Below are 55,841 nucleotides of genomic sequence, written 5' to 3'. Positions count from 1 at the left end.
TTTCAGCTTTTTAAATGTATCCAAGTTTTTCCCTCCTTCGAAGTTTTTAACGTAATTATAAATATATCGGGTATCGAAATAAATATCTACCCATTTGTAATAATTTTTCAAAAATTCTACCTAAGTATGATATCCCCTCCGCCTAAAGTTGTAGTCTGATTCTACAAAGATATAGGGGCTACGGAAACGACTCGTTTTCCCAGCCACCATTTCCTCAAACCAAAGTCTCGAAGCTGACTCTTCTGGTAAGGAAGGTTTTTGGCATAGAAAAAGAGCAACCTTTCCATTTGTATGGGGGTTGCTCTAGTTATATACATCACTTTGCGTTGAGGCCGAGAACGCGGTTGACACGTTTTTGCAGCATTTTCATCCCACCGCCACCTGCTTGGAAATGACGCAAATTCCCTTCTTCATCAAACACATAATATGAAGGTACATATTGGTTTTCAAAAGCATCTGTCAACTTGTGTTGATTATCCACGTAAATTGGTTGGGTAATACGGTGTTCAGCGGTAACTTCTTTGATTTGCGTAAGGTCCAGATCCTTTTCAGACCGAGGCATGTGGACGGCAACCACGTTCAAAACATCGCCATATTGATCCCGGAATTCGTTAACGTCCGGCATCGCTTCTTTACAGAGACCACAACTGACCGACCAGAAATGAATCAATGTCGGCTTGTTACCGATTAAATCCTCTTTTTTCAATGGTTCACTATTCAACCATTCCGTTGCTTCCGGTAATTCGGGCATCGGTGTACGTAAGCGCATCAAAGCACTCTCCTTCCACTGCTTTCAAAAGGTAAGAAAAGATCTAACACAAACCATGTTAGACCTGAAGAATACCGGGAATTCACAGGGTTTCTTGACCTGGCTTCCAGTTTGCCGGACAAAGGCCGCCTGTTTGGAGTGCTTGTAATACCCTTAGTGTTTCATCCACATCGCGGCCGATATTGTTATGGTTGACCACCTGGTACATTAGCTCACCTTCCGGGCTGATGATGAATAACCCACGGAGCGCTACTCCTTCCTCTTCTAAAAGGACGCCATAGTGGCGGGACACTTGATGGTTCGTATCGGCAGCTAGAGCATATTCCAGCTGACCTAAACCGTTTTCGTCACGGTCTGTGTTTATCCAGGCAAGGTGGGTGTGAATCGTATCCGTAGACACTCCAACCACTTCTGCATCCAGATCTTCGAATTCATCGAAGCGATCAGATAGGGAAGTGATTTCTGTCGGACATACGAATGTGAAGTCCATCGGATAGAAAAACAGGACGGTCCATTTGTCGTTTTTCATGTTTTCTTCGAGTGATACTTTACCGAATTCTTTATTTGGAAGCACTGCGTCCATTTCAAAGCGCGGGGCTTGTTTAGCTACCATACGTTCTGCCATTTAGAATCCCTCCGAAATAGTCTTGTATTTATGATTCCATGGTTTCATTTAGCGAGAAGAAGTTGATGCATTGTTCGATATCATTGATTTGGATACGAATAAAAGACTTGATTCTCTTCTCTTTCCTCCATTTTAACCATCCCTCTGCTCATTAAACCCATTCTGTTGAGGAAAGTTTGAAGGTTATGTAAAATAACCCCATTCGACAATGTGCTGCATTTTTTGCCAAATCGTTGAAATATCTACTTCTTTTCAGCTATCCTAATAAAGTAGATGATGAATGAAAGAGAGAGGAGCTCACCTATGAATTTATTTGAAGAAGGATTTGAATTTAATCCTACCGTCCTTCTGGAACTATTAATCACAGCTGGACTTAAAATTATTGTTTTACTTATTGCTTTTGCCATCATTAAGCCGATCGGAAAAAAAGCAATTGAAGCCAGTATCAACCGGATCAGTACTCAACGCAATATATCAGAAGGTCGTAATCAAACATTACAAAAGCTTTCGGTGAACATCTTTTCCTATGTATTACTTTTCATACTGGTCATGATGTTACTTAGTGTCGTGAATATAGAGATTGGACCACTTCTTGCTGGTGCCGGAATCGTCGGCCTTGCCATCGGTTTTGGTGCCCAAGGTCTCGTTTCCGATATCGTGACAGGTTTCTTCTTATTAATTGAACGGCAAATTGAAGTGGATGATTATGTCACGGCTGGCGGGTATGACGGAGTTGTCGAAGAAGTCGGCATCCGCACAACGAAAATCCGCAGTTTTGATGGGACATTGAATTTTGTTCCGAACCGAAATATTGTCGGGGTAGCCAACCACTCTCGCGGAAACATGCGTGCCCTTGTCGATATCGGCATCGGCTATGATGAAAACATCGATCAAGCGATGGACGTGCTGCAAAAAGTAGCGGATGACTTTGCTGATGATGAGCGTTTCGTCGAAGGACCGAATGTGCTTGGAGTGCAAAGCCTGGGTTCTTCTGATGTGGTCATTCGTATTTTAGGCAAAACGAAAAATATGGAGCAGTGGGCGGTTGAGCGTGATTTGAGAAAAGCGATGAAAGAAGCGTTGGATGCAGCAGACATCGAAATTCCGTTCCCCCATCAAGTATTTATCCAAAAAGATTCATAAAAAAATCAGGAAAAACCCCGGTCATGCACCGGGGTTTATTTATCTTCATCCACTTTCCACATTTGCACTTTCTTTATCTGCCCATTAACAAGGTCAACAATCTTGAATTGATACCCTTCCCCTTTTACTACCGTTCCTTCCCGAGCTTCAAAATCTTTTGTGTAGAGCCATCCTGAAATCGTGTCAATATCATTATGAAGGAGATTAATATTAAAATAGTCATTAATATCCTGAATCGCTGTTTTTCCATCGACTAGAAAATGGCCATTCTTCAAGCGTTTGATGTCCCGTTCTTCTTCCGAATCGAACTCATCGCGAATTTCACCGACAATTTCTTCGAGAATATCTTCAACCGTTACAATTCCAGCTGTCCCGCCATATTCATCGATAAGGACGACCATATGTGTATGCTCTTTTTGCATTTTCACCAGCAAATCATGGATGGGAATATTTTCGAACACCTTCATTACTGGTCTTAAAAAGGGACGGAGGGTTTGTTGATTTTGGGCATCATCATACAATAGTTCCTTCATATGAATAATACCGATTACTTCGTCCTTATTTCCATTGATGACGGGATACCGTGTATAACGATTATGTTTGACTTCCCTAATAGCGTTCGGAACAGATTTATGGACATCGATGACGGACATTTCCGTTCTGGGAATCATAATTTCTTTAGCGGTCCTATTATCAAACTCGAAAATCCGATCCACATACGTATATTCAGAGCGATTGATTTCCCCTTTTTGATAACTGTTCGTCAAGATGTTTCGCAGCTCTTCTTCTGAATGGACTTCATCTGACTCCCGTGCAGTTTGGAAACCTAACATCCTCACCAAAATATTCGCTGATCCGTTCAATAACCAAATAAGCGGATACATCAACCTGCTGTAAAGCATCAACGGCCTTGCTAACTGCAAAGTAATCGCTTCTGCCTTCTGAATCGCCATGGTTTTCGGGGCGAGCTCCCCAAGGACGACGTGTAAAAAAGTAATGACAAAAAAGGCGATTGCGAATGTCAGCGTATGAGATAGCCCTTCCGGGAGACCGAATGGGCCTAATAAGGGGTGAAGGAGAACCTCCAAGGTAGGCTCTCCTAACCATCCGAGACCTAGCGCAGTGATGGTGATCCCCAACTGGCATGCACTCAAATAATAATCAAGGTCACTGACTACTTTGATGGCATTTTTCGCTTTTTTATTACCCTCTGAAGCTTTTGCTTCCAATCTGGTCTTCCTTACTTTTACAATGGCAAACTCACTTGCTACAAAGAAGGCGGTCAAGAGGATCAATATGGCTACTGCCGTCAGTTTAATCGTGATTTCCAATAGAGGTCACTCCTCGGACAAAAGTGCAAGGCGCATCGTTCAGAACCGGGAAGATTAACAGTCTCCTTCACTTTTGTACCATTATTATAATTTTCAGCCTATAAAAAAGAAGGAGATACCTTCTCCTTCTCTCATCTAACCTCTATTGTTTGCAGGAAAAAGGAACCTATTCCTTCCTTACAGTCCGCGAAGAGTTTTCTCTACAAGATCTACCCCAACTTCCAATGCTTCTTCTTTTGGCTTCAATCCCGGTTGGTGTAAACCAGACTCACTATCCACCCCCAGCCAAAACATGAATCCCGGCAGCTCTTTTAGCATATAACCGAAGTCTTCGCCTGTCATCGCCATGTTGGCTGTCTGAAATTGATACGGTGTCTCTTTGACAATATTTTCAAAAAGGCGCACTTGTTCTCCGTCATTGTATACTTGATGATAATTGGCTCCATAGTCGATGGTGACTTTACAATCATTGGCGATTTCGTAGCCCCGTGCGACTTTTTCAATTTCGCCTTTCACCTTGTCCATCGCTTCTGGAGAAAGGGTACGGATCGTTCCTTCCAGGCGAGCTGCCTGTGCAATTATGTTCTGCACGGTACCTGATTCGATTTTACCAACCGTGATCACCGCACTGTCGAGCGGGTCTACTCTTCTTGCGACGATTTGCTGCAGATGAGTGACAAACGCGCTTGCGGTTACTACCATATCATGGGTCAAGTGTGGAAAAGCTGCATGGCCGCCGACTCCTTTAAAGTCGATGAACAATTCACTTGTATTCGCAAAAAGCAGTCCTGGTTTGGACGATACTGTCCCAACAGGGAGATCCGGCGCTACATGCAAAGCAAAAATGACATCAGGTCGGAATTTCTCCATTTGTTCCGATTGAAGCATAGGTTCTGCTCCGCCTGGTCCCTCTTCGGCAGGTTGAAACAGAAATACAACATCATCTTCAGCAGGATCATTCGCAAGCCTCGTCAAAGCACCAAGTGCAATTGTCATATGAAGATCATGCCCACATGCATGCATTCGTCCTTCGTGTAAGGAAGAAAATTCATACCCTGTTTCCTCCACAAGCGGCAGTCCGTCTATGTCAGCCCGATACCCGATTGTTTTAGCACCCACACTGCCCTTCACATGAACAAAAATACCCGTTTCCCACGTTTCCACTGTCAAGGCACTTTGCGGCATTTTTTCAATATAATCTAATAAATACTTTTGTGTTTTATACTCCTTGAACCCGAGTTCAGGAATTTGGTGTAGTTCTCTTCTTACCTTGATGAGTTTTTCTTGTTCCATAAAGGGTCCCTCCTTACAAAAAAGGCCCTGCTCCAGCAGCAAGGCCCTCTTTTTATTAAGCAATATTAAAGTTTTAAATCAAACAGTAGGATCGGTTCCGATATATTTGGTGTGTCTAAGGGGCGGTGAGGTATCAGTCGCTTTCCGCGGACGTTTGCTTAGCCTAATCCCTCTTAGGCTAAGCAATAAATGGGCTGATCACAAGCCTTTCCCACAGAATTCTCGCCGTTCTCCCAAGCCCCTTACCGTATATTACTTTAGTATCAATCGAGTTGCTTTCCATTCTATAATAGAGGAAGAAGAGAGATTGAAAACTATTTGTATTGCTCCTACTGCAATGCTCCTTACTACAATGGACAAAAGCTTCGGTTTTCTGATTACAGTAATGGGGGATGGGAAGCTGGGAGACTCCAGCGGGAAAGGATAGACAGGCGAGACCCCGCAGGGCTTTAGCCCAAGGAGGCTTGCCGTCTTCCCCGCGGAAAGCGACTAGCTTCCCATCCCCCATTCGCCTTCCCAAAGTGCCCCGAAGCTATGATCCTCAGTCGTCGAGTTTACGGAGGGCTTGCATGATCTCTGTTTTAGACTTCGTCTGATCATCAATGTTCTTAATGACTTTAGCCGGCGTTCCTGCAACCAGTGTGTTTGCTGGTACGTCTTCCGTTACGATGGCACCTGCTGCGACTACAGCACCCTCTCCGACTGTCACACCTTCCAGTACAACAGCGTTTGCACCGATGACAACACCGTCTTCGATGACGACAGGTTTTGCAGATGGTGGCTCGATGACACCTGCTAGGACAGCTCCTGCACCGATGTGGCAGTTTTTACCGACCGTCGCACGGCCGCCAAGAACGACGTTCATATCGATCATCGTTCCTTCTCCAACGACAGAACCGATATTGATTGCCGCTCCAAGCATGATGACAGCACCATCGCCGATTTCCACTTGATCACGGATGATAGCGCCTGGCTCAATGCGGGCATTCACTTTTTTCAGGTCCAGTAATGGAATCGCAGAATTGCGGCGATCGTTTTCCAATACATAGTCCTCGATTTGGCCTTCGAATTTCTCTAGAAGGGGTTGAATCACTTTCCATTCCCCGAAAATAACTCCAGAGTTTCCTGTAATGAAGTCTTGTACCTGTTCTCCGAAGTCAAGGCTTTCAAGGTTTTCGCCTTTCAAGTAAACTTTGACTGGTGTCGATTTTTCGCTATTTGAAATGAATGAAATGATTTCATTTGCGTCCATTTGTTTCATCGGTAGTTCCTCCTTTATGTAATCTTTCCTCCTTTACTTTATCAAAGTGACCCTAAGGTTATCAATCTTCTTTTTTCGGAATTTGCAAAATTAAAAGGAAACTGATGACAGCAAGAACGAGTAAGCCAATGTAAACAAGGTGCAAACCGGAAGTAAGGCCTTCCTGTAAAACGGATCTTGCTTCCCCACTAAGGTTTTGCCTTGATTCTTCTCCTAATAGTGAATTGGCAGAATCGACATTGAATGAATCAGGCAGAGTCGAAGCTTCGACCGCACCAGCCAGACGACTGTTCAGCAATCCACCCAAGAGAGCAGCTCCTACTGCACTCCCGATCGTGCGCATGAACATGTTCGTCGCTGTTGCTATTCCCCGTTTTTGCCATGAGACACTATTTTGAATCGAAACGATGAACGATGTAGAGGACAACCCCATTCCAATACCGATAAAAAGCGACCCCATAGCCGCGAACCATGGTCCTTTTTCTGGAGTCAATATCGTAAAAATCACGCCGCCAATGATAAGAGAGACTCCTCCGAGAATGGCAGTCGGCCTGAATCCGATTTTCAATATCAACCGTCCAGCAATGGTCGCTGCAATGGGCCAACCGATCGACATTGTCGTTAAGGTGAAGCCTGCAACGGTCGCAGACTGCTCCATCACTCCTTGAACAAAGGCGGGTAAATAACTGCTGACACCAATGAGGATCATTCCCGTTGTAAGGGAAGTTAAGTTGGCGTAACGAATGGAGCGAATGTGCCACAAATCCATCGGCATCATCGGATCATCCATCTTTCGTTCATGAAAAAAGAAGGCAGCAGCCCCCATAAGAGCAACGACGATCATGGACATCATCGTCCATGAGTCCCAGGCAATTCCGACGCCGCCCTCGACAAGAATGATCATGATTACACTGACGGTAAGGACGACCCAAAGCGACCCAGCAATATCTACACTGCGTTTTTCCTTCGCCACCTCTTCTTTAAAGAAGAATACAATCCCGATTAAAGCGAGAAGGCCTAACGGAATGTTCATCCAGAATACGTACGGCCAAGCGAGAACATCAACAAAAAAACCGCCAAGTGCAGGTCCTGTGACAGCAGAAATCCCCCAGACGCTCGATAGATAGCCTTGTATTTTCGCGCGCTCTTCTTTTGTATAAATATCGCCGACAATGGTTGTTGCGATCGGCATCAGGGCACCTGCTCCAAGTCCTTGAACGAGCCGTGCTGCGATGAGAACTTCCATGGATGGCGCCAGCGCACAAATGATCGCGCCAACCAAAAACAGGCTGATTCCGAGCATGAAAATCGGTTTTCTCCCAAATACATCCGATAGTCGGCCGAACAATAGCACTGTCGCAGCATTCGTTAATAAATAGGCAGAAAACACCCAGCTATACAGACTGAATCCACCTAAATCTGCTACGATACTCGGCATCGCTGTGGAGACGATCGTCGCTTCTATTGCTGCTAAAAACATTGCAAGCATGATCGAAGCCAGCACGAGTCCACGTTTTTGCTTATTTTCTTGCATATGTAATTTCACCTTCAATACAAAAATAGATGACATCATCGATGCCATCTATTTTACCATAGTCTGGTTATTTGTTTGTTTCCAACATTGTATGTTTTAACGTTTCGTGATAGTGTTTACTGAATTGTTTGAGAATGGTACGACGGGTCACAATTCCGTCGAATTCGCCTTTTTCATTGGTCACACAGACAAAAGGGTAATCAATCAGTTTATGCATGGCATCGATCATGTTGTCATCGAGCTCCAAACACGGGACTTCATCGTCCATCACTTCTTTTACCGTCATTTCTGATAATCGATTCAATTCGAATTCTTCAATTCCCAACGTTTCTTCTAAGATTTTATTCTTACTGATGACTCCCTGGAATTGATAGGTAGGATCCAGTACGGGTACAGCTGAATAACCGGACTTGACGAGCACTAAAAGCGCGTGTTCCAATGGGTTACCGATTTGCACGTGGGCTACCTTCTCAGATGAAATCATTAGTTCTGAAACGAGCGGAATCCTCAATGCTTCTTTTTCTAAACTTACCATGTTCTTAATTCACTCCTCTTTTTCCGAACATTGAAGGAGCAGAAAGAGACGCTCTTTGGACCACTACATATTCTATCATAAATACTAGTTAAACTCGAACGCAATTTCCGACAATTCTCTCTCTGACAGGGTTCCGACGACATATCCATACCCACATTACAGACCTTCTTAAACCTCTTTAAGTATCCTTCCTTTATTAATGTTTCCAGGAGGCGTATAATGAAATCAATTGAAAGTATTGGAGTTGACAAGATTTGCTCACACATACGTTTACGAAGCGAGAAGAAATTGCCAATTCGATCACCCATGGCATTGGCGCCATCCTTAGTGTCGCCATGCTCGTCTTATTGATTGTCTTTGCCAGTACCAGTGGAAATGCGTGGCATATTACTAGTGTGACGATTTATGGGGTTACGATGCTCCTCTTATACGTATCCTCGACACTTGTGCACAGCTTTCCGCCAGGCCGGGCCAAGGATTTATTCGAGATTTTCGATCATTCGGCGATTTATTTGTTTATAGCTGGCACGTACACACCGATTCTGCTTGTGCCATTAAGAAGTAATCTCGGATGGACTTTGTTCGGGATTGTTTGGGGAATGGCCATCCTGGGTGTTGTCTTTAAAGTTTTTTTCGTGAAAAAATTCGTCGTCATGTCGACCATTTTCTACGTCCTGATGGGGTGGCTGATTGTCCTCGCCTGGGGACCATTGACGGTAGAAGTGCCGGCAGCCGGGATCACCTACCTGGTCGTTGGCGGGGTGATGTATTCGATTGGTTCGATTTTTTATGTTTGGCGAAGCTTTAAGTACCACCACATGGTATGGCACTTATTTGTGCTTGGAGGTTCCATCCTTCATTTCTTCACGATTTTCTTCTATATTATTGGATAAAGAATGGAGAAATAGATGAGAATTCGATTCTGATGTTGTTTAACAAGAGTCATATAGAAAAGGTAGTTCTAAGCAACCTTACAGAAAACACTCTGATGCTGAAGGCATCAGAGTGTTTTTTTAAGAAACTGTTTCTCCTTCTTCCGCTATCTTATCCCAATTTCCTCCTCCATCTTCACTATAATAAGCAGCACCGTTAAATGTATATAGTGCCATTTGATCTCCTTCTTTAGCGAAGTACATGACAGCATCCTCGCTCATTTCTGGCAAGGAGATGCTGCTTGTTGTTGCATCATCTAAAGTGTAAGAGATCATGCTCGCTTCTCCTTTATAGAGACCAAAGAAAAGGGTCTCTTCTGAAAAATACAACCCACCACCTTGTCCTGCTTCTGAAATCATCTCAAAACTCCCCCCGCCATTTTCACTTAAAAACACGCCTGAATCTGTAGCCACGGCTACTTTTTCTTCATCTGTCGGGTGAACAGCGATTTGGAAGATGCCCCCTTCTATGCCTGCTGCATCAAAAGGTTCCCATGTGTTTCCACGATCTGGACTTTTATAGAATCCTTGCTCTAATTCCGAGTTTGGTTGTTCGTTAAAAATATAGACAGATGGATTCGCGTACCCTGCTCCCATGACGTGAAAGTCACTTTCTTTATAAAAAGCAAGAGCTTCTAAATCTTCTTCTTCTAGTGTACCTTTTTGTAAACCGAGTGGATTTTCAAGATCACTATTTGGAATAGGATGCCCGGATGATAAAAATCCATCTTCCGTAACTTGAAACCCCATGTAATCATGAGGATGATGGATTGCTTCTTTCCATTCCTCCCCGTCATACACTTTCAATCCTGTATGAGCAGCAAAAGCGAACCCATCTTTCATGTATCCAAGTCCATGTACGTGGCCAAAGTTCCCTTCAAAGGATTCTAAATAATCTTTGCTTTCCTGTTGTTCTGTTTTTTCGTCTTTTTCCGCTCCTTCTTCCACTTCCTGACTACACCCACTAAGTACTATTCCTGCACTCACCAATCCCAACAAGTATTTTCTCCACATTTCCTCTTCACTCCCTCTTGATAGAAAAAACCCCCCGTAACGTGTGCACGCTCGGGGGTATTAATTTTTTATATGACGTCATACCCTTGTTCTTCGACTACTTCTCTCATTTCAACCTTATTAGCTGACTCTGCATGAGAAACCTTCACATTCCCTGTTTCGAGGTCGACGTTTACATCATCCACTCCGTCCACTTCTTTCAAAGCTCCTTCGACAGCACTCTTGCAATGACCACACGTCATACCTTCTACTTTCAATGTTGTTTCCATATTCCTCTTCCTTTCTAAATTATATTTTGGCCCGTTTCAGCCGCAAGGAATTCGTTACGACACTAACGGAACTGAACGCCATCGCCGCTCCAGCAACCCATGGGGCAAGCAGACCGATTGCAGCGACTGGAATACCAGCGGAATTATAGGCTAATGCCCAGAATAAGTTTTGGCGGATGTTGCGCATCGTTTTTCCACTCAAACGAATCGCCTGAGACAAGTGTGACAAATCTCCACCGACCAGTGTAATATCCGCTGTCTCGATCGCCACATCCGATCCTGTGTCAATCGCTATACCGATATCTGCTGTCGCTAGTGATGGCGCATCATTGATTCCATCACCGACCATCGCTACGATCTCTCCTCGCTTCTGGAGTTCTTTCACTTTTTCTGCTTTTTCTTCTGGTAAAACTTCTGCGAATACATCGTCAATGCCGACTTGTTTCGCAATCGCTCTAGCTGTCCGCTCGTTATCCCCTGTCACCATATACACATGGAGGCCAAGCTTTTTCAAATCAGCAATTGCCTGCTTCGACGTTTCTTTCACTGTATCTGCCACCGCAATAAAGCCTTCTAACCTGCCATCGACAGCGATGAACATAGCGGTTTTCCCTTCCTGTTCGAGTTTAACCATATCTTCTTCGTAGAATGCAAAATCGATGTCTTCTCGCTTCATTAACTTTCTTGTACCGATATCGATATTTTTCCCATCGACCACTGCTTTAATCCCGTGTCCTGGAATCGCTTCGAAATCCGGGGTGCCTATCGGGGAGATACCTTGCTCTTCTCCGTAATGGACAATCGCTTCTGCCAGCGGGTGCTCAGATGATTTCTCAGCTGCAACGACGATGGACAGTAAATCAGATCCTCGATCGAATGCGACAAAGTCGGTCACTTCCGGCTTTCCTTTCGTTACCGTACCGGTTTTATCCAGTAATACAGTAGTCAAGCGTTGCGTGCCTTCTAAATATTCGCCACCTTTGAATAGAATCCCCTTTTCTGCACCTTTCCCTGTCCCTACCATAATGGAGGTCGGGGTTGCCAGGCCGAGCGCACATGGACAAGCGATTACGAGAACAGCAATCGCTGCTTCCAGAGCCGGCGGCCATTCGCCAGGTGCGACGAACGAGAACCAAATGAAAAAAGTGACAATAGCAATACCGACAACAATCGGGACGAAAATGCCGGAGATGTTATCTGCCGTCCGCTGGATCGGGGCTTTTGATCCTTGTGCTTCTTCTACGATTTTCACAATCCCTGAAAGCGCGGTGTCTTTTCCAACTCGTTCGGCTCTCATTCTTATCGTCCCGTTTTTATTGATGGTAGCTCCAATGACCGCTTCCCCTTCTTCCTTATCGACCGGAATCGATTCCCCAGTGATCATCGATTCATCTATAGAGGTAACCCCACTGATGACCACACCATCGACCGGGATTTTCTCACCGGGTTTGACGAGAATTTCATCGCCGACCTGCACTTGTTCCGCTGGGACTTTTTGTTCCTGGCCTTCCCGGATGACTGTTGCTTCTTTCGCCTGCAAGTTGAGTAATTTCGTCAAGGCTGCGGTCGTTCGGCCTTTTGCTAAAGCTTCGAAAAGTTTCCCGACTAAAATCAGAGTGATCAAAACAGCACTTGTTTCAAAATACAATTCTGGCATCACTTCCGGATTCATCTGCCAGCGGATTCCTTCGACTACACTATAGAAGTAAGCAGCCGAGGTTCCGAGTGCGACAAGGACATCCATGTTGGCACTTTTATTGGATAACGCCCTGTATGCTCCTTTATAAAAAGGTGCTCCAATGTAAAATTGCACAGGAGTTGCCAGTAAAAATTGAAACCACGGATTCATGAACAACGGAGGGACAGGAACCCCTATGTCCCACGGCAAGTGGGCAAACATCGTATATAAAAGCGGAAGAGAGAGAATGGCTGATATCCAGAGTTTCCGTTTCTTTTGTTGGATCTCTTCTTCTTTCTGCTCTTTTTGTTCTTCACGATTTTGCTTCGTAACCGCACTGTAGCCAAGCTTTTTCACTTTCTCTATGATGTCATCCACACTCAATTTTCCCGGGTCATACTCCACGACCCCTGCTTCTGTTGCCAGGTTGATCGAAGCTTCGTTCACTCCTGCTGTTTTGTTTAACACTTTTTGGATCCTTGTCGAACAAGCAGAGCAAGTCATGCCCTGAATATCCAATTCGACGCGTTCTGTTTTCACACCATAACCTAATTTTTCTATCCGTGCCTGGATTTGTTCCGGGTCCACTTCAGATTCATCATAATGGACATTCGCTTGCTCCATGGCAAGATTCACATTGACATCGACTCCATCCATTTTGTTCAACACTTTTTCGATTCTGGCCGAACAAGCCGAACATGTCATGCCGGTAACGCCTATTTTCATGTTTTTCTTATTCTCAGACATATAAAAAACCTCCTTATTTGGAGAATTGCTGCAGAACCTTCATCAGTTCATCGATTGCTTCGTCCCCATTTCCTTTTTGGATGGCATCTTTGACACAATGGTGGGTGTGGCGCTCTAAGAGATTAAAGCCAACTTTATTCAAAGCTTTGTTAATTGCTGATATTTGAACAAGTATATCTACACAATAACGATCTTCTTCCACCATTTTCTGAATGCCGCGAACTTGGCCTTCAATACGCTTCAACCGGTTTAAAACCGCCTGTTTTTCCTCATCCGTCCTAGGCTTCGCAGGTTTCTTCCCGCTATCTTCCGGTAAGATATGTTCTGTCATTTGTGATTCTCCTTTTTTTATAAACTGTATATCCTATTGAATCGGGTGAAATATCTGGCTTATGCAACCGAACAAGTGATGTCCGTAGAGTGTTCTACACTTATTAATATACCCCGTATAGGTATAGAAGTAAACAAAAACGCTTAATTTTTCTCTTCTTTTTTATGATAATGAAAATTACTGCCCCAGGGTATATGAAAAATTGAAGGGTAAAGCAGCTGCAGAATGTTTTCTACCATTTCATAGGCTGTACTCCTTGGTGGAGCAGGTCACTACTATCATGAGTACTCCCCCTTTTACCAATATTTTTTCTGGAAAAGCAGGAGCGTTGACAGAGAAAAAAACATCCTTTATCGTATGCTAGTAATCTTTAGTAAATCGATCAGGATTAATACATTTACTTTTTACCATTTAAAAGGAGGTTTTTTGATTGAAAAAGCTTTGGAGCATATATATAGACGCTTCTCTTATTAAGAAGATCACAGTTGCTCTCCTCTTAGGTATTGTCACCGGTCTGCTTTTTGGAGAAGATGCATCTGTTCTCGCACCCTTCGGAGATTTACTGCTTCGTCTGTTGAAATTCATAATCGTCCCTCTCATTTTATTCACGTTGATTGTCGGGGTAAATCAGGCGGAACTTGGAAGCCTTGGTCGAAAAGGAGGGAAAGTGTTCCTTTACTATATAGGAACATCGGCTCTCGCCATTCTCGTTGGAGTTGCTGTAGCGAGCCTGTTCAACCCAGGTACCGGGGTGTCTTTGGGCACCAGCGAGAATGTGGAAGTACCGGACACCCCTGGCGTGACGAGTGTACTACTGAACATTGTACCGGATAACATCGTCCAGGCATTGACGGAGATGAATCTCCTGGGAATCATCTTTACCGCACTAGTATTCGGTATTGCTATTGCCTACCTCCGCTCTTCCCATTCGTATCAGGAAGTCGGAAATCACTTATACAAAGTTGTGGAAGGATTGAATGAAGCGACCCTGACAGTCATGAAAGGAATTCTCCAGTATGTACCAGTAGGGATTTTCGCAATCATCTCCGGGATAGTCGGAACGCAAGGAGCAGACACCCTCTTATCTTTGGGGAATTTTGTTATCGTCCTTTATGTCGCTCTTTTTGTTCAACTAGCTCTTTATTTTATGATTTTAATCTTTACGAAACGAAAACCAGGTGCTTTCTTAAAAGAAGCGCGCACGCCTATGATTACCGCATTTGTCACACAAAGCAGCTCAGGGACCCTCCCTGTCACGTTACATGCAGCCCGTAACTTAGGTTTGAGTAAAAGCTTATACGGGTTCAGCCTCCCGCTTGGGGCTACGATAAACATGGACGGCGCAGCGATTCGAATCGCTGTATCAGCTGTCTTTGCTGCCAATGTCATTGGTGATCCATTGAGTTTGGCTTCCATATTACAAATTGTCATTGTCGGCACACTTGCTTCCGTCGGTACAGCAGGTGTTCCAGGGGCAGGGATCATCATGATTGCTACGGTATTTTCTCAAGTCGGCTTACCGATGGAAGCTGTCGCATTGCTTGCTTCTGTTGATGTTCTGATCGGAATGGGAGCTACTGCTTTGAATGTGACTGGAGACCTTGTCGGAACGACTGTGATTAACAAATCGGAAGAAACTTCCCAATAAATCTCCTCCCTCTCCGACCAACTGTCGGGAGGGGATTTTCTTTGAATTACTTAATCGATTACAAAATAAAAAAAGGACGAAATCGCCGATGATTTCGTCCTTTTTTTGCTTCTATTCACCTTAAAAACTTATCATGAGAATCAATCAAATCCGGATGCAATCCAGTGCTCGTCTGTGCGTCCTTTTGCATGGATTGGTTACAGGATTTACACACATAGGATGCTTTTGGATTTTTGCTTAGCTTCATGTACTGAGGGTCTGAGCGGTCCAGTGTATACGTCTTCTTACAAAAGAAACACTTCTTCTCCATTATTCTTCTTCCCCTCTATTAAAAAGGAAATTTATTCAGCCATTGCCCGCCATCTAGCGTAACCACTTCCCCGTTCATATAGGCACTGTCTTCGGAGAGGATGAACTTGGCAAGACTTGCAATTTCCTCAGGCTTCCCTAAACGGCCGAGCGGAACGGAAGCAAGTGTACGCTGAGCGGCTTTTTCAGATTGGAAAAGTTTCTCGGCCCCGCCCGTGCGTTCGATCGGCCCTGGTGCGATCGCATTTGCACGGATTCCGTATTTTGATCCCCACTCCACAGCGAGGGTACGGGTCATCGTCAACACGCCCGATTTTGCTGAAGCAGAATGGATGACACCAGCACCTGCACTCCATGCATATGTTGCCACAATATTTAATATCGATCCTTTGATTTTATTCTCAATCCAATACTTTCCGACTGCTTGGCTGCAATAGAAGGTTCCGTTCAAAACGATGTTGATGACCGAGTTCCACCCATTCGGTGACAGCTCTTCCGCTGGTGCGATGAAATTGCCTGCCGCATTGTTGACAAGATGATCGATCCGGCCGAATGCGTCTATGGTTTCAGAAACCATCCTTTGTGTATCTTCCACTTCGCGCACATCCATCTGAATGCAATGGACGGAACCTTCTCCTCCCCCCGCAATTTCTTTTTTCGCTTCTTCTAATCGTTCAAGATTACGGCCAGTAATCGCGACCTTTGCTCCTTCTTGGACAAACCGCTTTGCCATATGAAGCCCCATTCCACTCGAACCGCCTGTTACAATTACAACTTGATCTTTCATTATGTACGCCCTCCTTTGATCTTCTTTTAATACATTCCACATACATAAACTGAATACCTGTTCATTTTTAAAATTAGTATAAAATTTCGACGTATTCTTTCCATTCCCCATGTTATAATGGCAAAAGAATTCAGAGGAGAGACGCTATGAAAATTACCCGGCGCACATTTATCAAACGATTACTAACGAGCGCAGCAGCCGCTATCGGCTTAAGCACGTTCGGTTATTCGTATGCTCGTTACATAGAACCACATATGTTGACCGTCCAAAAACATGATATTACCCATAGTAAAATCCCCCGGCATTTTCATAATTTCCGAGTCCTCCAATTTTCCGATACCCATATAGGGTTCCATTACGACCTGAATGATTTAGAGAAACTTGTCGATCGGATCAACGTGGAGGAGCCTGAGCTGATCCTGTTTACAGGCGACCTCGTCGATGAGCCTCATACCTACTCTTTTCCTCCCAGACTTGTGGAGATTTTGAAAAAAATAAAGGCACCCATGGGGAAGTATTGGATCTATGGCAACCATGACCACGGTGGTTATGGAACAGAGAAAATCCGTGAAGTCATGGAGCGAGGTGGTTTTCAACTTTTACAAAATGAGCATGTCTCTATCCAAAACGGGGGTTCAAGCTTTACGCTTGCCGGTGTGGATGACGTCATGCTGGGAAAGCCTGATATAGATCAAACACTTTCCAAAGCTCCCGGTGATTCATTCACCTTGCTCATGGTCCATGAACCTGACGTTGCTTTGCAGTATCAGCACTACCCGATCGATGTCCAACTGTCAGGTCATAGTCATGGAGGACAAGTACAACTTCCTTTCTTCGGCTATCTGGTCACTCCACCGGTTGCGGAACATTTCGTTGAGGGTCACTATCCATTAGAGGAAGGATTACAGCTTTATGTGAGTCGTGGAATTGGAACAACAAGGCTTCCTTATCGCTTTTTATGCCGACCGGAAATATCCGTTTTTCATTTAAAAACAGAGGAATCTCCTTGAACAGCTCATAAAGTGATAGGATAGTCGATAAAGTATTAGGAATATTGACAGAACTAGTGATACACTAGAATCAATTTTAGAAAGTTGGAGTATTTTATGAAGTTCAGATTATGGAGCAGTTTAGTCATCCTTTTATTAATAACGACAGCTTGCGGCTCCGGTGATATCGAAGAGTTGAATGCTGTCAATCAACATGGTGAGGACATTTCTATACCTGATGACTATGCAGGCGAATATTGGGTAGCAGATTTCATTTTCACCAACTGCGAGACCGTCTGCCCACCGATGACAGGCAACATGAGCCGTCTTCAAACACAGTTGCAGGAAGAGAACCTTGATGTCCAGCTCGTTTCCATAAGTGTCGACCCTGAAAATGATACAGAAGAAGAATTGCTGGCTTTTGCTGAAAACTATCGACCTGACTATGAGCAATGGAATTTTCTAACAGGGTACAGTTACCAGGAAGTGAAAGAATGGTCGATCAAATCATTCCAATCACCAGTTAAAAAGATGGAAGACTCTGATCAAGTCGCTCACGGTACAAGTTTCTTCATCGTCGATCCTGATGGAAATATCCACGAAAGTTACAGTGGAACAGAAGCAGCTTCTGTACAAAAAATCGTCGATGAACTCAAAAGTATAATAGACGAACAATGATGATGTAAAAAGTTGTAAAACAAAAAGAAGAAAGCTATACTTTAATGGGAAAGGAGACTATAGATGAAAGACAATACCCTATCTAACCTTGAATTGGCCGAATCTCTATTCATCGTCAACCGCCACGCCAAAACGGCCCCAGAGCCGAAACATCTATATGACATTAAAAAATATACGATTGATAAACTCCTGAAAGAAAACCGCGCGAAGAAAGTCGGGCTTCATTTTTCCGATCATCCGAAATTCAGCCAACAGCACTCGACCCTCCTCATTGAAATCGGCGGCTATTACTTCCATATTCCTGCGCACAAGGAAGACTTCCAACAATTGGAACACTTAGGTAAAGTCGACCAGTCTTACCGGAATCCAAAACCCAAACTGTCCTTGTCGAGAGCCAAACGCAACCTCTACCAATATCTGAACTGGAAACAATCGAACAAGCAAACTCCTGCTTTCCAAACAACAGCACAACCGAGCATGCTTGGACAACCTACAGGCTCCCCCTGGAACCAGAGGCGCAGAAGACGATAGACTCCTCCTCCCTATTACAGGTTTCATTTTCCTATGAAGAAGGAATAGACAAGCAGAGGAGGATGATCTAGATGTCACAGAATGAATTGGAAGATTTCTTATATCATTTGAAAAAGTATATGGAATACACGACAGAAATGCGCGCTGCCTTCGAACACCTATCAGACGAGCAGCAAAGGATGATCGTAGATGCTTCCCCTACAAAAGAAGGACCGGAGACTATATCAAAACATGCCTATGCCTGGCATGACGAACTGTTCAACCGAGTGAACCCAGAAAGCTAAAGACCGGATGCTGTGATATTAACGTAGCAAAGAGGCTATGGGAAACGCTTCGCCTCTTTGCTATAAGATGTACTATTGAATCGTAAAAGCATCCATTCATTCAGAAGAAGGTTCATGGAATGTGCTTTTTCGTTCCTTGAATCTTCTTCTTTTGGCGCGAGTATCTGGTCGACCTGGTGGACGAGTAGCTGCCATCCCCCCTTCAGCACTCAAAATGCGCATGAGCAAATTAAAAACGCCGCTTTGGGATAGCGGCGTTTTTTTGGGTTATAGAATATGATGATCGATAATTTTGACAAGCTCTACTATTTCCGGCTTGGAAACTTGGGCATCCGCTCCGACGATATCTCCTTTATGACGAAGATCATCTGTAATCAATGAAGAGAAAATCACCACAGGCAATCTGTTCAAATCACTATGTTCTTTCAATAAACGAGTGAAATGATGGCCATCCATACGCGGCATTTCGATATCTGTAATGATAAGCTGATATTCATCCTCCACGGCCTTTCCTTCTTCTAACATTGCCTCTAAATGCTCATACGCTTCTTTCCCATCCTCGAAACTGACCGTATTTTCATAACCAGCTTCACTCAACGTTTCTTGTAACATCGCGCGCAGCATTGCGGAATCTTCTGCGATGAGGATCTTCTTCAAGGAGCGCTCCCGAGTACCCAACTCGCGCAACTGATCCGTATGGATGCTTGATTCCGGGTTGATGTCTGCCACCACTTTTTCAAAGTCTAACAGAAGAAGCATATCTTCCTCCATTTTGATCACCCCAGTGATTTGGGTTTCAAGTCCCTGGTACATTTTGTTCGGCTTTTCGATCTGTTCCCAGGAAATCCGGTGAATTTGTGTCACGGTGTGGACGTGGAATACAATCTTCGTTTTGTTGAATTCGGAAAGAATGAACTTATCCTGTTTGGGGTTTTCTGAAGGGGAAAATCCCAAAGCATGGGCTACGTCTACGACGGGCACTACTTCCCCCCGGATTTCTATGATTCCCTCCACCGAACGGTGAGAGTGAGGGATTTTGGTAATTGGTTGTGGGTTCAATATTTCTTTCACTTTTATTACATTGATGCCGAAACGGTTGTTTCCTACTCCGAACTCGACGATTTCTAACTCGTTTGTTCCGCTTTCTAGTAATATGCCTTGATTCTGGTTCACAGAGCATCGCCCTTCCTTTATGTAATCCACTTTATATATCGTCGGCCGAAGAGTGAATGTGAAGCGATTCCCTTGAATTGTCGAAAGGAAATGTCTTTCTTTCTCCTTCCATCACCAACATAAAAAAGAGCGTGCTGCACGCTCTTTTTCAGTCATTTCTAATGATCAAGTATACAATCAAACCGACAAGCGGGAAAAACAATGTCCCGATCAGGACGACCAGACTATAGGTTGAATTCTTCCCTTTCCGAATGGAGTCACGATAGGCCCATACGCTTGTCACAATATTCAGGATGAGCAGTCCCGCTCCGAATAGTAAAAAAATCAGAAAAAAGATGCCGATTTCCATGATGTCTCCCCCTTTTCATCTCTGTCTATAGTATTATACAAAAAAAGAAGGGGATGTTTCACATTCTAAAGGGCTGGGTCAGCAACACAAATTGTAAAACCCTTAATAGAATCCGACATGAAAAGTGCTTAGAATCACCAAATTGTTATTCTGGTAAATAGCCCGATCCTCATCTTCACCTTTTCCGGCCAACATCAGTCTCTCCCTGATAACCAATAAAAAAGCCGACTCTTGCGCATGGAGCCGGTTTCGTTTTAATGATCAATGCGGCCCACCAGGCGGGTAATAATAAGGCGGAACCTTCAGCCATCCTCGTTTACGCATTAGTACTTTTAATGTAGTACCAAACTCGACCCATTCCGAATAAAAATTAAGCCACAGGATAGCAAGATCACTTCTTATTGCGTCTGCTTGTGCTTTTGCATTTTGCGTCATACAAGTCACTAATTTAAAAGCTACCCCATTGGCAAGTTCATCATCTGTCAATTTTACACCTAAAGGAACTTCATTCGGCTTGGAGTTCGGCTTTGATGAGGTTACTTCTGGTAAGGGAATGCCTTCTTGTTTCATAAATTGGCTCAATCTCTTGATTTGGGATTCACATAATTGAATCGCATCCTTTAACATTTCTTTCACTTCGTCATCTGTCGTCGTATTCAAACCTACTTCTTCATAGCGTGTAAACTCTTCCACCAAGGATAAATACTTCCAGCAGTCCCCCACTTCGATGACATGCAAAGGAGATTTAGGCTCATCCGTATTATCAATCGTTGTTTTCAAAGTATTCCAAACAGCCTCAAAAGGATTTGGCATTTTGTCACCTCCTCCTTGGTTAATTTCTTCTAATAAGTTACAAATTATGTATTTTCATTTAGAAAACTTAATCATGTCACAAGGTTGGTTGATTGCAAATAAAAACAAGAAGGCCAAATAAAAATTGTATGGGACTTCTTGTTTTTTTCTCTATTCTCTTTTTTAATGAGTGCTTAAATTGCATATCATGCGGCTTTTCTTTTACTCCGTTTCGTTAACCGGACATACAGTTTTCTCATCCCTTTGACTCCCACATAAACTAAGCCGAAACTGCTGATGGCCAAAAGACACACAGACCAGTAATAACCGGGCAGAGTCGAAGTTGTATCAGCCATTGCATAACGGTCGACGAGCTGAAGAAAAACAAGTGCAATTAATGTGCATGCCGTATAACTCGACAGCGTTTTCCAATGGTTCAGCATCATCCATTCAATGACAGGTTTAACGACCCACATGAGTGCCAACATGAATAGAAATACAAGTGCAAACTGGACATGAAATGGCTCTAATCCGAATACATCCAACAAGTCATCATCCAACAGGCCTATCGTTTCTTGCAAAAAAGTGGCATCGAACCACTCCATGATATTCATCCTTCACCGCTCCCTGCTTTTTATCACCATTATAAACAAGGAGGGGATTACCTAAACCTCCGCTCAGGACGACAGCAACTCAGGGTGTTTATTTTTCAACCATTTAAGACCTTCCCTACGGCTTAGCGGTCGGACATCAGTCATTTCCAGATAACGGACCACAGCTGCTGCATTTGTTTTGCTATACTCTCTCAATGCCCAGCCGATCGCTTTTTCAATGAAGAATTCCTTCTCACTCTTAAGCGTATCGATCGTACTGAAAAACAGCTCTTCATCTGTCTTTTCTTTGTACTTGAGTTGATGAAGCAAACTCGAGCGACGGACCCACATATGATCCGACGTTCGCCATGCCTCTGTATACGGTGTGAGTTTATCCGGATACCGTAAAAAATACATCCCACACAAGTTAGAGGCGAGCGGATCGACAGTGTCCCACCATGACTTTGTCTGAAGCAATTGCTTGTAAGTTTCGATTGCTTGCTCCGGGGCCTTCTTCACTCCTTTTTCTAAAAATGCCAGGGCTGCGTATTGGCATTCTCGTTCCGGCTTTTGAAACAGGAGAACCGCCGCTTTCAAACGCTCTTCTTCATCAATGCCCTGGAACTCTTTCATGATCGGGGCAACGATCCTTTTCCTTTCCTGACTTTTAATACCGAAAAAGGAGAAGTGGTTTTTCATATATTTTTCCATCGCCTCCCGATTTTCTTCACACCGGTTCTGTTCTAAAGCTGCCGTCACTGTTTCACAAAATTCTCTGGCACGATCCAAATCCTTCGCCTCCATTTATTTAAAACCTCACAGAGCAGGAGCAAACGAAGCAAACTGGATGACCCTTTCTTTTAGAATACAGTCACCACAGAGCTGCCATCACCTGCCTGCTCCCCTTCTTCCCAACCATTGTTCCATATATAAGCCCATCGCCATGTTGCAGTCCTGGAACGAACAACAAGAGGTCAGGTATTTACGTCCCCAAGCTTTTCATTTGATCGATATCAATTCACCTGTAAAAAGCGCTGAAGCTTATCCGCCTGCTCTTCCGCTTCTTCATATCCCTGGGTATAGAGATCGTGCAGCCGCTGGCGGTTCCGTTCAATCCGGCTCACTTTCAAGGGACGCAGCGGACGAATGACAAAAGCAGAACCTTCTTTTTCCGCTTCTCTCACTTTTTCCAATTGTTTATTATAACGCAGATGTCTTTCCAGGAGAGCTTTTGCAAACAATGGAAACTGTTTGTATTTACGGTTGAAGTACCAGCCACCTCTCATCCGCCCCTTGATATAACCGTCATTACGAGTCAATACAACGACATGTTTACGGTTGCCGTCTTTTACAGAAGCTTGTAATGGGATCGGTTCAGCGATGCCGCCATCCATTAATTCTTTCCCATCATATTGGATACTAGGAGCCATCATAGGTAATGAACTGGATGCCCGGATTACCTTCAATAAACTATCCCTGTCCGGGAAATGATCATAAAAGACCGGTTCCCCTGTATGCATATCGGTCGTTCCTACAACAAAGCGCGTCGTTTGATTATGGAAACTATCATAATCAAACGGGACCAGTTGGTTTGGGAGTTTATCGAAAATGAAATCCATCCCAAAGAGCTGCCTTTGTGTAAACAATCGTTTGTACGATATGTATTCCGGATGGCTGCCATACTCTACGATCACTTCATAGTTCCGCCCTCGCTGCTTCGCTACATAAGAGCTTCCATTACAAGCACCCGCAGAAGCGCCGACAACATAAGGAAGATGGATGCCTTCATCTAAGAAAAAGTCAAGCACCCCAGCGGTATAGGCGCCTCTCATCCCGCCACCTTCCAACACTAACCCAACGTCTTCCATGAAAACCACCGCCATTCTTTTTAATCTATACCTATATTTTGCCACTTTCCGATAAGAATGTAAAAAAGCAACCACTTCTATGCGGTTGCTTTCTGGTGTGATATCATCAGTTTACATAAGCTTCGGAATTTTTTCTTTTCGTATGTTTTTCATCTATTTGACGTTCGATTTTTTCGATAGCTTCATGATCGTTCAATAACTGTTGCTTATTGCGATCGACTAAGTCTTCAAAGGAAATGCGTCGATTATTTCTCATAAACATAACTCCTTTCATTGGCTTAGTTTGAATTATAACAAAATTCTACAAATTATACAGGTTAATTGTTTGAACATTTTGTTAACTTTATGTGAAAGAGGAGAGAACCCATGGAACACTTAATCAATCCGAAAGTAAAAGAAATCGAAATTTCCGGCATTCGCCGCTTCTTCAACATGGTATCCCAATACAAGGATGTCGTCTCATTGACAATTGGACAGCCGGACTTTCCAACTCCCCACCATATAAAAGAAGCCGGCATCCAGGCGATCCAAGCAGACCAGACCACTTACACACATAATGCTGGTATGCTTCCATTAAGAAGAGCAATCCAACAACATGTCAAAGATTCATATGGACTCTCTTATCAAGCGGAAGATGAAATCATTGTAACCGTCGGGGCATCTCAGGCCCTGGATATTACGTTGAGGACAATCATTAAACAGGGAGATGAAGTCTTGCTGCCAGGGCCTGTCTACCCCGGCTATGAACCATTGATCCGTCTGGCCGGCGCTGAACCAGTGTTCATCGATACGAGCAATCATGAATTCAAATTGACAGGCGAACTCATCGAAAGAAATATTACATCAAAAACAAAGGCCATCATCCTGCCTTATCCATCGAATCCAACCGGTGTATCGTTGTCTGAACAAGAACTAAAGGATATCGCCGATGTGCTGGAAAAACACGATATGTTCCTGTTGGCAGATGAAATTTACAGCGAGCTCGTTTATGATCGTCCCCATACATCCATCGCCACTTTTTCAGAGGTACGTGATCAGGTGATTGTCATAAACGGAGTCTCTAAGTCCCATAGCATGACTGGCTGGCGAATCGGCTACCTGCTCGCTCCCGCGTGGCTCAACCGTCACATTTTGAAAGTACACCAGTACAACGTTTCGTGCGCCACATCCATCAGTCAGCATGCCGCGCTTGAAGCTTTGAAAAATGGAAGAAGTGACGCAATCCAGATGCGTGATGCTTATCAAGATCGCCGCGCTTTCGTGACGGAACGACTCACTCAATTAGATTTGGACTACGCCCAGCCGGACGGCGCTTTTTATCTTTTCTTAAAAATGCCGTTAAACGGCAAATCAACGTTCGACCGTGCTGTCCAACTCGTAGAAGAAGCAGGCCTCGCCCTCGTACCAGGGGATGCTTTTTCTGAACACGGAGAAGGTTATATGCGGCTTTCTTATGCCTATAGCATGGAAACACTAGAAAAAGGACTGAACCGCCTGGAGAGTTTTTTAGAACGAGAAAAATAATCCCTCTTATTAAACCTGTAGGTTCACTCTTGGCAGGTTACAATAAAACTACATCTCTAATGACCAGAAAAGCTTCCTTACATTCTCACGGGTGAACTATCAACTTCACTATCGCAGTAAATAAACCTCATGGGAAAGTCCCCATGAGGTTTATTTTTAGTTCGGCTTATTTTTTTGCAGCTCATTCAATAGTGCGTCAAGCTCCTGGCTGATTTTGACAGATTCAGCACTTGACAGCCCCTTTTCGAGTGCGATCCGTGTCATTTTCTCCCTTAAAATCTCAACTTCAACAATACGAGGATCCTTGGCGGCTACTAGCACCATCGACTACCTCCTGACCTCTTCTTTCCATATTATTGTTTACTATTAGTCAAAAAGAAAGAATATGTGTTCGTATACAGTTCTTGCACGAACAGAATTATCTCAATTTTCCCTCAGTTTGTAAAGGAAATCGGTAAATGTTCTTAATATTCGACAGTGGTTAACAGTAAAATGTAAAGAAAGTTTATGTTACATCTTCGTTAAAATCTCAGCGCTATCTTTTATTTATTCGTTTATATGGTAAAATTAAGTACGAATTATTTTATGTTCATCGAGAAAGGAAGATGAGATTGTCTGAGCAATCTAAAAAAGAATGGTTGGAATGGTTGAAAGCAATTGCCGTCGCCATTACATTGGCCTTTATTCTTAGAACATTCTTCTTCGCCACGTCGATTGTGGAAGGTGCCAGTATGGATCCGACACTTCAAAACGGTGAACGAGTGATGTTTAATAAAATCGTGTATTATATAGACGAACCCGCCCGCGGGGACATCGTCATCATTGAACGTCCAGTGAAAAGCTACGTCAAGCGGGTCATTGGTCAGCCAGGAGACACAGTGGAAATCCGTGAACATGAACTGTATGTAAATGGAGAAAAGGAAACACAAGGGTATTTAACAGAAGAAGCGGCTTCTGCAACGAGAGATTTCGGTCCTGTTGAAGTCCCTGAAGGAAAGTATTTTGTCATGGGTGACAACCGTTCGATCAGTAAAGACAGCCGTAATGGTCTCGGCTTCGTCGAAGAAGAAGAAATCATCGGCCGTACAGAACTCGTCATCTACCCATTAAATCAATGGGGCCTCACAAATTAAAAAAGCAAACAGCCTGGCAGTGATCCAGGCTGTTTTTTACTTTAAGATATTAAACTTCCATCCTACATTTTTTCAGGTAGTTGATGTAGGGTTTCGATCAGCTGATCCAGCTTTCCTTCTACACGGTGCAATAAATAGAAGGTGACCGCAACAGGAAAGCCCACATCGGCGATAATAGACAACCACGCATCCATTTCCATCTTTTCCTCCTTATAATCCCCTATTTATCCAAACAAGAATGGGAATAACTTACTCACCTATTACTGGATGTTCATGGTAAGAAAAAAAGCCGCTAGCAAATGAATGTAGCGGCTCTCTCCCTTAGATTTCGATACCATAGACGTTTCGTTCTACAATTCGTGCTTCTTTTTTCTCGACGAGGTCGCCTCCACTGGAATAGAAGCATCCTTCTGCGATGATGGCATCCATAGCTGCGTGGACCAATGTCGGATCTGCAGGTTCAATCGGATCATCGACACTGATGGTTACCACTTTACCTTCTTCATTCAAAAATTTCAGCTCCAGCTTTTTCATTCATTTGTCCTCTTCTTTTTTATTCTTCAATCAAAAGTGAGCGGTCGTCACGGGCGATATCGATCAGGATGTGTGTCTGCAGGGGGGCAAGAGCAATTGCGACCGTATGCAATTGTTCATCTGCTGCGTTCATTTTTACATTGTTGAATGATTTCTTTTTCAACAGCATGTTTCCTTCTCCATCTTGTCCTTCTGATAAAACGAGTTGTAAGCGTGTATCTACTTTTATTGTATTCACAGCCATGTGCTTCACCTCCTCTCACTTCTATAATCGAAACAACCTAACAAAAGGTGTCTCCCATCCTAAAAAATCTCCTAACCTCCCTTATCTTGAACACTCAGTTTCGGGATGTTTGGTGAGTGGATAGGTGTGGCGGGACGTCTTCCTCTCACTCATAAGCAGATATGAAGCGCTCTATATCAAGCTTTTACGTATGGAATAACCATTGGGGCGTTTGATATTACCTCTTCTCTTGAGCATACAAGCAGAGTTCTCTAGAAGTGGTTTCGAGACACCGATATGGTAAAGGGGGCGGAGGGGAATGGGGAGACTCCTAATGCGAAAGCGGATGTGCCTTGGTCAGCGGCGGATGGACTGGACGTTCAAACGTGGAGGTATCTTGGTCAGCCTCTACCAGCTTAAGAACAATCATTACAGGGAGTGTTCTTCTTCCTGAAATGACTAATAAATAGTTAGGTTAAGTTCGCAACGTCCTGTTGCAACACCGAACGACCCCGCTTCCTGTGAGGCCTAAGACCTTGAGAGGCTAGACACCGAACTAGTCTAGAGCTGGAGGAGATAAAGGAAACACGAAGAGCGTAGCGATTCGATGTTGACTTATCGTACAGAAGCGAGGGAAGTCTCACTAGCCGCTAGACACTGGAGCTGGATAGTGCAAATATGGCTTATGCAATCCTTTTGAATGTAGGTCCATTCAGGTGTAAGAACGGGAAAGGATAGACTGGCGAGCCCCCGCATGTCGCAGTCTATCCTTTCCCGCAGGAGTCTTGCAGCTTTCCACCCACCATTACCTTATCGAATTACCTTATCGAGTATCTCGAAACTGCCAAACGGACAAGACAGGGAGCTATTAGGAAAAGGTACTATAATAGGTGTTACCAATTCTTTTACCTACTCAACTATTGATAGTATGCTGATCGATTCCGAAGTGCTTCATATGGATAAAGGGGCGGAGGGAAACGGCGAGACTCCTGTGGGATTAGCGGGACAGGTGAGACCCCGCAAGGCGTTAAGCCTGAGGAGGCTCAGCGCCCGCCCCACGGAAAGCGAGTCGTTTCCCGCAGCCCCTTAAGCACCACAATATCTCGGAATCGAGTTTTACATTAGCCTGCTATTTCCCTTAATAGTGCAATATAAAAAAGGTTCAAGAAAGCGGCTTGGCATGCCGGATTCTTGAACCTTTTTTAGAAATGCTAAAGATTAAGTATTAACCGTTGTCGAAGATAGTTAGACCAATCAGACCCAACATTACAATGATACTGACAAAAAACATGATCAATTCCATAGATTCCCACCCCTCTCTCTACGTTTCATTTTAGCAAAAAAGTTGTCCCTCTGCTTCGGATATTTTTAGATGGTTACTGCTTCATTATACATAGAGCGTATTCCCTTACACAACAATGGCAAACAGAAGGATTTCACAAAACTGCCATATGTTCTTGAACAGATTGTGAATTGATGAACAAACTATGGATATACTTCCCTATTCCTTCTATACTTGAATTGTAAGAAAGAAACTCTTACACCCCATCATGTGAAATGGTGAACAAACTTTATAAGGAGTGAGATTCATGATGAATGAAATGTTAAGAAACAACAAAGTCGTCGCAGCTGTCTTAACTGTATTCCGTGTTTATTTAGGGTATGCCTGGTTGACTTCTGGTATTGGGAAAGTGACTGGTGGATTTGAAGTCAGTGGTTTCCTGCAAGGCGCGATCGGTAAAGCGGAAGGTGCACATCCGGCTGTCCAGGGCTGGTGGGCCGTTTTCTTAGAGCAATTCGCCATGCCCAACCACGAACTATTCGCTTTCCTTGTCATGTGGGGAGAAGTTCTCGTCGGAATAGCACTTATCTTAGGATTATTTACAAACCTGGCTGCTTTCGGTGGCATTCTCATGAATTTCGCTTTCTTATTCAGCGGAACGACCAGCACCAACCCGCAAATGGTGTTACTGACGATCTTCCTTCTCGTAGCAGGAGCAAATGCCGGACGTTACGGATTGGACCGCTGGGTACTCCCGATGTTACAAAAACGGGGTTTCACCTTGAAACGGAATCAAAGAGTCCTTGCTCACCAATAACCTGACTATTTTCAGCCCTATGTGTCCAGCATAGGGCTTTTTCCGTTTATTTTATCCTCTGAAAAGGTATGATGAACTTAGAAGAATCAATTTATACTCTGCCACCTATACCCGCAAGTGGTATGTAGGTGCACAAACTCCCTTAAGTGCCAATCATGAGCATGATTACTTCATCGGCGTAAATGTAGTTCATGATTTTTTTAGAAAGTACATTGTTCCGTTTTCCTCAAACCCTTTTTCAACATCATAGCAACGGGACTTATACATACAAACGACGATTCCGATGGAGGAAAGAGGTGCTTTATGACCGATTATATTTACCGCTTTTTTATCTTTTGGTACATTTGCGGTGTCATTTTAGTAACATTCGATCTATTACCACCTTGGCTTGAGTGGGCGAATAGCGTATTTTTAATAACTGCCGGGGTCGTTGCAGGCATCTATTTTTCAAAAATGTACGGAATATGGAGTGGAATCATCTACAGTGGTGTCATCATTATCGCAAGTATCTTCATCGAGCATCTTGGCGTCGAGTATGATTTTTTATTCGGTTCCTATTTCTATACAGAAAACTTTGGTTTGAAAATCGTGGATACACCGATCACCATCGGCTTTGCCTGGTTACTGATCATCGGTTGTTCTCATGAACTGGCACGTGTCCTATCCAGTGGCTTGCCACCTGTTATAAGTAAACTTGTATTTTTGCTGGCAGGAGCTTTGATGGCTGTCACAATCGATCTCATTCTCGATCCTGTCGCCTTTAAAGTGAAAGAATATTGGATTTGGCAAGAAGCAGGCCTCTATTACGATATTCCTTTTTCCAATTTTTTCGGGTGGTTCACGGTTGCTGCTGTCTTCCACTTGATCTTCCTATTGTGGGGGCCGCCTCTTAAGTTGGATTCAAGTTTATGGCCGCGAAGGATGAGTCTCCTATTCGGAATGATCATTTTTATGTTTATCTGCATCGCTTTTATCGGAAAATTGTTTTTCGCTATCATTCTTGTCAGCATGTTGACCGCTGTATGGTACGCTTTATATTTTTGGAGGAAATCGTATGTTCAGACCCGCTCATAAACGACTTTGGCTACAATGGGGATTCACCCGCTTCAACCGGATGTTCCTGCACTATCATTTTCAAAACATTTTAGTCGATGCCCCTGAAAATCCACCCAATAAGAAAACGTTGTTCTTGATCAATCATTCTACATGGTGGGATCCACTGCTTGTTTTTCATCTCAATGATCAGATTATCCGTTCTGACGGGTATGGAATGATGCAGGAAGATGGTCTCCGGCGCTTTCCCTTTTTTCGCAGCATCGGGGCGTATTCGGTCAATAGCGACAATCATCGTCATCTGATAGAATCCTTGCGCTACAGTATGGATTTGCTGCAAGCATCTAAGACGGTCTGGATCTTCCCTCAAGGAGCAGAACAACCATTGGAAAAACGGCCGCTTGAGTTTTTTTCAGGGATAGCCTATCTTGCCCAAAAATGTCCGGATACCAATGTAGTGCCCATTTCGCTTTACTATGCACTCGAACATACGAAAAAACCGAATGCCTATATCACCATAGGCGAACCGCTCGATAAAGAGCGCTATAGGAATCTCGATCGTAAGTCGATGACCGAACATTTTGAAAAGAAAGCAGAGCAACAACTCGATATTCTCCGCGAGCGGGTCATTCACGAAGATTATGAAGTTTTTAAAAAAATTTGACAGAAAGGGTGGAACGTTTTGTCTTTCTTTACCTTCGTGCTTCTCCTTACCATACTTATCAATCTATGGACATTAGCGAACAGCTTGTTCCTTTTTCCCCTGTCAAAGAACACGACGCTTAAGCACAATCCAGCTGTGTCCTTGCTTGTTCCCCTTCGTAACGAAGCGGACAATGTCCATGGATTGATGTATTCGCTGCAAGCTCTTTCCTATCCTCATTTGGAAGTGCTCCTCCTCGATGACCATTCTGATGACGGTACCTACGAAATGCTCCTTGAACGGTCCCGGGACGATGCTCGCTTCCGTGTATTACAAGGAAAAGAACTGCCGGAAGGGTGGAATGGGAAAGTCCATGCCTGTCACCAGCTTTCCGAGGCCGCAACAGGTGAATATTTCTTGTTTCTGGATGCGGATGCGCGCGTAAGCCCAACAGTGATAGAACAGACACTATCGACGATGGAGAAAAAAAAAGCAAGCATGCTGAGCGGTTTTCCGAATTATCCAAACAACCATTTTCTCAGTCATATGCTCGTACCTTTGCAACATATGGTCGTACTTCTCCACCTCCCATTATTTGTCGCTAATAAAACAACAAAACCCCTTTTCACTGCCGCATGTGGCATATTCATCATGATTGAAAAGGAGGCGTACAATGCAATTGGAGGTCATGCCTCTGTGAAAGGATCACTCGTAGAAGACGTACATATTGCAAGAGAAGTAAAAAAGCATGGCTATAAGATGATTCTCGCTAATATAACGAGCACTACCCTTTCCTATATGTATGATTCAAGCAGGGAAACGTGGGCTGGATTTAAGAAAAACCTGTACACAGGAATCGGGCGATCCACGCTTATGGTCGCTTTCCTCACACTCTTTTATACTGTTATATTTCTTCTTCCAGCTTTTTTAGCAGTATTCGGGATTGTTTCAGGCGACCTTACGCTGTTGCTTCCCTATTTGATGACGGTGACATTCAAGATGTATGTCGATATCCTTACTGGTCACCCGCTATGGCTCTCCTTTTTGCTGCCCATTGCCGTGCTTTTACTGATCGGCATCATGATGGCATCCATGTTAGTCCATAAACGAGGAAAATCTTATCAGTGGAAAGGCAGGTCCTATCAATGAAGGTAGCGATTGTCGGAGGCGGTCTCGGTGGTTTATCTGCAGCAGTATCCCTTGCTAAACATGGCGTGGATGTCCGTCTTTTTGAGAAGAACCAGCACTTCGGCGGGAAGATGATGAGCGTCAATGAAGGGGGCTATCACTTCGATTTCGGGCCGAATACGATAACAATGCCAGAAGTATTCCAGGATGTCCTGAAGCAAGGAGGGTTGAATCCTGAAGAAAAACTCCCCTTCGCTAAACTCGTAAATCATACAAGGAATGAGTTTAAAGATGGCACAGTGTTCGACTTTTCTACAGATCGCTCCTATATGAAAAAACAACTCGCAGCCTTAGACCCTAAAGGAGCGCGGGAGTATGAAAACTTCTTACTGGAAATTGAACGGTTATACCGCCTATCCAAAAAGCATTTCCTTCACCGGACATTTTCCGGATGGAAAGACTATTTATCCCCTTCTCTTGCAAAAAGTATGACCAAAGTTCGCCCGCTGGAATCGATGGACCATTTTTTCAAGCGCTATTTTTCAAACCCTCACATCATCCAGGCGTTGAACCGCTACTCGACGTATATCGGATCAAATCCTTATCAAGCTCCGGCAACGTTCAGCATGATCGCCCATTTAGAATGGAATGATGGGGTGTATTTCGTCCGGGGAGGGAATACGAAGATTGCCGACAGCTTTGTGAAAGCTTGTGAAAATGTCGGTGTCCGTTTGTACAGTGGCACAAAAGTGACCAGGATACTTCATGAAAATAAAAGAGCGTATGGTGTCGAGACTAGTGACGGAGACCGTTTTGAAGCAGACCATATCATTGTAAATGGTGATTTGCTTCAAGCGGTGCCAGAATTGATTGACAAAAACGCCAGACGTTCACTGACCGACCAGAAGCTGCATTCTTTCGATCCATCGATTTCTGCTTTTGTCATCATGGCGGGGCTGGATAAAAAAATCGACAGGTTAAAGCACCACCACCTTTTTTTCTCGGAAGATTATAAGCAAGAGTTCAACATACTAAAAAACGGGTACTATGCAGAAGATCCGACCATTTATATTTGTACATCAGCGAAATCCGATTACTCCGTCTCTCCACACGGCGATAATTGCTTTATCCTTGTCAATGCACCTGCTTTAACAGACAAAGCGGGATATGATAAAGAAGCATATAAGTCTCATATCTATGACCGATTGCAGAGTTCGGGTATCCCGATTAAAGACCATCTTCGTTATGAGAAGGTTTTTGATCCTACAGCTATCAAAGATACCTTCGGAGCACATCGCGGATCCCTATACGGCCCTTCATCCAACAACAAGGCCCAGGCATTCATGCGCCCGTTCAATAAATCTCAGGATATGGATGGCCTCTGGTTTTGCGGTGGCAGTACACATCCTGGTGGCGGTTCACCTATGGTTGTTTTAAGCGGCCAGAATGTCGCAAACCAAATCCTAGGCAAACTGGTTCATATCGAATGATTTTTCTGGAAAGCGCCGATTCACACATGTTGTATAGCCTCCTTATATTTAAGACACTCTAAAAAAGGAGGTGACCGGACATGAATGACAAAAACAACAAGAAACAACCAAAGAAAGATCAACAACCTTCTCAAAATCTAGGTGAAGATCAAGACGAACAACGCATGAATGGTGATTATGGAATGTTAGAAACAGAACAAGAAGATCAACTGCATGATATTTAAAAGCGGAAGCGCCCTGCAAGACACGAAACAAATATGCAAAATTAAATTTGACCTATCAAAAAGCTCCGCATACGAATCTGTATGCGGAGCTTTCCTTGATGCAACCCTTTAAAATAGGATTGCGTCTTTCTCTCATAAAAGTCGGACATGCATAATCTTTGATTGTGGGTTGTTCTTTAAGTGGTCTTCCCGAGCTTTCTCTCTGTGACTTGCCATAACAGGAACCTTTTTGACGACTCCCGATTTCGCCTGATAATAAATCAGATATTTTTCTGCCATAGTTTAAGAACCTTCCTTTTATACGTCATTGATGGTACAAGTATTCGCAAAAGGGGATAGCCTTATACATTTTACAGGTTAGGTGCAAAAAAGAAGCAGCATTACTGCATCTCTGCAATAATCTGCTTCTTTTCTTGATCGGAGACGTAATTTCGATGTTTGAAAACCTGGTAACCACTCTTCCTGACTGCCGGAAGAATCGCACGATACATTCTTGACGCACCACCGACGGGAGCTCTCGAATAGAGTGGGTAGTTCGGCAAGGTTTCCATTGCGCGACCATAATACATTTCTGCATCACTGGCAAGGTCTTCCCACATACGGATAAAGTTCTTGTTCACTTTTTTCTCTTTTAGTTCACCATAACTGTAGTCATATGCTGCCATAACGTCCTGCGGTATATACAGACGATCGTTTTCGAGATCTTCCCCGATATCCCGCAATATATTCGTCAACTGCATCGCATACCCGAGTTCGATTGCACCTTTTCTTAATTTCGCCACACGGCCGGGTGCGATAACGGGGAGCAGCATTAAACCGACCGTGCTCGCCACATGATAACAATAGTGCAGCAAATCTTCTTTTGTTTTGATTGTATTTGGATAAAGGTCCATCCGCTGACCTTTGATCATGTCATAATAGGGATCGGGATCAATGGAAAAGTTGCGAAACACATCGTCCAGTGCCTTCCAGCAAGGATCCTTCAGCTCAAGCTTCCCTTCCATGAACGCATCGAATTCAAGCGAGAATGCTTCCAGCTCCGCTTTCGGATGGGCTCCTTCATCGACGATATCATCCACCCGCCGGCAAAAAGTATAAATCGCCCAAACGGCTTGTTTTTGTTTTTTAGGCAACATAGCGAATGCTTTAGAAAACGTTTTGGAATGTTCTTCGATTACTTCGCGACAATGCTCGTATGCTTCGTTTAAGTCGGTCATTACTATACACCTCGCTTGTAATTATGCCTTCTTTTCCCCTGATATTGCAAATAATCGACCAAAAGCTTCGCCCCCTGCATCACAATCGGTACACCGCCTCCCGGGTGCACAGATGCTCCTACAGCATAAACGTTACGTAATGGATAAGGTTGGAGCTGAGGTCGGAATACTCCGGATTGGAATAATGTTGGGGCAATCCCGAAACTGCCACCGGCATACAATCCGTCCTTTTCGGCATCTTCCGGTGTCCTGACATGCATCCATTCCATATGTGCACGCAAATCCGGAAAGCCCTTTTGTTCCATCTGATCCAGAACAGCTTGGATGAGGTCCTCTTTAGAAGACCAATCCACCTCTTCGCCGGTTGGAACGGGAATAAGTGTGTACAAAACACTTTTCCCTTCAGGAGCTAAGGAATCGTCGATCAGAGAAGGATGGAAGGTGTAAAAGGAAGGATCATCCGGCAATCGTTTATAAGCAAACACTTGTTTCATATGCTGATCAAAATCCACCGACATGAAAAATTGATGAATCGAATGGTGCTCATACTTGCAATCCAGTCCCATGTAAAGCAGTAAACAACCTGAAGATGGTGTATATTTACGATTAAGCTTCCGTTCGGCAGGTAAGAGTTGATCCATCACCGGAAAATCACCGTTCAATACGACATCATCGAACGGCACTTCTGTTCCATGTATTACTAAGGATGTCGCCTTGTCGTCATTTGTCCTGATTTTTTCGACTCCACTCGCTTTATGAATGATAACTCCCCGTTTCTTCAACTCCGCTTCGAGAATTTCTACAAGCCGGGCATAGCCTCCCTTCATATACCAAATCCCGTGGGCATGCTCACTATAAGATACCAGGGAGTACATGGCTGGGGACTGTTCCGGATGACCACCGATGTACAGCGTTTGTAATGTATAGGCCTCGACCAGACGCTCATCATCAAAATAGCTGCGCATCATCTTTTTCACATTTTGATATGCTTTCAACTGGATCAATGTTTTCAAGTTCTGTCCTGAAAAAAAGCTCCGCTTATCAACGAACGACTTTTCCAAAAACTGTGCTTTCCCTTGTAAGAAACGGGTGCGCATATCAGTCAAAAAACGATCAAACTGCACTTCATTGCCCGGAAATTTTTTTCTTATCTCAGCGTTTTGCTTGTTTCTGTCAGCATATTTGGTAAAAGACGACCCATCAGCGAAATGTACATCATATAAAGGCTCACACGGAACGAGCGGGATATCTTCACGATCTAGTCCCCCCTCTTCCAGAATACGGAGTAGCATATCAGGTAAAAGGACGATCGTCGGTCCTTGATCGATTTTAAAGTCACCATGACGTTCATAGGTTAAACGTCCGCCGAGATGGTCGTTTTTTTCAAAAATCGAGATGGTACGACCTTCATCCCGGGATAGTAGTAAAGCAGTCACCAACCCACCGATGCCGCTGCCCACAATTGCTGTATGGCTCATGTCGTCTGCTCCTCCTTCTCTCTGATCCATCCTGTTGTGATTCGTGCAGATTCGAGGATTGTCGGTAATCCGCTTCCAGGATGGGTTCCCCCTCCGACAAGCCAACAGTGTTCAAGCTCTTGGAAACGGTTATGCGGGCGGAAATACATCATTTGGGAAAGTTGATGTCCTAAACTGAATGTTGCTCCCTTGTAAACAGAATGATCGTTCTCCCACTGTTTTGGAGTCAGCACCTTCTCCTCTACGATATGTTTCCTTATATCTTTGAATCCTGTCTTCTTCTCGAGTTCCTCATAGATTAAAGTCTTGAATGTTTCCTGTTTTTCCTCCCAATCGATTTCCGAATAATTGTTCGGTACAGGTGCAAGGATATAGACGGCCGAATGCCCGGGAGGCGCGAGTGTCGGATCTGTCACACTTGCGTTATGGATGTAGATGGAAGGCTCCTCAGATAAAACGAGATCTCTTGTCATTTCATTCACGTTTTTTTGATAATCTTCAGCGAAAAGAATCGTATGGTGAGGCATGTCATACAGTTTATCGATTCCTACGTAAATCATGAATGTGGAACAGGAAAACTTCTTTTTTTCGAGTTTCTTTTTCGAATGGCTGCGTAAAACCCCATCATCGACGAGATTGGTCATGGCTTCTGCAAAGTCAGCATTGATAATATATTCGTCAGCATGGACATGTTCCCCTGTTTCAAGTTCAAGCCCTGTGATGGTTTTTCCTTCTACTCTGATCCGCTTGACCCCTTGACGAAGATGGATTTTTCCGCCATGCTCTTCTGTCACTTTTGCCATCGCTTTAGAAAGCTGATTCACTCCTCCGATCGGGTGGAAAACGCCCCACTCGTGTTCCATATAGGAAAGAATCGAAAAGGCACCAGGACACTCCCATGGCGACATCCCTAAATACTTCGCCTGGAAGGTGAATGCGATTTTCAGCCTCTCATCGGTAAAATAGTCAGAAAGCACATCATAAACGGACTTTCCAAGCGAAAGCTTCGGGAGAGCCTTCAATGCTCTTTTACTCACATAATCCGTCCATTTATTGTGTCTAGTTTGTAAGAGTGGCATCAATGCCTGCATCTTCTCTCTTGTATCCTTCATGAAACCGTCATAACCTTGTTCATTTCCAGGGAAATGCTCACCGATGACTTTCAGCATTTTTTTCGCGGTCGCGATACATCGGCACCCTTTTCCCATCAAATTGAAGTTCATACATAGGCGAGAGTTCTTTCATGTCCATATACTCATAGACGTTTCTGCCTGACATAGAGAAAATCTCTTCCATGATTTGTGGCATACTTAGAAATGTAGGACCGATATCGAACGTATAATCGCCGATGGTGAAGTGGCCATTTCTCCCCCCGACGGCTTTCTGTTTTTCGTATACATGGATATCATAACCATGGGAGGAAAGGATCATAGCTGCCGCCAATCCCCCTGGACCTGCTCCGATTATGGCAATTTTTTTCATAAGATCATTTCCTTTCCCGCCCCGAACTTCTGTTATGCAATCATTATACAAAATATGTACAGCAAGAACTATTATGGATGCTTTCGCAATGTGTCCCCCACCCTTTCTTGTATGTAAAGGATGTACCCTTCCATCGTTTGTTATAACCTTCCAGCATAGTAAAGTATACATTCGTTAAGCATCCAGAGAGTCTTTTAGTTAGTAATGACGGATTTTTATAAGGATAAAAGTGATGGATCCGGGGATAATAGCAGCGAAGGAGGCAGGCTTATGTATTCAAATCAAAGGATTTCTGGACCCTATTTCCCTTCTCATACAACACACTCCCCACCTCATAACCAATATAGTAACGAGCAACTGAATCATTGGTGTGAAGAAATGGACCAGTGTGAACATCATCAAGAACAACAGGCGAACAGCATGCATCAAAAGAGTAAAATCACAAAACTTTCTCCTCCGACGTTCATGAATTGAGGGAACTGGGTAAATAACCATACACTGCTCCCCACTCCTGCATAGGCTACCTATGTAACAACAGGAGGTGAGCTTATGTACGGAGGCTATCCTTACGGAGGAAGACATTGCGGCAGGCCGCGAGGTTATGGCAACAACTTTGCCTTGATCGTCGTATTGTTCATCCTATTGATCATTGTCGGTGCAGCATTTTATTACTAAGACCTAAAGGGAGGACGGTCGGCGGAGAATCGTTCGGAGGAGCTCAACCTTGAAGAGTTTTTTAAACGGTTTCGTTTGGAATCGCGAACCGGCCGTCGCATTTTTCCTTGAGCACATGGTTTTCAGTTACTTTCCCGGCTTCCTGTCGCCACAAAAAATATTTCATTCCTTCTTTTAAAATTACGGCACAGGTCGCTCAGGGAGACATGAAAGGGTTAAGCAAAGGATCTGCAGGAAGGTTAGTTTTCTTCCTATGACGCGAGTATCCTGTCTGAGCTCGACAGTAAAAAAGCACACAGCCGTTCGGCTGTGTGCTTTTGGTTGTCGCTTCCTGATTTGTTCCGGATAATTTCTCGTTGTCAGTTATAGAAAGTAACGGACCATCCAATTGATTAAGACCATTTCCTTCATAGGTAATTCCATATCTTTTCCGATATAATACGGATCCCTATTACTAACCAATAATGATTCTCTCTCTTGGATAATGGTACTTACCTTGCGCTTTATCATGTTTTTTGAAGGAGAATAGGAATGTCAACAAACCGATTCGTCCGAGGAACATCAACAGCATCAGGACGATTTTTCCGAACGATGATAAACCTGGGGTAATGCCTAAGGACAAACCGACCGTACCGAATGCGGAACACACTTCAAAAAGGATTTCATTCAACGTAAACGGCTCTGTGATGGACAGTGTCATGACAGCACTGAAACACACGAATAGGGCGACAATCGTAACAACCACTGCTTTATTTAAATCCTCCGGGTGGATCTCTCTTCGGAAAATCCGAATATTGTTCCCGCCTCTTGCGAACGTCAACACAAAGATGACAACGAGCGCGAAAGTTGTTGTACGAATACCGCCACCAACACTGCTTGGTGACGCTCCGATGAACATCAGGGAGGACATGAAAATCTGTGTCTGTTCGGTAAATTCATTGATGTCCATCGTCGCAAGTCCCCCACTTCTGGTCGTCACAGACTGGAAAAGGGCATAGAAAAAGACTTCATGCCAGGATCTGCCTTGAAAGAAGTGGTTGGATTCTAAAATAACGATCATGATTGTGCCAAATACGACTAAAACGAAAAAAGTGAAGGTCGTCAGTTTGGCAAATAGAGAAAATCGAATCGTTTTCTCGTCCTGATTTTGCATTAAATACTGTTTGACTTCGATCAATACAGGAAAACCGATAGCACCAGCGACGATCAAGATGATATTGATAAACTGGACAAAATAATCGTCCCGGAACGGAATCAATGACTGTCCTGTGATATCGAACCCACCATTGGTCATCGCACTGATTGTACCGAAAAAGCCTTGAAGATACGCTTCCCCTGGTTCGTAGTACTGTAAAAAATAAGTGCCTAAAACGAGGAAGCCGATCAGTTCAATCAAAAGTACGACAAGGACGATTTGCTTGACAAGCCGTACCATACCAGAGAAAGATGTCTGGTTCTGGTCTGTCATGATCAACCGGCGCTCTTTCAACCCGATTTTCTTTCCAAGCATCAGCCATATCAGTGTCCCGATTGTCATGACACCGATCCCTCCTAATTGGAGGACGATCGCTATAATGAAATAGCCGGTCGTACTGAATGACTCTGCTGTGGGAACCGTTGTTAAACCTGTAACACTAACGGCACTGACAGCGGTAAACAGGATATCTATGAATTCAAGATCCACTCCATCCCTGTGAGCGATTGGAAGTGCGATAAGTATGGATGCAATGGTGACGGCTGCTAGATAATATAAGGCGATTAATTGGAATGGCGATAAAGTATTGAGCCATCGCAGACTTTTTCTTCTCACCCACATAAAAGTAAAACTCCTTTGATGTTGCTACCTGAAGGATGGATATCATCACTCATCATATAGCAGGATATTCGACAAACTACTTGTACTATTATAATTCCCTCTGTCATCTCTACCAATACACACACCGGAGGCGTCTGAAAACCAGACGCCTCCACTTTTCGTATACATGTTATGCCTTGGATTCTTGACCTCTTTTTTTGAATTCTGTAAGAAGATCTTCTCCCTGATAACCTTCGTCCATTAATTGTTTCAACACTTTCTCCACTTGTTCCTGTTGGCGATCGACGATCGTACCCATGAAAATAACATTCATCCGGTCACCGATCATATTCACATCGATCGCTTTCACCATGAAAGTTGCTGGCCGATTGCTTTGTTTGGTGATCTTCACCTGGACGATTATTTCTTCTTCATTTTCACGCATCGTTTCAAAAAACTCACGATAACTTTCATCCACATAGGCTTCAATGACCCAACGGCCATGATCATCTTCCCTATTGATGATCAGCCCATCCTGCAGTTTGATTCTGCGTTGAGTAAGATCTTCATTCTGTTCTTCCATGATATCCAAAGAAATCAATTTAAAGGTTTTCACTCGAATGACCTCCGGGAATGATAATTACTTCTATTATAGAATACTCGGAGAGAGTGGGCAAAGATAGATTTTATCTTTCGTTAATAAAATCTTCCCCTTTTATGTATACAACCTCCCTCTATTTAGTTTCACCTGCTTTCCCTCGCGTGGTCAACGGAATCGACAGTTGCTTCCCTGCCTTCCTTATCCACCTCAAATACAGCGAACCATTGCTTACAATAGGATGACTTTCGGTGTCCTACACTCGATTCGGTTCATTTTTGATGATTTCTTTAATTCCATGTGCCATTGTTATTCCCACTCCTTGTGTTTTTTTAACAAGAAAATAATTTTGTTGACAATGAATAGGAAAACGAGCCCCTGCTTTCGTAGACAGGGGCTCGTGGTTTTATAGATGGTACTTATTTTTCGTTTCATTTATTCTATCTTCGATCAATCGTTTACGTTGGATGGATTGATCGATTTTCTTAACATCCGAACGCTCAATAATAATCGTAAAAATAATAAAATGGAGTCTCATGATTTTTTCCTCCTCTGCGAAATGAGGCTAAGCGGTATCCTTCTCAACATTCAACCAGTTCATAAAAGCAATTCTTAATATCTCTCCCATTGTAATCTCCTCCTTATTTTTTTACATGTAGCGGCTGAATGCAGATTTACGATCTAGCCATTCCTCTTGGACTGATGGTTTGTAACCGGGTACAGGTGGATAGGTTTGCTTCTTGTTCTTTGCGACAGTGATCGTAAAGATGAAAAATTGAATCGTCATTGGAAATCCCTCCTTTATCGATGAAATTGTAATTTTATATCTAAAGAGTAAAATTACCCTTAGATTCCATAAGAAAAAGCCGCAGGCATACTGCGGCTTTTGGAGAAAAATCTTTCCATTAAAAAAGCCACAGGAATACATTATGCATCTCCTGCGGCTGTTATGAGTGCTTTTTAGTAAATAATCGTAGATCTCAGTAAAATACCTGAGCGCAGGTCGATGATATGAAGTTCGTTAGGTTTGCTGTCATTTTTTTATTCATTGCATTCGACCTCGCTTTCTGAGAAATTTTTCTTACACTGGAAATTATATAGGACCTTTTCATGAAAGTAAAGCCTATTTCCAAAAAATTCTTGACTTTTTACTGTTTACCAACCAACGATTTATTTAATGGAAGCAATGGCGAGGAAAAAAAGCCCTATGCCATTGCTTGACGAAACGCCCCTGCCCTTACTAATGTATGGGACTTACCGGAAACTTATGATAATCATTCAACCAGAAAGCTCTTTACCTTCTTTTAACACTTTTTCAATTTGCACATCAAGCTCTTTCAGCTTTTCAATCGCTTCACTTTTATCCATCTTCTTATAATGATGCAAACCCATCGGCTGTTCATCTTTTTCATCGGCTTTTGCAACTACATGTTGAAGCGGTGTCCTTTTTTCTTCTAAACCGAAGGGCAGGTAGCTATCGGTATGAAGAAGGACAGCAACAGATACTTCCTTGGCTACAAGGCGGTCTTCCCCTAAGCGGATCAGCAATTTATGGGCTCGTTCTGCCCCTTTGATGGCGTGGATATCTGACTTTCGATATTCATCGTAATCCCATTTCCCGTCCCGGTACCATTCATAATGCCCCATATCATGAAGCAGCGCAGACTTTGTTGCTAAATCTGGATCCACTCCATGTGCCAGAGCCATTTCAAACGCATATTCACTGACGGTGACCGCGTGATGGATGCCTGATCGCTGCAAATATTTCTGTGTAATCCGATGTTTGAACACATCCACGAGAGTCACTCTATTCATACGATCACCTCCGATTTATAAATTTTAAAAAAGATCATATCATGTTCTCTGGACGAGAACAAGACTCTTCAAAAGTTTACCCTATCATGGAAAACAAAAACCTATGGCAAATCGCCTGCGAACAGTCATTCAGGGGTTAGCCTCAGCTTATGCAAAAGAATGGATTCAGGTGATCAGCTCGGACCCGGAACAGAACATAGAGAAAAAGAAGGCTTATCAATCAGCATGTCCAAAAACCTTTACGTACAGCCTTTCGCCTGAGCGTCCTTAACCCACCTAAGGAGAGTCGAATAATGTTGGGAGAAGTCTATATGCACCCGGATGTTTAGTCTCGTCGGGGCAGGGGTAGTGATATACTAACAAAACATTACGGAGGTGATGGCAGTGCAGGAACTGTCTTCTTACCAAATTACATTAAAGATTCCGTTAAAAACAAATCAGGTAATGAAATTATATAAAACGATCTCCAAGAACGGATGCGACTTATACTTACATCAGAACCATTTGATAGCTGACGGGGGCCATCTACCGAAATTATTATCTTTTTTCTTATTCATGGATCTCGATCATTCGTTTGTTATGATTATTGACGGAGAATGTGTCGACCAAGTTTATGATGAAATAGAAGGTATCTGTCGAGAGAATATCGCAGAAAGCAATTGCCGAAGAAGGTATAGCGGAAGCACAATGGAAAGCGACACTTCTATATCAGTATAATATTTTTTGTATCTCTAAATGAAAAGTCCAAGCAAGTACATGAAACGGCATTAGCCCTCAAACGAATACTAGATTTTGTAGAGAGTATAAAAAACGTCCAGGGATGGATCATCCCTGGACGTTTTATTGCAAACTCTTATAATGAAGCAGCTTTCTTCCGGGCATATACCCGTTCTTTTTTATGATAATTAAAACGGAATTGCAGGAAACCTAGAACTATGATAAGCGAAAACACTAAGAACACGTTACTGTATACGGCAGTGGTTCCTTCAAAACCGAACCAATTGAACGGCTGGTTCGGATCAAAAACATCCAGTGATTTCCCTATCAATGCACCGCTGAGTGCTCCTGAAACGAAATTGAGCAGGTTGAAGACCCCCATGCCGACACCTGTTTCATTTTTATGAAGGATGTTGGCTAATAGATCGGCTGATGATGCTTGCACGAGCGGAAAACTCATGTATGCAACAATGATGGTCGCACTAACTACATACGGATGTGCGCCAACGAGAGTAGAAAGCAGCAGAAAACCGGATGCAAGCAGTGTAAGCGCAAGATAAAGTACGAATATATTTCCTTTCGTATCTACAAGTCTGCCTCCTTTTTGCCCCATCAATGCCGCACTCAATGCTCCCGGAAAAAGCACAAGTCCGATCATCATCGTCCCCATTCCGTAAGCATCCCGGAACATGATCGGCAGCATGAACATCATTCCGAACAAACAGACGACCCCAAGAAAACTTGTAATGATTGTCGCCCGGTATTTGATATTTTTAAATAAATGAGCCGGTATGAACGGTTCATCAATCGACTTCATCCGCCATATATTCAGACCGAAACATGTGACAGATAGGAGGAACAACCAGGAAATACCTAGAGTAATTCCAAGGAGCAATGTCGATATCACTCCAGCAATCAAAGCAGCTCCAAGGTAATCGATATAGCCTTTCTTCGCTTCTTCCTGTGGCAAGTTTTTCCGTAAAAACGGCAAGGTGACAATAATCAAGGCAGACGTTAAAAATAAATAACGCCAATCAAGAAATCCAGCGATAAATCCACCAGCAATCGGACCGACACCAGAAGCGAAAGCCATTACGGATGAAACGATCCCCAATACCTTTCCGCGTTCATTAGGGAAGTAGCGAATAGGGGCCAAAAAGACAAGAGCCGGAATCATCGCTCCTCCCAACGCTTGGATCACCCTCGCTAATAGAACCATCGCATAGTTTTGTGCAAAGAATCCAAATAAAGATCCGATACAGAAAATACTCAAACCGAATGTAATCAACGTCCGGTATGGATAAAAATCGGCAAGTTTTCCATAAGTCAACGCACCGACAGCATAAACCATAATATAACCAGTCATCACCCAACTGACCTCTGACGGCATCAGCTGATAGGTTTTTGCGATGTCCGGAACGGCAATGTTAAACATCGTTCCATTCATTACAGACATCATCATGACCGCACAAAGAGAGATCAATAACCCCTTCGGATTACGGACCGTCTGCTCTTCATTCATCATTGACCTCCCCCTTTTCTTTCGATACCCGAAATGAATCATACAAGACTTCCTCATAGAAAGCAACGACTAATCCTTCAAAACTGGAAATTTAAATTATTCGACAATTCAGATATAATGGACATAGCATGGATTTTATGAAAAGGAGTGAAGGTGCATGTATGATGTAGCCATTATTGGAGCCGGGCCAGCTGGAGCGAGTGCTGGACTTTTCACAGCGAAGGCTGGAAAGAAGACCATTCTTTTTGACAGTGGAAAAAGTATCACAGCTAAAGCCTGGGTCGAGAATCATTACGGCACAGATCCGATCGAGGGGCCTAAATTGTTGGAACAAGGGCAAAAACAAGCCGAAAAGTTCGGAGCTGAAATTGTGAAGGAAGAAGTTGTTTCGATCAAAGAAGACGGAACACTCTATATCATCGAAACTTCGGAGGGTAGTTATGAAGCAGACCATATCATTTTTGCGACGGGAATGTCTGTAAAAGCCGGGGAAGAACTCGGTTTGGAAATCGTTGATGGTATTGAGCCCCGGGTAGCGAAAATCATTAAGGTCGATGCGCACGGTCACACCTCCCTGCCAAAAGTTTGGGCCGCAGGAACCGTTGCCGGTGTCAGTGTACACACGATCATTACTTCCGGCGATGGCGCAAAAGTCGCCATCAACGTCATAAGTGAACTGAATGGCAAGCGGTATGTAGACCATGACGTCTTAGGGAAGTAAACTATCCCACCTAAGTTGCCAGACAATGAATATCCCCTGCTCCACTGGTGAGCAGGGGATATTTTTATGATTTTTTATCCTTAGGTGGATGGAAGCGACCGACACCGAGTTCCCGTCCTTCTTTATATATCGCTTTAATGAAGCTGATGACCATCAGGAGCATGATAATCGAAAACGGCAAAGCAGCGATAATCATCGTGTTTTGCAGGGCTTGAAGGCCACCAGTATAAAGTAATGCAAGGGCAGTTGCGGATAGTAATCCGCCCCAAGTCAATTTAATGGTATTGCCAGGTGTTTCCGATCCCCCTGTCGTCATCATACCTAATACAAATGTTCCTGAATCCGCAGAGGTAATGAAGAAAGTGGCGATCAGCAGCATCGCTACAACCGAAGCAACCCAGCCGAATGGAATGTTCGAAAACACTCCGAACAACGATTCTTCTGTAGCTAAAGAGGAAATCGTATCAACGGCGTTATGTTCGAGGTTGATCGCCGTACCTCCGAATGTTGAAAACCATAGAAAACCAATGACAGAAGGAACGATCAACACCGTGAACACGAACTCACGAATACTGCGTCCTCTGGAAACTCGAGCGATGAATACTCCTACGAAAGGAGACCAGGCGATCCACCAGGCCCAATAAAAAATTGTCCAGGCATTGATCCATTCGCGTGTCTCTGGATTTAGAGGTGCGATGCGAAAACTCATATTAGGCAAATATTGAAAATATGCACCGATCGAGTTTGTAAACAAATTAAGAATGAACATCGTCGGACCGAAAATAAATACAAGCAAAAATAACAAACCGGCGAGTCCCATATTCGCATTACTCAAAATTTTAATACCTTTTCCTAATCCCGTCCATGCAGAAATCATGAACAACACCGTCACAATCGCAATGATGATAAATTGAACCAGGATACCTGTTGGAATATCAAACAGGTAAGACAATCCTCCATTGATTTGTACCGCACCGAACCCGAGCGTTGTCGCGACACCTATAACCGTCGCGATGACAGCGAGGATGTCGATCACTTTTCCGATCACTCCCTCTGCCGCTTTTTCCCCGATCAACGGTTTCAGTGTGGCACTGATCAACCCAGCATGGTCGTGACGAAAATTAAAGTAAGCAAGAACAAGTGCTACAATGCCATAAATGGCCCATGCATGGATACCCCAGTGAAAATAGGTGAACCGCATGGCATCTTTGATCGCTTGATCTGTTGCTGTTTCTCCTGTCGGGGAACTGATGGCATAGTGACTGATTGGTTCAGCCGTACCCCAAAATACAATCCCGATCCCCATCCCGGCACTAAAGAGCATGGCAATCCATGTCGGACGCGAGAATTCAGGTTTCTCCCCCTTTTTACCCAGCTTGATCCTGCCAAGTGGTGTGAATAAAAACGTCAGACAGACGAGCATGAATAGTGTGACAACGATCAAATAATACCAGCCAAGTTTATTTGCAATGAAATCTTTCACGGTTGTCGTCGTTTCCTCCAGGCCATCCGGCCAGACGACACCGATGACGACAAGGATCAGCATGATGCTTGCAGATATTTTGAATACCGTAGTAAATTTACTAAGCACAGGTGCGGCTCCTTCCTTTACGGAGATTTATCTTTATTATCTTAAAGACCGCTAATCTTATTCGAAGAAGAAAAACTGAATAATAAGAAAGTTGCTTTCCTATAGCATACCTGTCAGACTAAAACAGGAAATGGAACGATGGATGATAAGAAAGCAAAAGCGCCCTGAAACACCCGAACCAATGAACGAAATGGTCGTGGTTGCCTATATCAAGAACGGCTGGTCGCTTTTCGCTTGATTGTACCCATTTATTCCTCATTGTTATAAGCTTTGCGGGAGAGTAAGAAATATAGAAAGCGCAGGTGAAGAAGATGATCGAAGTACGTACGTCTACGCTGGAGAACGATGAATTGAACAGAGGTGTATTCGCTAAGCGCGATATCGCCAAAAATGAGCTGATCCACCAGGCTCCCGTTATTCCATACCCGAACGAGGAGCATGTGCATATCGAAAAGACACGGCTCGCGGATTACGCGTTTGAATACGGAGAAAACCATACAGCTTTTGTATTAGGCTATGGGATGATGTTCAACCACTCTTATGAACCGAATGCCGATTATGTGATTAACTTTGATAATCATTCCTTTGATTTTTACGCATATAAAGATATTAAGGCTGATGAAGAAGTCTACATTAATTATAATGGTTTTGTTGATGAGCAGGATCTTCTATGGTTCGACCAGGAAGAAGATGATCAATAAGTTTCCCAACTAAAAAGAGGAGCTTCCTTTCAACTAAGGAAACTCCTCTTTTTTGATGCGATTAATCCTACCTTCCACTAACTGGCAGGATAGTTGAAGACTCAGTTTCGATACTTTTATATAAGTGGATGGGCTGCGGGAAATGACTCGCTTACCGTGGGAGTCTCGCCATTCCCCTCCGCCCCTTTGCCATATCAGTGTCTCCGAAACCACTTCTTGGGAACTCTGCTTGTATGTTCAAGCGAAGGGGTTCGTTGCTCACTGCATGTAATGGGGTGGTGGGGAAGCTGGGAGACTCCCGTGGGAGAAGGAAGTAGGCGAGATCCCACAGGGCGATAGCCCGAGGAAGCTCGGCAGTTCCCCCACAGGAAAGCGAGTAGCTTCCCAACCACCCCTGACGCCCAACACGGCAACGAATCCCGGAAACATCTCAAAACTGAGTTTTCAAGAATTGGGAGCTTTAGTTGATTGTTGGACATTTATCATTAGCGAGGGCGGCGTTCTTGGACGTCAAGAGAGATTTCAAAGATGTTGATCAATCCGATCATCTCCTTCGTTTTCTTGTTACATTAAGTATAGAACGCCCCGCTTTTTTTCTTAACGGCCGTTGGAGTGATTCTTCCTCCTTCCTTAGACCGAAAAAAGACGGAAGAGAACCACCCAGGTCCCTTCCGTCTTGCGTCCGATACTCATTCGAACCAGCCTTTGTTTTTAAACCAAATGAACATACCTACCGCAACCGCAATCATAATGCCCCAAACGACAAAGTAACCATACTCTGTCTCCAGTTCCGGCATATTGACAAAGTTCATTCCATACACTCCTGCAATGAACGTAAGCGGCATGAAGATGACACTGATCACAGTCAGGATCTGCATCGTGCGATTCGTTTCATGAGAGTTCAAAGAGAGGTAACTGTCTCTGATGTCCTGCGTCATATCCCTGTTGGATGCGACCATGTCCGCGACTTTGATGAGATGATCGTGGATGTCTGCAAAATATTCTCTTCGCTCGAATACCCCCTCCAAATGATGGGTGTTCAAAATGCGATACAAAAGATCTCTCATTGGATGCACGGTCTGTCTCAATGTCAGCAGTTCGGCCCTGCGATCAAAGAGTTCTTCCAGTAGTTTTTCCATGGACAGGTTTTTCGTATTGTCTTCGATCTCATTGATGTGGTCCTCGATAGCATACATGATTGGAAAATAATTATCGACAACCTTATCGAGAATTTGGTGGAAAATATAATATTCATCAACGGTGGAGAAATCTTTGGTTCTTCTCACCAGCTCTTTCGCCTGCTCCAATGGTTCATTCTTTTCCTTATGAAAAGAAACAATGGAACATTCGCCAATGAAAACATCGATTTCTTTGCGGGCAAGGTTGGACCGGTCGACGGAATGGATGACAAAAAAGGTGTGATCATCATAATAATCCAGTTTCGGCCGCTGCAGTCCATGCAAACAATCCTCTACAGCCAGGGGGTGGAAATTAAACTGAGATTCTAACAACTCCACTTCCCCTTCTGCTGGATTGTTAAAATCGACCCAATACCAATCCCAATGTTGTTCCGAAAGTTGCTGGATGGATAAACCTTCCTGCAACCCCTTTTCTTTGCTGTATGCCATAATTTCAATCAAAAATCATCACCTACCTATGTACGTCTTTTATTTTTATTCCCCAAGTGTCAAATTTCAAACAAAGCTCTCTTGTTATGATAGGATGAAAGAAAAGCAAAACGGAGGCGTCCATATTTATGCAAAAAATGAACAAAACGACGAAGCTTTACGGCGAACTCGTGACATTGCGCACGATTGAAGAGGAGGACATTCCTACTTTGTATCACCTCATTTATAATGGGGAAAATCCAGAGTGGAAAAAATGGGATGCCCCATACTACCCCCTGGAACCTCATACATTAGATAGTTACCGGAGTCATGAGCTTGCACGTAAAGACCGACTGGAATCCCTTGAACCGGATTCCCGCTTGATCATTGAAGTCGACGGGCAAATCATAGGTACCGTCACCTACTATTGGGAGCATAAAGCCTCCCTCTGGCTCGAAGTCGGCATTGGAATTTACGACCCAGACTATTGGAATGGAGGATACGGATCGGACGCTATGTCCATATGGATCGACCACCTATTCCGTTCCCTTCCTCTCGTTCGTGTCGGTTTGACGACATGGTCGCGAAATGAACGAATGATGCGTGTCGGTAAGAAAATGGGGATGAAGATTGAAGGACGACTGCGAAAATGCCGCATATTTGAAGGAGCATATTACGATTCGATCCGTATGGGAATCCTTCGTGAAGAGTGGATGAAAAAAGCATGAAAGTCTACAAAATCCTGACAAGTGTATTCCTTATGACAACCATAACTTTCGCCTATTTATGGTTGGACAGCAGCCGCTCTGATGAGATTGATACCTTTACTGCAGACGCTGCTTCCTCGGCTTTGACTGATTTGCCATTCATAATAGAAGATATCACGATTTCCTTTGAAGCTTATCACTCGGAAAACACATCTGAAAAAGAACACTTCTATGAAGAAACCCTGCTTGCCCGGAGCTTGCAACGATTAACCAGCAACCAAAGACTTTTGAACGCTGCCGAGAGATCGGACGAACTGGAAAAAGGCTGGTTCCAGGAGTATACCAATCAATTATTCACCCTCCGCTCCACTCTAACCAACCACTCGTTTGAAGCCAAAGGATCAGAAGATTCCGTAACCATACTTTCTGAACTATCCCAGCTCCAGCAGGATATTTCCTACATAGTGGAAAAGGAATCTTTCACTGTTACTAATTCAGATAAAATGAAGGCCCTGACAGAAACACTGCGTAGATTCAATGAAAAATTCCGGTCATAGCAGGATTTAAAAAGAACAGATACCTTTTCAGAAACAAAAAAAGCGAACTCCTGGATGTTGGAGTTCGCTTTTTTCTATTTAACTAAAGTACGCAGTCAATGGTGGAACGATTTGCTTTTTACGGGAAACGACTCCTTTGAGGACGGCCTGATTGCCATCAAGCTCAACGTCGAAAGCTTTAGCCACTGCTTCCGTTTCGTTCCCGACCGCAACAACGGTAGAGTCACTTTCAAGAATGTCTGTCACGACAAGTACAAATAGATCAAGCCCTTTGTCGGATACATTCTTTTCCATCGCCGCTTCTAACTCGCTCTTACGGGAAAGCACATCATCTGTGTCTACTGTGTTGACTTGAGCGATTTCCACTTGTTTATCTCCCATAGAGAATTCTTTTGCATCAAGGGAAATCAACTGTTCTGCTGTTTTATCACTAATGTCCGCTCCTGCTTTCAACATTTGCAGGCCATATTCTTCTGGGTTCACCTCGGCGATCGCTGCAAGCTCTTCCGCTGCCTTGCGATCTTCATCCGTGCATGTCGGAGATTTGAACAATAGAGAATCTGAGATGATTGCAGACAGCATAAGCCCTGCCATCGGCTTAGAAACTTCTTGTCCTTTTTCTTTATACAACTTATTCAAGATTGTCGCTGTACATCCGACCGGCTCTGCACGATAGTATAGAGGGCCTTTCGTTTCAAAGTTCGCGATGCGGTGATGGTCAATGACCTCAAGCACTTGCACATCATCAATATCATCCGCACTCTGCTGGCGTTCGTTGTGATCGACTAGAATGACTTGTTCCACTTCATCCGCTACTGTTTCAACCAGACGAGGCGCATCCACATTGAATTGATCCAATGCGTATTGGGTCTCCGCGTTCACTTCTCCAAGGCGTACCGGCTCCACATCCTCACCGAGCGCTTTTTTCAAATCAGCATAAACAAGTGCGGAAGTGATCGTATCCGTATCCGGGTTCTTGTGTCCGAAAATCAATGTTTTACTCACAAAAAATCTTCCTTTCTTTATCAAGGGTATGTAGGAAAGCATGTCCGACTTGATTATAAAATAGAATGCTGCCTGCGTCCATCTTCTCCTACAAATCCTTTCTATATAAAATAACTATTCCTTATAAAAACTGGATACTAGATAATAGCCGAGAATCACCTGAACGACCGGAGTGATGGAAGGATTGGTTATGAGTGAATAAGGAAGAACCGTATCAAAAGGGATCAAATAAGGAAAAGTCAAAAAGTAGAGTGATAGAAAGATAATCAACCCATGATTCTTTTTCCATCTGACCTTCCCTTTTTGCTTCCAAAATTGAATGAATTTATTGCTTCCCAAAAGGAAACCGACTGGAACAAATGCAAATTGTCCGAAAAAAATATAAAAATAAAAATTTTGCGTCATTTTCACTTGTTGTTGTAAAATCACCATTATGATCGATACGAATAGCAAGTAGCCGAAAACCGCACCAGCATGCATAATTGCAACTATTTTCCCATTCATAAGACCCCTCCTTTTCCTGCATACTCTACCTTATGTGAAAAGGAAGTATTTTCTGCTGGAAAGAGGTTTATGTATAAATTTTCAGGGAATTTAATAAAAAGATGTTTGAGATATGGCTACACTTTGTGTTAGAATTCCTAACATAAGAAAAAGTGAGGTACATATCCATCAATCATAAGGATGAAATCTCATAATAAATAGTTAAAGAGAGGGTAATGTATGAATTACACAAAAGAACAGATTAAGCAGGAAGTAAGAGAAAACAAAGTAGAATTTTTATTACTAGAATTCACAGATATGTATGGGGATACTAAAAATGTAGAACTACCGGTAGAAGAATTAGAAATGGTGCTGGAAAATGAAGCAATGTTCGACAGTTCCTCCATTTCCGGTTTTTCTGATATCCAGGAGAGTGACATGTATCTCTACCCAGATTTAGATACATTCCTACTACTTCCTTCTTTGGTTGACGAAGATCGCAGTGCGCGCTTCATTTGTGATATCTACAAGCCAGACGGCACTCCATTCGAAGGAGACCCTCGTTATATCCTTAAACGTGCGATGCAGGAAGCGGAAGACATGGGCTACACGGTAAACGTTGGTCCAGAACCAGAATTCTTCCTATTCAAGTTAGATGAAGATGGTTATCCCATCCGTCAAATGAACGACCGCGGCGGATATTTCGATGCATCTCCGAAAGACAAAGGGGATAAAGTACGCCGCGACATCGTCCGTACACTTAAAAAGTTCGGATTTGAAATGGAAGCTTCCCACCATGAAGTGGCTATGGGTCAACATGAAATCAACTTCCGTTTCGATAACATGCTGAAAGCAGCAGATAATATCCAAACATTCAAAAACGTTGTTAAAGATATTGCTACAAACCATGACTATCATGCGACATTCATGCCGAAGCCGATCGCTGGTGAAAACGGTTCTGGAATGCACTGCCACCTTTCCCTATTCCAAAACGGGGACAGCGCATTCTATGATGAAGATGCAAAAGATGGCGTTTCTAAAACAATGAAACAGTTCATCGCAGGTATCCTTCATCACGCTCGCGGAATCGCGGCAATTACGAACCCGAACGTAAACTCTTACAAGCGCCTTGTACCAGGTTACGAAGCACCAGTTAGTATTGCATGGTCACACTCTAACCGTAGTTGTATGATGCGTGTACCGACTACACGCGGGAAAGGAACTCGTTTTGAAGTCCGTAACCCGGATCCGACAGCAAACCCTTACTTGACGCTTGCTGTTCTGATCCACGCTGGTCTTGACGGAATCCGTAATGAGATGGACGCTGGTGAAGCGGAAACTCGTAACCTTTATGAAGTAAATGATGGCAGTGTACCGACACTTCCTACAAACTTGAAAGAAGCTCTATCTTCTTTGAAGAAAGACGAACTGCTTATGAACGCTCTTGGCGAGCACACTTCCAAAGTGTTCATTGCAGATAAAGAAGAAGAATGGTCCGAGTACTCCTTGCAAGTCAGCAAGTGGGAAATCGACAAGTATATGAACAAGTAAAAATATCAAAGAGCAGCGCTCCGCTATGGAGTGCTGCTTTTTTTGTTGAAGCTGCATTGCTTGCACGCGGGTCGACTTCTTGTGTGCGACTGCTCTTTTTGCGCGCGACTGCCTCTTTTTGCGCGCGACTGCCTCTTTTTGCGCGCGACTCTTCATCCTTAAGACGGATGAAGAGTCTGATTATATTCCATACGTGCTAACTCTTTATCATCGCCCAATAGAAAAGAGATGCCGGATTTGGCATCTCTTTTCTTCACTTCATGGCGTTTGGACCATGTAACATTCGGTTCGTTCGATGGGTGCCGTAGCGATCTTTCAGCTCCAACCGTTTTCGCTCCCGTTTCAACTTATTGTAGCTTTTCAGTCGTGCTTCATCAAGGTCACCTGCTTCTATCGCCTGTAACACAGCACAGCCGGGCTCCTTGTCATGCTTACAATCTCTGAATTTACAATTGACACTTACGGTCTCAATATCTGAAAATGCCTTGTCGACATCTTCCTCTTTTCCGCCCCAAAGCTGTAACTCCCTCATGCCTGGTGTGTCAATGATGAACGTACCATTCGGCAGCTCGAACAATTCACGGTGGGTCGTCGTATGGCGTCCGCGATCGTCCTCTTCCCTGACACCTTGCGTAATTTGAATCTGGCTGCCTAAAAGATGGTTGATGAGCGTTGATTTCCCTACTCCTGATGAGCCGACAAGAGAAATAGTTTCGCCTGGATTTAATTCGCTCCTAAGTTCTTCCACCCCATCTCCTGTCAAGCTATCGATAGCATAAACAGGAATCCCTGGTGCTACACCTTCAACTTCAGCTATTCGAGCAGAGAAATCTTCACACAGGTCTTTTTTCGTACAGACAACGACAGGGCGTGCACCACTTTCGTAAATTTGCTCGGCATAGCGTTCAATCCTCCGCAAATTGAACTCCTGTGTTAGTGCCGTAACAATAAACACAGCATCAACGTTAGCTGCAATCACCTGTTCTTTGTGACTGCCGCCCGCCTGTTTCCGCGACAAAACTGTTTTCCTCTGCAATACTTGATGGATTTTCGCTCGTTCCCCATGATCATAGGGTTCGAAAACTACCCAGTCCCCGACCGCTGGATAGTCGCTATCAGATGCAGCCATATGATGGAACCGCCCGGAAACTTCTCCGTTCCTTTCACAAGTATCATCGCCCACCACGTACAAGCCATGCGTCAGCCGAGTAATTCGACCAACGCTTTGTCCTGCCTGTACTTGTGTACTAAAAAAATCTTTAAAATCATTCCGTTTCATATTATTCCTCCTGAGTTTTGGAGGACGTTAAGAGTGATGTCCTCCGTGATTCGATCGATTGTTTTGGATAGAAATCATTACATTTGCCATAAAACATCACTCCTGACTTTTTAGTTACTTATAGTATACCAGAAATATTTGTAAGGGAATCAGTCAAACGCCCTTTTTTCATGAATAACCGTTTCATGGCCGCCGGGAAAGTGCAAATGAAACCAACAACCAACCCTCAGCACCTTTTATACCCAGCCTGCTGCACCGTGAAAATTTGTGAGACTCGTCCTCACTTTTAATTTAAGATGCTTATTCAAGGCATGACTGGAAACGCGAGATTAAGGAATCATGTTCCTCCCTGGGCAAGGAATAACTTTTTTGCACAATCCTTGATCCAAATGAATAAACTTAGTTGTTAAAGAATAGTTTTAGTATTATTGACAGGTTTTGAGCGCAATTAATCGGGGTATTCATATTTTTAAATAAAACATAAACAGCCAAAACTAGACGGTTTTTACGGTTGAAACGATTAGGCCAGCATGCTAGTATTTATAATAATATAAATATTCTGAAAATATCAGAAAGGAGAATAACAATGGAGCTAGTTGAACTTTACCCGTGGCTTATACCGAGCCTATTACTGGTGACCGTGGGCACATTGATTGGATCTTATTTCAGTTTCAAAAATGAAAAATATGTGATGATGATGGGAATCGGCATGGTTCAAACCTTTATCAGCACGCTTCTAATCACAAGCGTAGGGTCGATATTATTCGGTATTGGTTTGACACAATTTTACTTAGGGATCGTCAATACGAAAAGGGTGAAAGCTATG

Annotated in this window: 65 protein-coding genes and 1 pseudogene (2 of these 66 running past the window's edge); 25 read left to right on the top strand and 41 right to left on the bottom strand. The window is 43.6% G+C overall.

What is annotated here, in order from left to right:
* From BMZ58_RS10325 to BMZ58_RS10315, 3 genes are all read right to left on the bottom strand, one after another.
* Positions 1–24: the start of an ABC transporter ATP-binding protein gene (locus BMZ58_RS10325; RefSeq protein ID WP_075036479.1), read on the bottom strand. It extends 1,734 nt beyond the left edge of the window; only the first 24 of its 1,758 coding nucleotides appear in the window; its start codon is at positions 22–24; its stop codon lies off the left edge, out of view.
* A 292-nt stretch (positions 25–316) separates the two neighbouring features.
* Entirely contained in the window at positions 317–769 is a 453-nt protein-coding gene (locus tag BMZ58_RS10320) for a TlpA family protein disulfide reductase (protein ID WP_075036478.1), read from the bottom strand.
* An 82-nt stretch (positions 770–851) separates the two neighbouring features.
* The gene (locus BMZ58_RS10315) at positions 852–1,394 is read right to left on the bottom strand and encodes a peroxiredoxin (protein ID WP_075036477.1); all 543 of its coding nucleotides are present in this window, start codon (positions 1,392–1,394) and stop codon (positions 852–854) included.
* A 303-nt stretch (positions 1,395–1,697) separates the two neighbouring features.
* On the opposite strand from BMZ58_RS10315, the gene BMZ58_RS10310 reads away from it, so the two are divergent.
* The gene (locus BMZ58_RS10310) at positions 1,698–2,537 is read left to right on the top strand and encodes a mechanosensitive ion channel family protein (protein WP_075036476.1); all 840 of its coding nucleotides are present in this window, start codon (positions 1,698–1,700) and stop codon (positions 2,535–2,537) included.
* 35 nt (positions 2,538–2,572) lie between these two features.
* Here BMZ58_RS10310 and BMZ58_RS10305 read toward each other — a convergent pair whose 3' ends face one another.
* From BMZ58_RS10305 to cbpB, 5 genes are all read right to left on the bottom strand, one after another.
* A complete protein-coding gene (locus BMZ58_RS10305) occupies positions 2,573–3,868 on the bottom strand; it encodes a hemolysin family protein (protein ID WP_075036475.1) in 1,296 nt (431 codons plus the stop codon).
* Between the two features lie 177 nt (positions 3,869–4,045).
* Positions 4,046–5,161, bottom strand: coding sequence for an N-acetyldiaminopimelate deacetylase (locus BMZ58_RS10300; RefSeq protein WP_075036474.1), 1,116 nt, complete (start codon positions 5,159–5,161; stop codon positions 4,046–4,048).
* A 541-nt stretch (positions 5,162–5,702) separates the two neighbouring features.
* Entirely contained in the window at positions 5,703–6,422 is a 720-nt protein-coding gene (dapD, locus tag BMZ58_RS10290; protein WP_075036472.1) for a 2,3,4,5-tetrahydropyridine-2,6-dicarboxylate N-acetyltransferase, read from the bottom strand.
* 61 nt (positions 6,423–6,483) lie between these two features.
* Positions 6,484–7,956, bottom strand: a complete 1,473-nt coding sequence (locus tag BMZ58_RS10285; RefSeq protein WP_075036471.1) for an MDR family MFS transporter — start codon at positions 7,954–7,956, stop codon at positions 6,484–6,486.
* Between the two features lie 67 nt (positions 7,957–8,023).
* Entirely contained in the window at positions 8,024–8,491 is a 468-nt protein-coding gene (gene cbpB, locus BMZ58_RS10280) for a cyclic-di-AMP-binding protein CbpB (RefSeq protein ID WP_075036470.1), read from the bottom strand.
* 254 nt (positions 8,492–8,745) lie between these two features.
* Here cbpB and trhA point away from each other — a divergent pair, with 254 nt between their 5' ends.
* Positions 8,746–9,384 carry a PAQR family membrane homeostasis protein TrhA gene (gene trhA, locus BMZ58_RS10275; protein ID WP_075036469.1) on the top strand — a complete coding sequence of 213 codons (639 nt, stop codon included), beginning with the start codon at positions 8,746–8,748 and terminating at the stop codon, positions 9,382–9,384.
* 120 nt (positions 9,385–9,504) lie between these two features.
* Here the strand turns inward: trhA and BMZ58_RS10270 are convergent, their stop codons facing one another.
* From BMZ58_RS10270 to BMZ58_RS10255, 4 genes are all read right to left on the bottom strand, one after another.
* Entirely contained in the window at positions 9,505–10,437 is a 933-nt protein-coding gene (locus tag BMZ58_RS10270; protein ID WP_075036468.1) for a F510_1955 family glycosylhydrolase, read from the bottom strand.
* A 68-nt stretch (positions 10,438–10,505) separates the two neighbouring features.
* Positions 10,506–10,706 (bottom strand): cation transporter, encoded by a 201-nt coding sequence (locus BMZ58_RS10265; RefSeq protein ID WP_075036467.1) that lies wholly within the window; start codon positions 10,704–10,706, stop codon positions 10,506–10,508.
* 19 nt (positions 10,707–10,725) lie between these two features.
* Entirely contained in the window at positions 10,726–13,131 is a 2,406-nt protein-coding gene (locus BMZ58_RS10260; RefSeq protein WP_075036466.1) for a heavy metal translocating P-type ATPase, read from the bottom strand.
* A 13-nt stretch (positions 13,132–13,144) separates the two neighbouring features.
* Positions 13,145–13,462, bottom strand: a complete 318-nt coding sequence (locus tag BMZ58_RS10255) for a metal-sensing transcriptional repressor (RefSeq protein WP_075036465.1) — start codon at positions 13,460–13,462, stop codon at positions 13,145–13,147.
* A gap of 430 nt (positions 13,463–13,892) precedes the next feature.
* Between BMZ58_RS10255 and BMZ58_RS10250 the strand changes: the two genes are divergently transcribed.
* Entirely contained in the window at positions 13,893–15,110 is a 1,218-nt protein-coding gene (locus tag BMZ58_RS10250) for a dicarboxylate/amino acid:cation symporter (protein ID WP_075036464.1), read from the top strand.
* A gap of 115 nt (positions 15,111–15,225) precedes the next feature.
* Here BMZ58_RS10250 and BMZ58_RS10245 read toward each other — a convergent pair whose 3' ends face one another.
* Together BMZ58_RS10245 and fadH are read right to left on the bottom strand one after the other, a co-directional pair.
* Entirely contained in the window at positions 15,226–15,420 is a 195-nt protein-coding gene (locus tag BMZ58_RS10245; protein ID WP_075036463.1) for a DUF2197 domain-containing protein, read from the bottom strand.
* 18 nt (positions 15,421–15,438) lie between these two features.
* Positions 15,439–16,206: a 2,4-dienoyl-CoA reductase gene (fadH, locus tag BMZ58_RS10240; RefSeq protein ID WP_075036462.1), complete on the bottom strand. Its 768-nt coding sequence runs from the start codon at positions 16,204–16,206 to the stop codon at positions 15,439–15,441.
* Positions 16,207–16,352: 146 nt separating this feature from the next.
* On the opposite strand from fadH, the gene BMZ58_RS10235 reads away from it, so the two are divergent.
* The 4 genes from BMZ58_RS10235 (at position 16,353) to BMZ58_RS10220 (ending at position 18,688) form a co-directional block, all read left to right on the top strand.
* Positions 16,353–17,216, top strand: coding sequence for a metallophosphoesterase (locus tag BMZ58_RS10235; protein WP_075036461.1), 864 nt, complete (start codon positions 16,353–16,355; stop codon positions 17,214–17,216).
* 96 nt (positions 17,217–17,312) lie between these two features.
* Positions 17,313–17,873: an SCO family protein gene (locus BMZ58_RS10230; RefSeq protein WP_075036460.1), complete on the top strand. Its 561-nt coding sequence runs from the start codon at positions 17,313–17,315 to the stop codon at positions 17,871–17,873.
* A 63-nt stretch (positions 17,874–17,936) separates the two neighbouring features.
* Entirely contained in the window at positions 17,937–18,404 is a 468-nt protein-coding gene (locus tag BMZ58_RS10225; RefSeq protein WP_075036459.1) for a YkyB family protein, read from the top strand.
* Between the two features lie 71 nt (positions 18,405–18,475).
* Complete coding sequence (locus BMZ58_RS10220; RefSeq protein WP_075036458.1) at positions 18,476–18,688, top strand: hypothetical protein; 213 nt, start codon at positions 18,476–18,478, stop codon at positions 18,686–18,688.
* A 35-nt stretch (positions 18,689–18,723) separates the two neighbouring features.
* Here the strand turns inward: BMZ58_RS10220 and BMZ58_RS21130 are convergent, their stop codons facing one another.
* The 8 genes from BMZ58_RS21130 to BMZ58_RS10185 form a co-directional block, all read right to left on the bottom strand.
* On the bottom strand, positions 18,724–18,897 hold the full coding sequence (locus BMZ58_RS21130; RefSeq protein WP_167360066.1) for a hypothetical protein: 174 nt from the start codon (positions 18,895–18,897) through the stop codon (positions 18,724–18,726).
* A 58-nt stretch (positions 18,898–18,955) separates the two neighbouring features.
* The gene (locus tag BMZ58_RS10215; protein ID WP_075036457.1) at positions 18,956–19,861 is read right to left on the bottom strand and encodes a chemotaxis protein; all 906 of its coding nucleotides are present in this window, start codon (positions 19,859–19,861) and stop codon (positions 18,956–18,958) included.
* A gap of 148 nt (positions 19,862–20,009) precedes the next feature.
* A complete protein-coding gene (locus BMZ58_RS10210; RefSeq protein ID WP_075036456.1) occupies positions 20,010–20,210 on the bottom strand; it encodes a PLDc N-terminal domain-containing protein in 201 nt (66 codons plus the stop codon).
* A gap of 261 nt (positions 20,211–20,471) precedes the next feature.
* Entirely contained in the window at positions 20,472–21,023 is a 552-nt protein-coding gene (locus tag BMZ58_RS10205) for a DUF3231 family protein (protein WP_075036455.1), read from the bottom strand.
* Positions 21,024–21,208: 185 nt separating this feature from the next.
* Positions 21,209–21,616: a hypothetical protein gene (locus BMZ58_RS10200; RefSeq protein WP_075036454.1), complete on the bottom strand. Its 408-nt coding sequence runs from the start codon at positions 21,614–21,616 to the stop codon at positions 21,209–21,211.
* Positions 21,617–21,679: 63 nt separating this feature from the next.
* Positions 21,680–22,384, bottom strand: a complete 705-nt coding sequence (locus BMZ58_RS10195; protein WP_244151531.1) for a DNA alkylation repair protein — start codon at positions 22,382–22,384, stop codon at positions 21,680–21,682.
* A 224-nt stretch (positions 22,385–22,608) separates the two neighbouring features.
* Positions 22,609–23,508 (bottom strand): patatin-like phospholipase family protein, encoded by a 900-nt coding sequence (locus BMZ58_RS10190; protein ID WP_341864780.1) that lies wholly within the window; start codon positions 23,506–23,508, stop codon positions 22,609–22,611.
* A gap of 61 nt (positions 23,509–23,569) precedes the next feature.
* Entirely contained in the window at positions 23,570–23,719 is a 150-nt protein-coding gene (locus BMZ58_RS10185) for an FbpB family small basic protein (RefSeq protein WP_075036451.1), read from the bottom strand.
* A gap of 110 nt (positions 23,720–23,829) precedes the next feature.
* Between BMZ58_RS10185 and BMZ58_RS10180 the strand changes: the two genes are divergently transcribed.
* Complete coding sequence (locus BMZ58_RS10180; RefSeq protein ID WP_075036450.1) at positions 23,830–24,987, top strand: aminotransferase A; 1,158 nt, start codon at positions 23,830–23,832, stop codon at positions 24,985–24,987.
* 156 nt (positions 24,988–25,143) lie between these two features.
* Here the strand turns inward: BMZ58_RS10180 and BMZ58_RS10175 are convergent, their stop codons facing one another.
* The gene (locus BMZ58_RS10175) at positions 25,144–25,311 is read right to left on the bottom strand and encodes an aspartyl-phosphate phosphatase Spo0E family protein (RefSeq protein WP_075036449.1); all 168 of its coding nucleotides are present in this window, start codon (positions 25,309–25,311) and stop codon (positions 25,144–25,146) included.
* Between the two features lie 287 nt (positions 25,312–25,598).
* Here BMZ58_RS10175 and lepB point away from each other — a divergent pair, with 287 nt between their 5' ends.
* Positions 25,599–26,120, top strand: coding sequence for a signal peptidase I (lepB, locus tag BMZ58_RS10170; RefSeq protein WP_075036448.1), 522 nt, complete (start codon positions 25,599–25,601; stop codon positions 26,118–26,120).
* A gap of 62 nt (positions 26,121–26,182) precedes the next feature.
* On the opposite strand, the gene BMZ58_RS10165 is transcribed toward lepB, so the two are convergent.
* The 3 genes from BMZ58_RS10165 to BMZ58_RS10155 form a co-directional block, all read right to left on the bottom strand.
* The gene (locus BMZ58_RS10165; RefSeq protein WP_075036618.1) at positions 26,183–26,314 is read right to left on the bottom strand and encodes a YvrJ family protein; all 132 of its coding nucleotides are present in this window, start codon (positions 26,312–26,314) and stop codon (positions 26,183–26,185) included.
* Positions 26,315–26,441: 127 nt separating this feature from the next.
* The gene (locus tag BMZ58_RS10160) at positions 26,442–26,654 is read right to left on the bottom strand and encodes a DUF2922 domain-containing protein (RefSeq protein WP_075036447.1); all 213 of its coding nucleotides are present in this window, start codon (positions 26,652–26,654) and stop codon (positions 26,442–26,444) included.
* 19 nt (positions 26,655–26,673) lie between these two features.
* Positions 26,674–26,898: a DUF1659 domain-containing protein gene (locus BMZ58_RS10155; RefSeq protein ID WP_075036446.1), complete on the bottom strand. Its 225-nt coding sequence runs from the start codon at positions 26,896–26,898 to the stop codon at positions 26,674–26,676.
* A gap of 1,568 nt (positions 26,899–28,466) precedes the next feature.
* Here BMZ58_RS10155 and BMZ58_RS10145 point away from each other — a divergent pair.
* From BMZ58_RS10145 to BMZ58_RS20805, 6 genes are all read left to right on the top strand, one after another.
* Complete coding sequence (locus tag BMZ58_RS10145; protein ID WP_075036444.1) at positions 28,467–28,976, top strand: DoxX family protein; 510 nt, start codon at positions 28,467–28,469, stop codon at positions 28,974–28,976.
* Between the two features lie 303 nt (positions 28,977–29,279).
* A complete protein-coding gene (locus tag BMZ58_RS10140; RefSeq protein ID WP_075036443.1) occupies positions 29,280–30,050 on the top strand; it encodes a carotenoid biosynthesis protein in 771 nt (256 codons plus the stop codon).
* Positions 30,031–30,693 (top strand): lysophospholipid acyltransferase family protein, encoded by a 663-nt coding sequence (locus BMZ58_RS10135; RefSeq protein WP_075036442.1) that lies wholly within the window; start codon positions 30,031–30,033, stop codon positions 30,691–30,693. Before BMZ58_RS10140 ends, BMZ58_RS10135 begins: the two co-directional genes overlap by 20 nt.
* A gap of 18 nt (positions 30,694–30,711) precedes the next feature.
* Positions 30,712–31,821 (top strand): glycosyltransferase family 2 protein, encoded by a 1,110-nt coding sequence (locus BMZ58_RS10130; protein ID WP_083412676.1) that lies wholly within the window; start codon positions 30,712–30,714, stop codon positions 31,819–31,821.
* On the top strand, positions 31,818–33,290 hold the full coding sequence (locus tag BMZ58_RS10125; RefSeq protein ID WP_075036441.1) for a phytoene desaturase family protein: 1,473 nt from the start codon (positions 31,818–31,820) through the stop codon (positions 33,288–33,290). The genes BMZ58_RS10130 and BMZ58_RS10125 overlap by 4 nt, the downstream gene beginning before the upstream one ends.
* A gap of 80 nt (positions 33,291–33,370) precedes the next feature.
* On the top strand, positions 33,371–33,514 hold the full coding sequence (locus tag BMZ58_RS20805; RefSeq protein ID WP_139207329.1) for a DUF4021 domain-containing protein: 144 nt from the start codon (positions 33,371–33,373) through the stop codon (positions 33,512–33,514).
* Between the two features lie 132 nt (positions 33,515–33,646).
* Here the strand turns inward: BMZ58_RS20805 and BMZ58_RS21125 are convergent, their stop codons facing one another.
* The 4 genes and pseudogenes from BMZ58_RS21125 to BMZ58_RS10110 form a co-directional block, all read right to left on the bottom strand.
* Complete coding sequence (locus BMZ58_RS21125; RefSeq protein WP_167360065.1) at positions 33,647–33,793, bottom strand: hypothetical protein; 147 nt, start codon at positions 33,791–33,793, stop codon at positions 33,647–33,649.
* 101 nt (positions 33,794–33,894) lie between these two features.
* Complete coding sequence (locus BMZ58_RS10120) at positions 33,895–34,731, bottom strand: phytoene/squalene synthase family protein (RefSeq protein ID WP_075036440.1); 837 nt, start codon at positions 34,729–34,731, stop codon at positions 33,895–33,897.
* A 2-nt stretch (positions 34,732–34,733) separates the two neighbouring features.
* Positions 34,734–36,209, bottom strand: a complete 1,476-nt coding sequence (locus BMZ58_RS10115) for a phytoene desaturase family protein (RefSeq protein ID WP_075036439.1) — start codon at positions 36,207–36,209, stop codon at positions 34,734–34,736.
* Positions 36,206–37,691 (bottom strand): annotated as a pseudogene (locus BMZ58_RS10110) (phytoene desaturase family protein). The gene BMZ58_RS10115 and the pseudogene BMZ58_RS10110 overlap by 4 nt, the downstream one beginning before the upstream one ends.
* A gap of 270 nt (positions 37,692–37,961) precedes the next feature.
* Between BMZ58_RS10110 and BMZ58_RS10105 the strand changes: the two are divergent.
* Together BMZ58_RS10105 and BMZ58_RS10100 are read left to right on the top strand one after the other, a co-directional pair.
* Complete coding sequence (locus BMZ58_RS10105; RefSeq protein WP_075036438.1) at positions 37,962–38,165, top strand: hypothetical protein; 204 nt, start codon at positions 37,962–37,964, stop codon at positions 38,163–38,165.
* A 75-nt stretch (positions 38,166–38,240) separates the two neighbouring features.
* Positions 38,241–38,366 carry a YjcZ family sporulation protein gene (locus tag BMZ58_RS10100; RefSeq protein WP_075036437.1) on the top strand — a complete coding sequence of 42 codons (126 nt, stop codon included), beginning with the start codon at positions 38,241–38,243 and terminating at the stop codon, positions 38,364–38,366.
* Positions 38,367–38,820: 454 nt separating this feature from the next.
* Here the strand turns inward: BMZ58_RS10100 and BMZ58_RS10095 are convergent, their stop codons facing one another.
* The 5 genes from BMZ58_RS10095 to BMZ58_RS10080 all read right to left on the bottom strand — a co-directional run bounded on the left by BMZ58_RS10095 (position 38,821) and on the right by BMZ58_RS10080 (position 42,574).
* Positions 38,821–40,182: a TrkH family potassium uptake protein gene (locus BMZ58_RS10095; RefSeq protein ID WP_075036436.1), complete on the bottom strand. Its 1,362-nt coding sequence runs from the start codon at positions 40,180–40,182 to the stop codon at positions 38,821–38,823.
* A gap of 169 nt (positions 40,183–40,351) precedes the next feature.
* Positions 40,352–40,777 (bottom strand): YwpF-like family protein, encoded by a 426-nt coding sequence (locus BMZ58_RS10090; protein ID WP_075036435.1) that lies wholly within the window; start codon positions 40,775–40,777, stop codon positions 40,352–40,354.
* 388 nt (positions 40,778–41,165) lie between these two features.
* Positions 41,166–41,297 carry a hypothetical protein gene (locus BMZ58_RS21615; RefSeq protein ID WP_279626128.1) on the bottom strand — a complete coding sequence of 44 codons (132 nt, stop codon included), beginning with the start codon at positions 41,295–41,297 and terminating at the stop codon, positions 41,166–41,168.
* 111 nt (positions 41,298–41,408) lie between these two features.
* Positions 41,409–41,546 (bottom strand): hypothetical protein, encoded by a 138-nt coding sequence (locus BMZ58_RS21120; RefSeq protein ID WP_167360064.1) that lies wholly within the window; start codon positions 41,544–41,546, stop codon positions 41,409–41,411.
* 491 nt (positions 41,547–42,037) lie between these two features.
* Complete coding sequence (locus tag BMZ58_RS10080; RefSeq protein ID WP_075036433.1) at positions 42,038–42,574, bottom strand: HD domain-containing protein; 537 nt, start codon at positions 42,572–42,574, stop codon at positions 42,038–42,040.
* 103 nt (positions 42,575–42,677) lie between these two features.
* Here BMZ58_RS10080 and BMZ58_RS21115 point away from each other — a divergent pair, with 103 nt between their 5' ends.
* Both BMZ58_RS21115 and BMZ58_RS10075 read left to right on the top strand, forming a co-directional pair.
* Positions 42,678–42,845, top strand: a complete 168-nt coding sequence (locus BMZ58_RS21115; RefSeq protein ID WP_167360063.1) for a hypothetical protein — start codon at positions 42,678–42,680, stop codon at positions 42,843–42,845.
* 107 nt (positions 42,846–42,952) lie between these two features.
* Positions 42,953–43,291, top strand: a complete 339-nt coding sequence (locus BMZ58_RS10075; RefSeq protein ID WP_075036432.1) for a hypothetical protein — start codon at positions 42,953–42,955, stop codon at positions 43,289–43,291.
* Positions 43,292–43,427: 136 nt separating this feature from the next.
* Here BMZ58_RS10075 and BMZ58_RS10070 read toward each other — a convergent pair whose 3' ends face one another.
* Positions 43,428–44,816, bottom strand: coding sequence for an MFS transporter (locus BMZ58_RS10070; RefSeq protein ID WP_083412675.1), 1,389 nt, complete (start codon positions 44,814–44,816; stop codon positions 43,428–43,430).
* Positions 44,817–44,970: 154 nt separating this feature from the next.
* Between BMZ58_RS10070 and BMZ58_RS10065 the strand changes: the two genes are divergently transcribed.
* Entirely contained in the window at positions 44,971–45,534 is a 564-nt protein-coding gene (locus BMZ58_RS10065) for an FAD-dependent oxidoreductase (protein WP_075036431.1), read from the top strand.
* Positions 45,535–45,598: 64 nt separating this feature from the next.
* On the opposite strand, the gene BMZ58_RS10060 is transcribed toward BMZ58_RS10065, so the two are convergent.
* Entirely contained in the window at positions 45,599–47,125 is a 1,527-nt protein-coding gene (locus BMZ58_RS10060) for a glycine betaine uptake BCCT transporter (protein ID WP_139207328.1), read from the bottom strand.
* Positions 47,126–47,436: 311 nt separating this feature from the next.
* On the opposite strand from BMZ58_RS10060, the gene BMZ58_RS10055 reads away from it, so the two are divergent.
* A complete protein-coding gene (locus BMZ58_RS10055) occupies positions 47,437–47,826 on the top strand; it encodes an SET domain-containing protein (protein ID WP_075036430.1) in 390 nt (129 codons plus the stop codon).
* 689 nt (positions 47,827–48,515) lie between these two features.
* Here the strand turns inward: BMZ58_RS10055 and corA are convergent.
* Entirely contained in the window at positions 48,516–49,466 is a 951-nt protein-coding gene (gene corA / locus BMZ58_RS10050; RefSeq protein ID WP_075036429.1) for a magnesium/cobalt transporter CorA, read from the bottom strand.
* Positions 49,467–49,582: 116 nt separating this feature from the next.
* On the opposite strand from corA, the gene BMZ58_RS10045 reads away from it, so the two are divergent.
* Together BMZ58_RS10045 and BMZ58_RS10040 are read left to right on the top strand one after the other, a co-directional pair.
* Complete coding sequence (locus BMZ58_RS10045) at positions 49,583–50,161, top strand: GNAT family N-acetyltransferase (protein ID WP_083412674.1); 579 nt, start codon at positions 49,583–49,585, stop codon at positions 50,159–50,161.
* A complete protein-coding gene (locus BMZ58_RS10040; protein ID WP_075036428.1) occupies positions 50,158–50,697 on the top strand; it encodes a hypothetical protein in 540 nt (179 codons plus the stop codon). The genes BMZ58_RS10045 and BMZ58_RS10040 overlap by 4 nt, the downstream gene beginning before the upstream one ends.
* Positions 50,698–50,775: 78 nt before the next feature.
* On the opposite strand, the gene BMZ58_RS10035 is transcribed toward BMZ58_RS10040, so the two are convergent.
* Both BMZ58_RS10035 and BMZ58_RS10030 read right to left on the bottom strand, forming a co-directional pair.
* On the bottom strand, positions 50,776–51,702 hold the full coding sequence (locus tag BMZ58_RS10035) for a manganese-dependent inorganic pyrophosphatase (RefSeq protein ID WP_075036427.1): 927 nt from the start codon (positions 51,700–51,702) through the stop codon (positions 50,776–50,778).
* 114 nt (positions 51,703–51,816) lie between these two features.
* Complete coding sequence (locus BMZ58_RS10030; protein WP_075036426.1) at positions 51,817–52,206, bottom strand: hypothetical protein; 390 nt, start codon at positions 52,204–52,206, stop codon at positions 51,817–51,819.
* Positions 52,207–52,425: 219 nt separating this feature from the next.
* Here BMZ58_RS10030 and BMZ58_RS10025 point away from each other — a divergent pair, with 219 nt between their 5' ends.
* Positions 52,426–53,736, top strand: coding sequence for a glutamine synthetase family protein (locus BMZ58_RS10025; protein ID WP_075036425.1), 1,311 nt, complete (start codon positions 52,426–52,428; stop codon positions 53,734–53,736).
* 253 nt (positions 53,737–53,989) lie between these two features.
* Here the strand turns inward: BMZ58_RS10025 and rsgA are convergent, their stop codons facing one another.
* Positions 53,990–55,015, bottom strand: coding sequence for a ribosome small subunit-dependent GTPase A (rsgA, locus tag BMZ58_RS10020; RefSeq protein ID WP_075036424.1), 1,026 nt, complete (start codon positions 55,013–55,015; stop codon positions 53,990–53,992).
* A 586-nt stretch (positions 55,016–55,601) separates the two neighbouring features.
* Here rsgA and BMZ58_RS10015 point away from each other — a divergent pair.
* A protein-coding gene (locus tag BMZ58_RS10015; RefSeq protein ID WP_075036423.1) for a hypothetical protein crosses the window boundary here: on the top strand, positions 55,602–55,841 show its 5' portion. It continues 12 nt past the right edge of the window; only the first 240 of its 252 coding nucleotides appear in the window; the start codon lies at positions 55,602–55,604; its stop codon lies off the right edge, out of view.

The organism is Halobacillus dabanensis (assembly GCF_900114165.1).
In the GTDB taxonomy this organism is placed as follows: Bacteria; Bacillota; Bacilli; order Bacillales; family Halobacillaceae; genus Halobacillus; species Halobacillus dabanensis.
Note: the sequence above shows the minus strand (reverse complement) of the source record. Positions and strands in the feature narration are given on the sequence as shown.

Coding starts and splice junctions, on each gene's coding strand:
- BMZ58_RS10320 (WP_075036478.1), bottom strand. CDS start 769: ATGCGCTTACGTACACCGATGCCCGAATTACCGGAAGCAACGGAATGG.
- BMZ58_RS10315 (WP_075036477.1), bottom strand. CDS start 1,394: ATGGCAGAACGTATGGTAGCTAAACAAGCCCCGCGCTTTGAAATGGAC.
- BMZ58_RS10310 (WP_075036476.1), top strand. CDS start 1,698: ATGAATTTATTTGAAGAAGGATTTGAATTTAATCCTACCGTCCTTCTG.
- BMZ58_RS10300 (WP_075036474.1), bottom strand. CDS start 5,161: ATGGAACAAGAAAAACTCATCAAGGTAAGAAGAGAACTACACCAAATT.
- dapD (WP_075036472.1), bottom strand. CDS start 6,422: ATGAAACAAATGGACGCAAATGAAATCATTTCATTCATTTCAAATAGC.
- BMZ58_RS10285 (WP_075036471.1), bottom strand. CDS start 7,956: ATGCAAGAAAATAAGCAAAAACGTGGACTCGTGCTGGCTTCGATCATG.
- cbpB (WP_075036470.1), bottom strand. CDS start 8,491: ATGGTAAGTTTAGAAAAAGAAGCATTGAGGATTCCGCTCGTTTCAGAA.
- BMZ58_RS10270 (WP_075036468.1), bottom strand. CDS start 10,437: ATGTGGAGAAAATACTTGTTGGGATTGGTGAGTGCAGGAATAGTACTT.
- BMZ58_RS10265 (WP_075036467.1), bottom strand. CDS start 10,706: ATGGAAACAACATTGAAAGTAGAAGGTATGACGTGTGGTCATTGCAAG.
- BMZ58_RS10260 (WP_075036466.1), bottom strand. CDS start 13,131: ATGTCTGAGAATAAGAAAAACATGAAAATAGGCGTTACCGGCATGACA.
- BMZ58_RS10255 (WP_075036465.1), bottom strand. CDS start 13,462: ATGACAGAACATATCTTACCGGAAGATAGCGGGAAGAAACCTGCGAAG.
- BMZ58_RS10245 (WP_075036463.1), bottom strand. CDS start 15,420: ATGGAGAAGAAGTGTTTCTTTTGTAAGAAGACGTATACACTGGACCGC.
- fadH (WP_075036462.1), bottom strand. CDS start 16,206: ATGAAAGATCAAGTTGTAATTGTAACAGGCGGTTCGAGTGGAATGGGG.
- BMZ58_RS10235 (WP_075036461.1), top strand. CDS start 16,353: ATGAAAATTACCCGGCGCACATTTATCAAACGATTACTAACGAGCGCA.
- BMZ58_RS10230 (WP_075036460.1), top strand. CDS start 17,313: ATGAAGTTCAGATTATGGAGCAGTTTAGTCATCCTTTTATTAATAACG.
- BMZ58_RS10225 (WP_075036459.1), top strand. CDS start 17,937: ATGAAAGACAATACCCTATCTAACCTTGAATTGGCCGAATCTCTATTC.
- BMZ58_RS10220 (WP_075036458.1), top strand. CDS start 18,476: ATGTCACAGAATGAATTGGAAGATTTCTTATATCATTTGAAAAAGTAT.
- BMZ58_RS10210 (WP_075036456.1), bottom strand. CDS start 20,210: ATGGAAATCGGCATCTTTTTTCTGATTTTTTTACTATTCGGAGCGGGA.
- BMZ58_RS10205 (WP_075036455.1), bottom strand. CDS start 21,023: ATGCCAAATCCTTTTGAGGCTGTTTGGAATACTTTGAAAACAACGATT.
- BMZ58_RS10200 (WP_075036454.1), bottom strand. CDS start 21,616: ATGAATATCATGGAGTGGTTCGATGCCACTTTTTTGCAAGAAACGATA.
- BMZ58_RS10185 (WP_075036451.1), bottom strand. CDS start 23,719: ATGAGAAATAATCGACGCATTTCCTTTGAAGACTTAGTCGATCGCAAT.
- BMZ58_RS10180 (WP_075036450.1), top strand. CDS start 23,830: ATGGAACACTTAATCAATCCGAAAGTAAAAGAAATCGAAATTTCCGGC.
- BMZ58_RS10175 (WP_075036449.1), bottom strand. CDS start 25,311: ATGGTGCTAGTAGCCGCCAAGGATCCTCGTATTGTTGAAGTTGAGATT.
- BMZ58_RS10165 (WP_075036618.1), bottom strand. CDS start 26,314: ATGGATGCGTGGTTGTCTATTATCGCCGATGTGGGCTTTCCTGTTGCG.
- BMZ58_RS10160 (WP_075036447.1), bottom strand. CDS start 26,654: ATGAAAAAGCTGGAGCTGAAATTTTTGAATGAAGAAGGTAAAGTGGTA.
- BMZ58_RS10155 (WP_075036446.1), bottom strand. CDS start 26,898: ATGGCTGTGAATACAATAAAAGTAGATACACGCTTACAACTCGTTTTA.
- BMZ58_RS10145 (WP_075036444.1), top strand. CDS start 28,467: ATGATGAATGAAATGTTAAGAAACAACAAAGTCGTCGCAGCTGTCTTA.
- BMZ58_RS10140 (WP_075036443.1), top strand. CDS start 29,280: ATGACCGATTATATTTACCGCTTTTTTATCTTTTGGTACATTTGCGGT.
- BMZ58_RS10135 (WP_075036442.1), top strand. CDS start 30,031: ATGTTCAGACCCGCTCATAAACGACTTTGGCTACAATGGGGATTCACC.
- BMZ58_RS10125 (WP_075036441.1), top strand. CDS start 31,818: ATGAAGGTAGCGATTGTCGGAGGCGGTCTCGGTGGTTTATCTGCAGCA.
- BMZ58_RS20805 (WP_139207329.1), top strand. CDS start 33,371: ATGAATGACAAAAACAACAAGAAACAACCAAAGAAAGATCAACAACCT.
- BMZ58_RS21125 (WP_167360065.1), bottom strand. CDS start 33,793: ATGGCAGAAAAATATCTGATTTATTATCAGGCGAAATCGGGAGTCGTC.
- BMZ58_RS10120 (WP_075036440.1), bottom strand. CDS start 34,731: ATGACCGACTTAAACGAAGCATACGAGCATTGTCGCGAAGTAATCGAA.
- BMZ58_RS10115 (WP_075036439.1), bottom strand. CDS start 36,209: ATGAGCCATACAGCAATTGTGGGCAGCGGCATCGGTGGGTTGGTGACT.
- BMZ58_RS10105 (WP_075036438.1), top strand. CDS start 37,962: ATGTATTCAAATCAAAGGATTTCTGGACCCTATTTCCCTTCTCATACA.
- BMZ58_RS10100 (WP_075036437.1), top strand. CDS start 38,241: ATGTACGGAGGCTATCCTTACGGAGGAAGACATTGCGGCAGGCCGCGA.
- BMZ58_RS10095 (WP_075036436.1), bottom strand. CDS start 40,182: ATGTGGGTGAGAAGAAAAAGTCTGCGATGGCTCAATACTTTATCGCCA.
- BMZ58_RS21615 (WP_279626128.1), bottom strand. CDS start 41,297: ATGAGACTCCATTTTATTATTTTTACGATTATTATTGAGCGTTCGGAT.
- BMZ58_RS21120 (WP_167360064.1), bottom strand. CDS start 41,546: ATGACGATTCAATTTTTCATCTTTACGATCACTGTCGCAAAGAACAAG.
- BMZ58_RS10080 (WP_075036433.1), bottom strand. CDS start 42,574: ATGAATAGAGTGACTCTCGTGGATGTGTTCAAACATCGGATTACACAG.
- BMZ58_RS21115 (WP_167360063.1), top strand. CDS start 42,678: ATGGCAAATCGCCTGCGAACAGTCATTCAGGGGTTAGCCTCAGCTTAT.
- BMZ58_RS10075 (WP_075036432.1), top strand. CDS start 42,953: ATGGCAGTGCAGGAACTGTCTTCTTACCAAATTACATTAAAGATTCCG.
- BMZ58_RS10070 (WP_083412675.1), bottom strand. CDS start 44,816: ATGATGAATGAAGAGCAGACGGTCCGTAATCCGAAGGGGTTATTGATC.
- BMZ58_RS10065 (WP_075036431.1), top strand. CDS start 44,971: ATGTATGATGTAGCCATTATTGGAGCCGGGCCAGCTGGAGCGAGTGCT.
- BMZ58_RS10055 (WP_075036430.1), top strand. CDS start 47,437: ATGATCGAAGTACGTACGTCTACGCTGGAGAACGATGAATTGAACAGA.
- BMZ58_RS10045 (WP_083412674.1), top strand. CDS start 49,583: ATGCAAAAAATGAACAAAACGACGAAGCTTTACGGCGAACTCGTGACA.
- BMZ58_RS10040 (WP_075036428.1), top strand. CDS start 50,158: ATGAAAGTCTACAAAATCCTGACAAGTGTATTCCTTATGACAACCATA.
- BMZ58_RS10030 (WP_075036426.1), bottom strand. CDS start 52,206: ATGAATGGGAAAATAGTTGCAATTATGCATGCTGGTGCGGTTTTCGGC.
- BMZ58_RS10025 (WP_075036425.1), top strand. CDS start 52,426: ATGAATTACACAAAAGAACAGATTAAGCAGGAAGTAAGAGAAAACAAA.
- rsgA (WP_075036424.1), bottom strand. CDS start 55,015: ATGAAACGGAATGATTTTAAAGATTTTTTTAGTACACAAGTACAGGCA.